A 57,671-nucleotide genomic window follows, 5' to 3' on the forward strand; every position below is an offset into this window, starting at 1 on the left:
AGATATCCTCTCCCTCAAAACTTCTTTGTAACTTAACTCTATTCATAAGCTTCGGTGTTTGGTTTATCACTCCTTAATAGATAAATCTATTTGTGAAAACCAACCCGAAGTTTATTTTTCAATCATACGAACTCAAAAGTATTAAAATCTCGTCTTTGCGAGGAATCGAAGCAATCTCATTGTGGTCTGTGCCTCCTTACAAAAGATTACTTCACTGTTTTCGCAATGACGCTTAACTTTTGAGACACCTCCTTTTATTTTTCCCCAATCTCAATTCTTTAGGTCATTTTTCTACCTTTGCAGCCCATTGCATAAACTGTAATTGAGAATTACTCAGTTTTGAAGTTTGGCACCCAATTATCAGGTGGTCACTACAAATACTCAATAATTGTTTATATGGACTCCATATTTAAATAATGGAAGCAAAAGACCTTTTAAAACTTTACAAGTCTGACAGTATCATTCAGACCATCGCTGAGAAAACCAAAGCGAATGAGGAAAGCTATATCCAATTAAAAGGAATTTCAGGAAGTTTGGATGCCATTGTCGTGGCTGCGATTTATCAAACTAACCATCAAAATCACTTAATAGTGCTGCACGATAAAGAAGAAGCAGCCTATTTTCATTATGATCTCCAAAACCTACTGACAGGAAAGGAAGTACTGTTTTTCCCTACTTCATACAAAAGACCGTATGAATTTGAGGAAACAGAAAATGCCAATGTGCTGATGCGTGCAGAAATTCTAAATCGTGTTAACCACAAAGCATCAAGTGGGGAAATAATAGTGACCTACCCAGAGGCACTTACTGAAAAGGTGATTAACAAAAAGTCATTGTTGAAAAATACTTTTTCAGCCAAAGTTGGTGAGCAAATTGATGTTGAGTTTTTGGCTGAACTACTCAACACCTATGATTTTGAGAAAACTGATTTTGTTTATGAAGCTGGTCAGTTTGCTGTTAGAGGTGGTATAGTTGATGTTTTTTCTTACGCGCACGATCTGCCCTATCGTTTAGAGCTTTTTGGAAATGAGATAGAAAGCATTAGAACCTTTGACCCAAATACCCAGCTTTCAGTAGATCAAATTAAGGAAATCAACCTTATCCCAAACATACAAACCAGGTTGATACTTGAAGAAAGGCAAGGGTTTTTAGATTTTCTACCAAATAATACCAAAGTCTGGTACAAAGATTTTCAGCAGACCAATGACATTATCAATAACTACTTCGATAAAGCATCTAGCAGTTTCAGTGATATATTAAAGGAAAGCGGCAATACAAAAGTAGTCCTGAACCCTGAGGATCTTTTTGAAACATCAAAGTCTTTCAAAAAGCAGATAAAAGAGCTGGTAAATATTGAGTTTGGTAACCGCTTCACTTTTAAAGATGCTACCTCTTTCAATTTCGAATCTCAACCCCAGCCATCATTCAACAAGAATTTTGAGTTGCTCGTGAAAAATGTTGGTGAAAATCAGGAGCATGGCATTACCACACTTATTACCTCTGACTCACAACGGCAACTCGAAAGACTTCATAATATATTTGAAGAGATTGACCATCTTGTTAAGTTCCAGAGTTTCAATGTCAGTCTGCGAGCAGGATTTGTTGACAATATTCTTAATATAGCCTGTTATACTGATCATCAGATTTTTGAAAGGTTTCACCGGTATAAAACCAAAGACAAACATTCTAAATCAAAAGCACTAACACTTAAGGAGCTTAAAACTTTACAGCCCGGAGATTTTGTAACACACATCGATTACGGTATTGGAAAGTTTGCCGGGATGGAGAAGCAGGAAATTAATGGTAAACTACAGGAAGCCATCCGGTTGATCTATCGCGATGATGATCTTTTGTATGTCAGTATCCATTCACTTCATAAAATTTCTAAATATTCCGGTAAGGAAGGAGCGCCCCCATCAATTAGTAAGTTGGGTTCTCCTGAGTGGGAAAACAAGAAGAAAAAGGCTAAAAAGCAGGTGCTGGATATTGCCAAGGACCTGATTAACCTGTATGCAAAAAGGAAGCAGGCACCAGGTTTTGCGTTTACAAAGGATAGCTTTTTGCAGGCTGAACTTGAGTCTTCATTTATATATGACGACACGCCTGATCAGGGCAAAGCCACTGCCGATGTAAAAGAAGACATGGAGCAGGCACACCCCATGGACAGGCTGGTTTGTGGTGATGTTGGTTTTGGAAAAACTGAAGTAGCGATAAGGGCGGCATTCAAAGCAGTAACTGATAGTAAACAGGTAGCTGTACTGGTACCAACTACAATTTTGGCCATGCAACACTTCCGAACTTTTAGCGAAAGGCTCGGCAATTTTCCGGTTAAGGTCGAGTACATCAATAGGTTCAAAACGCCACAGGCAATAAAAGAAACCCTTAAAAGGGTTAAAGAAGGAAAGACCGATATCTTAATAGGTACTCATCGAATAGTTAGTAAAGATGTGCAGTTCAAAGACCTTGGACTCATGATCATTGATGAGGAGCAAAAATTCGGTGTCAAGGTAAAAGAGAAGTTAAAGGAAATGCGGGTAAATGTTGATGCCTTAACATTAACCGCCACCCCAATCCCGAGAACATTGCATTTTTCCCTCATGGGTGCACGCGATTTAAGTATTATTTCAACACCACCACCAAACCGCCAGCCGGTGACTACAGAAATTCACACTTTCAATGAAGAGGTGGTGCGCGATGCCATAAGTTTTGAATTGAGAAGAGGCGGACAAGTCTTTTTTGTTCACAACAGGGTAGGTGATATTGAAGAAGTTGGAAATATTATTTTGAGACTTGTGCCAGATGCCAGAATAGGTATTGCCCATGGTCAAATGGACGGGGCTAAACTTGAAAAGGCAATGATGAAATTCATTGAAGGCGAATATGATGTATTGGTATCAACAAATATTATTGAGTCAGGCCTTGATATTCCAAATGCCAACACAATTGTCATCAATCAAGCTCACACCTTTGGCCTTTCTGACCTGCATCAAATGCGCGGCCGTGTGGGCAGAAGCAATAAAAAGGCCTTTTGTTATTTATTAACACCACCTACCATCGGCTTATCATCAGATTCAAGAAAGAGGTTGAGCACCTTGGAAGAATTCTCTGATCTTGGTGACGGCTTCAAAGTAGCCATGAGAGATTTGGACATCAGAGGTGCTGGTAATTTGCTGGGGTCCGAGCAAAGCGGATTCATTACCGACCTTGGCTTTGAAATGTATCACAAAATTTTGGATGAGGCTGTTCAGGAATTGAAAGAAACCGAATTCAAAGATCTTTTTGTCAAGGAACTATCTCAATCATCAAAAGTTCTGGTTCAGGAATGCAACATTGAAACGGATCTGGAACTGATTATTCCTGAGGCTTATGTTGCCAATATTTCTGAAAGACTAAGCCTATACTCCCAGCTAGATGGATTGAAGACGGAAGAGGAGCTAACAGGTTTTGTCCAATCATTAACCGACCGCTTTGGATCAATGCCAGATTCTGTTGAAGAACTAATTGAAACAGTTCGTCTTAGATGGCTGGCCGAAAAACTTGGTTTTGAAAAACTGACTATTAAGTCTGGAAAATTGAAGGGTTACTTTGTTTCATCAGATAACGAAACATATTTTAAGTCAGAGGTTTTTGGAAGTATACTTCAATATGTGCAAATGCACCCAAAGACCTGCCGTTTGAAAGAGTATAAAGAAAAATTAATCCTGACAATGCAGGAGGTAGAATCAATCAATGAAGCAAAAAGAATTTTAGAATTGATCCTACCAGTTAAATCAAAGGTAAAGGTCTGAAATATCTATTTGATCAAGGTAGGCATCAGCCAGATCAATATTCTTAAAAGCATGAATACCTAATACTTTTCCTTTTGAAGGAGAGTAGCATACTTCAACAAAGTAGTCCTTCATATAATACAAGTAGTATTTACTATCCTGCTCGGTTCTGTAAACTATGTAATCTGCAAAGACGGTGATAAAATCACACTTCTTGTCGAATGGTAAAATTTGAAAATCGCTTATGGATATCATAACTGAATTATTTTGCTTCAGCTATGATGTTATAAATTCTATGCCAAGGCCTAAATAGGGGTTAAATGGCCTTATTTCACGTTAAGTTGCAGAAAACAAATCCAGATTGGGAAAGATTAATCCCAGATTGGGAAAATCTAGAAGCTCATAAGCTCCTTAAAGCGCTGAGTTTGGCGCCTGGAAACATCTACATCATGACCGCCTTTCATGTATATCTTGATACTTCCACTAAACCAAGGCTCTATTCTTTCTACCCATTTTAAGTTTATAATCTGTTGCCTGTTGGCCCTGAAAAAGGTCTGGGGATCAAGACGGGTTTCAAGATAATTTAATGTTCTTGGAATCATCGGCTTATTATCTTCAAAATACAGCTTGGTATAATTACCATCTACCTCAAAAAGTCGAACTTCTGAAAGCTGAACAAACCAGCACTTTTCACCATCTTTTACAAATACCTGATGGTTTTCGGTCATTCTATCTTCTGATCTGGCGCTTACCTTTTCTTTCTTTTCGGCTACCTTATTAATGGCGCCCAAAAGCCTGTCCTTCTGAATTGGCTTTTGAAGGTAATCCAAGGCATTGTAGTCAAAAGCCTTTATTGCATATTCATCATAGGCTGTAGTAAAAATTACTTCTGGAACTTCCTCAAGGTCTTCAAGCAGTTCGAAGCCATTTTTTCCGGGCATCTGAATATCAAGGAAGATCAAATCAGGTTTCTTCTCTTCGATCATCTCCTTGGCTTCAATAGCATCACCCGCTTCACCAATTACCTCAATGGTTTCAAATTCTTTTAATAATCTTTTTAATTCATTTCTCGCCAATCGCGAATCATCTATGACCAATGCTCTCATACTAATGGTATTTTAAATTTTGCCTGAACCATTTCTTCATTAAGGTTCTTTATTTCAAGGTCTGAGAGTTTACCAAAAATCAGTTTTAACCTGTCAGACGCATTTTTTAGTCCAATGCCTGTTCCTTTTGAAATATTATTTATTTGACCGGTATTTATAACTTCAACTACCAGCGCATTATCATCCAAATATGATTTTATGTTTATTATTCCACCCTTTGGCAGGTTGGATATTCCATGCTTTATGGCGTTTTCTACCAAAAGCTGCACGGCCATTGGAGGTATTTGCCTATCAAGGGTTTCAGGCTTAATCTCCAATTTGTATTGGAGCCTGTCTTCAAACTGGATTGACTCAAGATTGAGATAATTTTGAACTACTTCAAGTTCCTGCTCCAACCTCACCTTTTCCTTATTGTTAAACTGAACGGAATAACGTAGTAAATCAGAAACATGCGTAATCATATCCCTGGCCTTTTCCGGATTTTCAATTACCAAAGACCGGATATTGTTAAGACTGTTAAAAATAAAGTGAGGATTGATCTGCGATTTCAATGCTAACAGTTGTGCATCTTTAACTGCAGCCTCAAGTTTCCATTTTTCAACTTCACTATGTTTGAAGTTCATAAAAAACTTAAACAAGAAATACATCAACGACCAACCCAGCATTACTATGGTCAAATTAGAAATAACAATAACTGCCACTATTAGTGTTTGCTGATCTTCTTCGGAAGGGGGCAAAAACAATTTATTAATAGGCACTACTATGGCCGTCCAAACAACGGCTATAACAAAAGAGCCAACCAAAAGCCGAATAGCAAGCTTAAAAAGTCCCTGACTTTCCCAGTGGTTTTGCTTTATATAATTTCGATAAAGGTGCGAAAGCAAAAAACCAAAAACAGCTGTGTTTAAGTATCCAACCAAAACCTGCCACTGAAAGTCGCTGAAATAATAAGCTATGAATGCGTAGAAAAAATAAAATATGGACCAGCCAGTAACCTGGAGTGTCCAATACAACTTGGTACTATTTATTTCTTCTTGTTTCATGTTAATATTTGGTACCAATTACGTCTGTTTTGAGTTTTAAGAATACACAATTATAACCTGTGGTTTGCTCAGTCTATAAATGGTTAATTCCCTTGACAAGAAAATGATTTAATAATCACTTAATATACTATTTCTTAGCAAATTCAGTTATTAGCTTAAAATCTGTTATTATTACAACTGATTTTTTAGTGTAGGAAAGTAAAATTTTATTATTTGTGTAAAAATTATCAAATAGAAATGTTATTTTGCTCCCAAATAAACTTGTCAAACGTTAATATATATCGCTATATTAGTGTTTGCATTTAAATTTTTTGAATAATTAAACAAGTATGAAAAGAACTGCAGGCTTATTTAAAAGTGCTTTGTTGGTTGTTGGTGGTTCCATGATGTTAACTTCTTGTTTCCTAGGTGGAGGTGGTGGAAGGCCGACAAGTTCTCACCCAGGTGCACTTAGTACCGCAACAGGACTGGCTTATAATGACGAAGACAACAACGGTTTTGAGGTAAAGCCTTATGCCGGTCAACCAGAAGGACCAAATCTTGTTTTTATTGAAGGTGGTAGATCTATCGTAGGTTCCTTTGAGGAAGATATTCTAAATAGAAGAGATAATATCGAAAGAACTGTTTCAGTTGCTTCATTCTACATGGATGAAACTGAAATTGCCAATATCCACTGGTTAGAGTACCTACATTATCTTAATGTATCTGACTCTTCAAGAGAAGTTTACATAGCTGCTCTTCCTGATACCACAGTATGGGAAGCGCGTTTAGCATATAATGACCCTTATGTTGATCATTATTTGAGATATCCTGGGTTTAGATATTTCCCTGTTGTTGGAGTTAGCTGGGTTCAGGCTAGTAACTATGGTGACTGGAGAACAACAGCTGTTAACCAAAAATTATATGAAGATTCTGGTGAGGAACTTCCTGAAACTTCTGGTGGTAGAATTCCATTAGAGTCAGGTATTGTACTTCCTAACTACAGATTACCTTCTGAAGCTGAGTGGGAATATGCTGCAACAGCACTAATTGGTACTCAGTGGTTAGATGAAAATCAAACTCACCAAAGACTATATCCTTGGGATGGTCACGCATTAAGAAATCCTTATGGAAAAGAAATGGGTTATTTCTTAGCTAACTTCAAAAGAGGAAGAGGTGACTATGCTGGTATAGCAGGTAAATTAAATGATGGTGCTTTGATCACATCTTATATTTATGAGTTCCCTCCGAATGACTTTGGTCTTTATAATATGGCCGGTAATGTTAGTGAGTGGGTGCTTGATGTTTATCGTCCTATGTCATTTCAGGATTTTGATGATCTTAACCCAATCAGAAGAGACGGTTATATGGATGAAACTAAAAACGAATTTACTGGTGAAGAGTATTACAACTCAGATTCTGAAAATAACCCTGAAGGCTTTACTTCATTAATTACTGATGAGGCAAGAGTTTACAAAGGTGGTTCTTGGAAAGATGTTGCTTATTGGATGTCACCAGGTACAAGAAGATACTTAGATCAGGATTCATCAACTGCAACAATCGGTTTCCGTTGTGCAATGATTAGAGCTGGTTCTAACTACTAAAAAAAGAAACTTTAAAGAAGCCCCGGTCAATTATTTTTGGTCGGGGTTTTTTATTTAGCGGCTGCTATGGCTGCTACAGATAAGGTTTTTGCCCCTTTTTCTATTAGAGAATTAGCACAAGCCTCTATTGTGGCACCAGTTGTTATTACGTCATCGACCAACAAAATATGCTGATCTAATACCGAATCATCTTTAATAGTAAAAATGCTCTCAACATTCTTCCATCTTTCAATTCTGGTTTTGGAAGTTTGAGTAGTAGTAAATATTTTTCTTTCCAGAACCTTCCCTTTTACAGGAATGTTCCATCTTGATGCCAGCCCATCGGCAAACATCTCACTTTGATTGTAGCCTCTAATTTTTCTTTTCTTAAAATGAAGTGGCACAGGTATTATAAGGTCAAATGGTATAGCGTCAAACTTATTACTAAGTTCTATTGCATATCTTTCTCCCAACTCAAAGGCTAGTTGTGGCTGGTTGCTATATTTTATTTGGTGTAGTAGCTTTTGCACTATTCCATCCTGTTGGAATGTATAATATGCCAGCGCATGTTGAAAATCTACCTTTCCATAGAATTTTTGAGCTACAAAATTAGTTTCCTCTTCGTGGCTCTTGGTTTTTGGAACGCTGGTCAAACAATGAATGCAAACCTGTTGTTCATCTCTTGCTAGTGACCCTGAGCAACCCAGGCAATATCTTGGGAAGAAGAGCGAAATGAAATCATCAATCATTGTCATTGATTAGATATATTTGTTGAATGTCTTAATATATAAAATATGAGTGCTGTTTCCGAATTTAATGATTATCGTGCTAAAATGAATGAGCGCATTTTAAATGCTGATAATAAAGTAATTAAAAGGATTTATAACCTAGATACAAACGCTTATGCTGAAGGGGCGCTAGACTTAAAAACTAAAGAGCTGTTAGGTCTTTCGTGCTCTATGGTCTTAAGGTGTGATGACTGTGTTAGATATCATTTGGGTAAATGTTATGAACTAGGGTTAACCGAAAAAGAGGTTTTCGAGGCCTTTGCCATTGCAAACCTTATTGGTGGTACTATTGTTATCCCACATTTAAGAAGAGCTACTGAATACTGGGATAGCCTTAATGAGAATAAATGATAAAAAAAGATCTTGATTTAGAGCGTAAGTGGCAGGCATTGAGGCTTTCATTGCAAAAAGTAATTGGCAAAAGACCAAAAGACCTTAATGCTATCCTTTTTCTGATTGGAGTGCAAGAATTGGGAAAAGGCAAGCATTCGTTTGACAAAGAAGAAAAGCAAGATCTTATGCATATTGCAATTTGTAAGGTGCTGAGTCTTTCTGGTTTTTATGAATTAGAGGGATTAGATGAGGAGGGTTGGCCACATTGGAAATTGGTAAAAACATTGCCTCATTTTGATCTTCTGGAGCAGGAAAAGTTATTGAAAATGCATGTTATCGAATATTTTCAAACAGAAATGCCATTAATGGAAGATTCATAGGATAGCAACATAAACTTGAGTATCATCAACTACGTAATAGCTGTATCAGAGACTACTGAATGAGTGACAAGGAAAAAATATTATTCAAACAGCTAAGTGCCTACAAGCGTAAGTACTTTTTAAACCTTTTACTTAAAGGTTTAATAATTAGTACTGCAATCCTGCTTGGCCTGTTTTTAATCTTTAACTATCTGGAATATACATTTCAGTTTGGGATTAATATCAGGTCTTTTCTGTTCTTTTCATTTGTAATCACATCGCTCTATCTACTCGGAAGGTTTGTTATAATACCAGGTTATAAAATTGCCAATATCGACAAAGCAATGAATAACGAAATTGCTGCAAGACAGATTGGTAATTATTTTCCAGAAATAAAAGATAAGCTTCTGAATATCATACAGTTAAGAAGTAAATCAGGCGATTCTTTCTTTGTCACTGCTGGAATAAACCAGAAAATGGAGGGGCTTCCATCCATCAGTTATGATCAGGCTATTGAGCTAAAGTCGAACAACAGGTTCTTGCCATGGCTGCTGGTACCTTTAGCTTTAATTCTCGCCATCATACTTTTCAATCCGCAAATGATATTGACAAGTACTTCGAGAATAACTCAGTTCAATAAAGATTTTATTCCTCAGGCTCCGTTTGATTTTAATTTTCTTAATGAATCAAACAAGGCCTTTAAAAATGAAGACTTTACCATAAGTCTAAAAATAGAAGGCTCCTCCCTGCCTGATAATGTTTATATAAATAATGATGGCCGAAAGTTTAAAATGGCATCGGTCAGCAATGACTTGTTTACCTATACATTCAACAAAATTCAAAACACTAAATCAATAAAGTTTGAGGCCTCAGGATTCCAATCAGAGGCCTATGAAGTCAATGTTTTTCAGAGGCCAGATTTAAGAAACTTTAATCTTTACTTTGAGTACCCCAAATACCTCAATAAAAACACTGAACGTATTTCTAATATTGGTAATGCACAAGTACCAGAAGGAACAAAGATTAAATGGCAAATAAACACACTTGAAGCCGACCAGGCATACATACAGTTTGACTCAAAAAAATCAGAGGATATTCCTATGGACCTTACTGATAATCAAATATTTGAGTACAATAAAGTTATAAAGTCATCAGATAAATATCAGCTTAAATTATCTAATGATCATAGCCTGAACAAAGACCCGATTATCTATAACATAGATGTAATTAAAGATGAATACCCAAAAATAGTTAGCGAGGTATATCCAGACACGACATTATATAGTCAAATCAGTTTTGCTGGTAATGTTCTTGACGATTATGGTCTTACTCAGCTAAAGTTGCTTTACAGCTTTGACAATGAAAACTACAAATCTATCAACATACCAATATTGAATGGACAGACCAGTCAACGCTATTTTTATAACTGGGTAATAGACTCATTAATTACTGATTCGGGAAAGCTGAGCTATTATCTGCAAGTCTGGGACAATGATGGAGTTAACGGAAGAAAATCGACAAAAACAGCCACCTACAACTTCTCGCTACCTAATAAAAAAGAGATAAAAGATAATATTGACAAAGTAGCCCAACAAACGGAAAGTAAAATTGACAAGACCCTTCAGGATGCTAAAGAATTGAAAGAGCAACTTGAAGAAGCTGAAAAAAGAATAAAAGGTAAAAAAGAGCTCAATTGGCAAGATGATAAACAAATCAAAGATTTATTAAAGAAACGCGAAGCCCTGAATGAAGCCATTGAAGAACTGAAAGAGCAGAATAGAAATAATAGCATCAAGAGAGAAAAGTTCTCCCAGCAGGATGAAAAAATAAAAGAGCGTGTCCAAAAGTTGCAAGATCTGATGGATGAACTTCTTGATGACGAAACAAAAAAACTTTATGAAGAACTGAAACAGCTTCTTGAGCAAAATCAAGATGTAGAAGATATACAAGAGCTGCTTGATAAAATAAATAATAAAGAGACCAACCTCGAGCAGGAGCTAGAAAGAACTTTAGAATTATTCAAGAGAATGAAATTCGAGTTCGAATTGAACGAAGCCCTTAATGAACTTAAAGAACAAATCACCGATCAGGAACGCCTTATGCGTGAAACAGAGAAGCAGAAGGGCGAGGGAACCGAAAAATCCAGCACTCTCGAGGAACAGGAAGAAAAAAATCAATATAAAGAAGATAATTTAAAAAATAAGGATTCTGATTTCTTGAAAGAAAAACAAGAACAATTACAAGAAGAGTTTAAAGAATTACAAGAGGATTTAGAAGAGCTAAATGAGCACAATCAGTCGCTAAAAAATCCTGAATCTTTACCTGATACCCAAGAAGAGCAAGAATCTGTGGAAGAAAATCAACAACAGAGCAAGGAGAATCTTGAAAATAATCAAAAACAAAAATCTAAAGAAAGTCAGAAAAAAGCGCGGGATGCGATGAAGCAAATGGAGCAGAAATTGTCTCAAATGCAAAGTAGTATGGAGATGGATGCCATGCAAGAAAACCTTGATGACCTCAGGGCAATTGTTTACAATCTCTTAAGGCTTTCCTTTGAACAAGAGAATCTTATGAATGAATTCACTGGGGTTAAGCAAAGCGACCCTAGGTTTATAGAACTTTCTCAAAAACAGCTTAAGCTCAAAGATGATTCACAAATTGTTCAGGACAGTTTATTAGCTCTGGCAAATCGCGTTTTCCAAATCGCATCTTTTGTAACGCGTGAGGTAACATCTATGAATGAGCATATGGATAAATCTGTAGAGGCCATTAAAGAAAGAAAGAAACCTATAGCAGTATCTGAACAGCAGTTTGCTATGACATCTATTAATAACCTTGCTCTATTGCTTGATGATGTTCTTCAGCAAATGCAGTCTTCCATGGCCGATGCAATGGGTAAGCCGCAGAAAAAGAAAGGCAACCAGAAGACACCAAGTTTAAGTGAGCTACAGCAACAGCTGAATGGCAAGATTGAAGAACTAAAGGAAAGTGGCAAGTCTGGAAGACAACTATCAGAAGAGTTGGCAAAACTAGCTGCAGAGCAGGAAAGAATAAGGCAGGCACTAAAAGAAGCACAAGATAAAGCAGGGCAGAATGAAAACGGCAAAATGCCTGGCCAAGGTATTCCTGAAAAAATGGAAGAGACAGAAAGTGATTTAGTTAATAAACGACTAACCACAGAGACCATTCTTCGACAGAAAGAGATATTGACCAGGCTACTAGAAGCAGAAGATGCTTTAAGAGAAAGAGATCTGGACGAAGAAAGAAAAGCTGAAACGGCCAAAGATTATGAAAAAGCAGTGCCCCGTGCTTTCGAAGAATACTTTAAACTTAAGGAGCAGGAAATAGAGCTTTTAAAAACTATTCCACCAAAACTATATCCTTATTACAAAAACGAAATTAATGAGTATTTTAGGCGAATCGGTGAATTGAATAACACGCAATCAGAATGAAAAGTATCAAAATAGAAATTCCATCACTTACGGAGAATATCCGAATGATTGAAAGCTTTATAGATAATGCCAAAGAAAAGTTTCAGCTTGATGATGACATTTATGGCAATATTATGATTGCTGTTACGGAGGCAGTAAATAATGCTATAAAACATGGTAACAAAGGTGATAAGCATAAGAATGTTAAATTATCGCTTGGCTTAGAAGATAGCATGATCACCTTTCTAATTCAGGACGAAGGTAATGGTTTTGATTTCCAGAACTTGCCAGACCCTACAGCGCCAGAAAATCTAGAAAAGCCAGGTGGTAGAGGCATCTTTCTAATGAAGCACCTGTCTGATGAAGTTTCGTTTCTTGATGAAGGAAAAACCGTTTCCTTAAATTTCTACATCAATTAATGAGTCACGTTCACTTCTTTGAAGAGGATATAACTTTCACGCTAGAGCACTCTCCTCAAATAATAAAGTGGCTTACTAATATTGCCACTAGTGAGGACCGCACCTTGGTTGAGTTAAATTATATCTTTTGTTCTGATGAGTATCTATATCAAATGAATGTAGATTACCTTGAACATGATACTTATACAGACATCATCACCTTTGACAATTCGGAAGATGAAAAGGAAATCGAGGGTGATATCTTCATAAGCATTGATCGTGTCAGAGAAAATTCAAAATCATTAGCTACCAGCTTCCAAGAAGAATTGCTTAGAGTCATGGCTCACGGATTATTGCATCTTCTAGGTTATAATGACAAAACTGAAGAGGAAAAGACCTTGATGCGAAAAAAAGAAGAAGCTTGTTTATCTTTGTTCCCTAAATTATAAAAGAAACTGTTCCACGTGGAACACAAGTTTTATAAGAACTGTTAATGTTCCACGTGAAACACTTAAGAAAATAATGTTTTCAGAATACGATGTGATAGTAGTAGGAGCAGGACATGCCGGATGCGAAGCCGCCCATGCCGCTGCTAAAATGGGTTCAAAAGTTCTATTAGTAACTATGAACATGAACACCATTGCCCAAATGTCTTGCAATCCTGCCATGGGTGGGATTGCCAAAGGGCAAATTGTTAGGGAAATCGATGCGCTAGGAGGTATGTCCGGCATCATCTCAGACTTATCAATGATACAATTTCGCATGCTTAATATGTCAAAAGGCCCCGCAATGTGGAGTCCACGCACCCAAAACGACAGAATGAGGTTTGCCGAAGAATGGAGATTAGCTCTTGAAAGAACACCCAATGTAGACTTCTGGCAAGAGATGGCAACCGGAATACTTGTCGAGAACAATAAAGTAGTAGGTGTTACCACTTCATTAGGCTTGGAAATAAAGGCAAAGTCTGTTGTCCTTACTAATGGAACATTCCTAAATGGTATTATTCATATTGGCGAAAAACAATTCGGAGGTGGAAGAACGGGGGAAAGGGCTGCAAAAGGAATTACTGAACAGCTTACTAAACTAGGCTTTGAGGCAGGAAGGATGAAGACTGGTACTCCGCCAAGAGTAGATAGTAGAAGCCTGGATTACACTAAAATGGAAGAACAGAAAGGTGATGAGAAACCCGGTAAGTTCTCTTATACAGATACGAAACCCTTATCTGAGCAAAGAAGCTGTTATATAACCTACACCAATAATGAAGTACATGAGACTCTTCAAACAGGATTTGATAAGTCTCCAATGTTCAACGGCAGAATTCAGGGCATAGGCCCAAGGTACTGCCCCTCAATAGAAGATAAAATAAATAGGTTTGCAGAAAGGGAGCGCCATCAGATATTTGTGGAGCCTGAAGGTTGGAACACGGTAGAAATATATGTTAATGGTTTTTCAACCTCTTTACCTGAGGATGTTCAATATGACGCTCTAAAGAAAATACCTGGTTTTGAGAATGTAAAAATGTTCAGGCCTGGCTACGCGATAGAATACGATTACTTTCCGCCAACACAGCTAAGTCTTACTTTAGAAACCAAACTTATCGAAAACCTGTATTTCGCGGGTCAGATCAATGGCACCACGGGTTATGAAGAAGCAGCTTGTCAGGGATTAATAGCAGGAATAAATGCCCATAATAAGGTGCATGGCAAAGAGCCCTTTACCCTTAAAAGATCTGAAGCATATATAGGTGTGCTTATTGATGATCTAATCAACAAAGGTACCGATGAACCCTACAGGATGTTTACATCAAGAGCAGAGTTTAGAATCTTATTAAGACAAGATAACGCAGACATTCGTTTGACAGAAAAGGGACATAGTATCGGGCTGGCTGATGATGCAAGACTCAATAACGTGTTTGACAAGAAGAATGAATTAGACGCTTTGCTAAATGATCTAAACCAAAAGCGAATAGAGCCTTCTGTCTCCAATGATGTATTACAAGATTTAAATACGGCCACATTGAAGCAAAGAGTTCCCGTAATTAATATTCTAAAACGCCCTGAGGTCAATATTCAGCACCTAAAAGAGCTTAATCCCGAACTCAGCACATATTTATCTAAGTATAACGATGACATTTTGCAGCAAGCTGAAATAGCTGTTAAGTATGAAACCTACATAGAAAAAGAACGGTTGCTAGCCGAAAAGATGGAATCCTTAGAGGACAAGAAGATTAGAAACAATTTTGATTATAGCGATATCAAAGCACTTTCTTCAGAAGGTAGACAAAAACTCATACGAATTAAACCAAGCACAATTGGACAAGCCAGTAGAATAAGCGGTGTATCACCGTCAGATATTTCTATTCTTATGGTTTACTTATCAAAATAAAAATGTTAGAAACCCTTGAAAGCTGTCCATCTTGCGGGCATCAATCATCCCAACTATACATTAAATGTAAGGACTTCACTGTCTCTAAAGAGGAATTCCAAATAGTGAAATGTGAAAAATGTACCTTACTGTTTACCAATCCCAGGCCCACTTCTCAAGACCTTGTCAAGTATTACAAGTCCGAAGAATATATTTCTCACACCAATTCAGCTACCAATCTCATCGGTATCATTTACAAGACTGTAAGGTCTATAGCCCTTAAGTCAAAAGTTAAACTAATAAACAAAGTCAGTACAAAAGGATCGCTATTAGACTACGGATGTGGTACTGGACACTTTCTTGGTCAAGCCAAAAGCGATGGGTGGGAAATAACAGGAATAGAACCCAGCGATTCTGCCAGAGCCAATGTGCATCCCAATATTAGCAAAAACATACTTGACAATATTAATAAACTACCAGATGACGCACACTTCAATGTCATTTCACTATGGCACGTACTTGAGCACATTGCTGACCTCAGAGAAACGCTTACTCAACTGACACAAAAACTAACAGTTGGCGGCAAACTGATAGTTGCAGTCCCTAATCCTGATAGCTACGATGCACAGCAATACCAGGAATTCTGGGCCGCTTATGATGTACCCAGACATTTATATCATTTTACTCAAAAAAGTCTAGCACAATTATTGGAAAGTATGAATCTGAAAATTGATTTTACCCAACCCATGAAGTTTGACTCTTTCTATGTTTCTTTGCTCAGCGAAAAGTACAAAAATGGTAAGGCTAATTATCTAAAATCACTCATAAATGGCTATAAATCAAATAGTTATGCTCAATATAATAATAATTATTCAAGCTTGATCTACATTATTAGCAAACGATGAGAAGAATATTAAAGCAAGCATTTTTCATAGGTCTATTTATAACCACGATTCAGTGCGCTAACCAAACTGCTCCAACAGGAGGCCCAAAAGACGAGGATCCACCAGAACTGGTAACTTCAAATCCGACAAACGGAGAACTTAACGTCTCTACAAAAATAATTACATTGGAATTCAATGAATACATTAAGGCAAACAATGCTAAAGAGCAGATTATAATCACTCCCAGATTAAGCCAGGAATACGAAGTAAATGTTAGAAAGAACAAGCTTCTAATCGAACTCTCAGAACCTCTATCAGACAGTACCACCTATACCATTAACATTCGTGAAGGTGTTAAGGATATCACAGAAAACAATCCACCAGATAACCTTAAAATAGCATTCAGCACTGGCTCATACTTAGATTCATTAAGTATAACAGGCATTGTCAATGATCAATTACTCAATAAGTTGGTTGATGATTTCAGCATTTATCTCTATGATGCCTCTGATACAATCGATTTCTTCAATGGTCCACCCTTATATCTGACAAAGACCAATGAGCAAGGCGAATACATATTGGAAAACCTTAAATCAGGAACATACAACCTATTTGCCCTTAAGGATAAAAACAACAATTTTATAGCTGACGTCAAATCAGAAACATACGGCTTCTATTCCAGTCCTATAGTCTTAGACAGTAGCCATAGTAATGTTGACTTTACAATTCAAAAACTAGATGTTCGACCCATTGAACAAATCAGCGCCAGACAAAATGGAACAACCTATGAAATCAAATACAACAAAAACCTAAAGTCATACCACTTACAGTTTATTGATTCAGTACAAATATTCAGTGCATTTACCGATCAGTATCAAAATAGTATCAGGATTTATAATCCACAGAATATACAAGACAGTCTTTTGACCTTTCTTCATATCACAGATTCAGTGGATTACCAGCACACAGATACCCTGTTTGTAAAATTTGAAGAAACGTCCAGAAGTCCGTTGGATTTCAATACAACTTCCACATTGGACAAAATCGTTGTCAATGAGCCAATAGTTAAATCTACACTAACTTTTACTAAGCCAGTAGCCCAACTTAACCCCGATTCGCTATATGTCTATATCGATTCGCTTACCATTATCAGGCCCGACTCAAGTCATATTAGCTGGAACTACTCTAAAGATAAGTTAGAAATAAATATGCCCTTAGACCCTAACCTATTTGCCACTAAATCAGAAACAGATAAACCTCCAGCATCAGCTCCTAATAAAAAACTTGTAAAGCCAGATACATTATCAACTACTGACAGCACACAACAAAAACCACCAAAACCTGAACTCAAACCACATTTATACTTTGGTCATGGCACATTCATTAGCCCTGAAGCTGATACTGCACAGATCATTAAGAAAGACTTGAGTTTCACTAAACCAGATGCCTACGGTACAATCCTGGTTGAAGTAGAAACATCTCAGACTTCTTACATTATTCAGCTATTGAATAAAAATAATGAGGTAGTAGACAGCAAAATAAATCCCAAAAATTTCTCATTCACCAACGTAACACCGGGGGATTATAAACTAAGAGTTCTAATTGACAGTAATAAAAACGGTAAATGGGATCCAGGTAACATATTAGAAAAAAAAGATCCAGAACCAGTTATTTTTTATCTTAATTCTGAAGAGAAAGATCTTCTAACCATCAGAGCCAACTGGGAACTTGGGCCCAACATAATCAAATTCTAGTGTGGATAAGTAGCGAGTAACTTGTTAGTAAATTCAAACTTCTTCACAGTTACACCGTTACCATTCTATATCAGGTAAGAACTTAACACCTAACTTAAAAGAACTAACAAGTTAACACCAACTTATGAACAGCAACTGACAAAATAGTTTTATCCACAAAAGTGAAAAGTTATCACCATTCACCATATAATATCCTGTAAATCAATTATTTATATAATATAAAAATGTGGATAATGAGTACATAACAAATACACTTTTCTACACAGAACATATGCAAACTATTTTTAAATTTCTTTTCCACGTATCCACATGCTAATAATTGATAATAATTTATTTAATTAATATATATATTAAAACTAACGTGTAGACATCGTGAATAACTCAAGATATCTGATATTAATAGTCATATTATTTTTGTTTGCCTTACCGGCCTACTCGCAACAAAGTAATGAGGTGCAACTGGCCAATGAATATTATGGACAGGGCGATTATGTGAAAGCAAAAAAATTATATGATGAGCTGGCCAATGACTTCAGAAATATTCCGCTTATCCACAACAACTATTATTTTCTTCTGATAGAATCCCAAGATTTCAATGATGCTAACAAATACATTAAAAGGCTCATAAAAAAATTTCCGGATAACCTTTACTACAGGCTTGATTACGGTTTGCTCTTGCTGGCTTCAGATGGTGAGAGTAGAGCTAGTGAGTATTTCGATAACATTATTAGTGATATAAAATTTGATACTTACCTTACTAGTATTACTGCAGACTATTTTGTGAACAAGAAATTAACCCAATTTGCTATTAAGACTTTTCAGGAATCCCGAAAAGCATTAAAAAGTCCATACTCCTTTTCATTAGAAATGGCGAATATTTATAGGATTATGAATTCGAAGGATTTGATGGTTGAGGAGTATTTAAATTACGTAAGTCAAAACCCATCTAATCTCAATTATGTAAAGAATACGCTACAAAGTTTACTGGCCAAGCCAGATGAATTAGAAAGCCTCGAAAAATTACTTTATGATAAAATTCAACAAAATCCTGAAAGTGAAATTTACGGTGAGCTTTTGATTTGGGTAAACCTCCAACAGAAGAATTTTTATGGAGCATTTGTTCAGGCTCGAGCTATTGATCGTAGATTAAAATCTGAAGGATCCAGGACTTTAAATATTGGGTTGATTGCTCTTGATAATGATGACTATAATAATGCAATAAAAATATTTACGTATTTAATCAAGACTTATCCTGGCTCTCACAACTACATTTTATCAAAAATGTATTTGATCAGATCTTATGAAAAGAGAGTTAGGAACACTTATCCTATCGATGAAAGAGAAATTAGAAATTTGATTAATGACTATAATCAATTTATAGCGGAATTAGGCATTACCAGAAATACACTTGAGGCCCTTCGCAATAAGGCGTTGCTGCATGCATTTTATTTAGATGAGAAGGATTCCGCAATAAATATTCTGCAAAAAATTATTGATACACCTAGGGCAAGCCCTGATATTAAAGCCCAATCGAAACTTGACCTTGGAGATATTTATCTTTTGATTAGTGAACCATGGGAATCAACGTTGCTTTATTCGCAAGTGGAGAAATCCAATAAGGATGAAAACCTGGGCTATACGGCCAAACTTAAAAATGCAAAGTTATCATATTACAAAGGAGATTTTCAGCTGGCGCAGGAACACCTTGATATTCTAAAAGAAGCTACAACCAGAGAAATAGCTAATGATGCCATGTCGCTCAGCTTATTGATAAAAGATAACACTGCACTTGATACTGCGGAAGTTGCTATGAGACGTTACTCAGAAATTGAACTTTTGCTTTTTCAGAATAAAGCAGAACAAGCAACGGCCGCTATCGACAGCATGATAAAAGAATATGATGACCATTCGTTGACCGATGAATTAATATGGTTAAAAGCCGATATTGAAACTAAGCTTGGTCATTTCGATGAATCAATCTCATTGCTCAATAGAATAATAGATAACTACGGAACTGATATTCTTGGAGATGATGCCTTTTTCAAAAAAGCTGATATTGTTGACAGGCAGCTTCATAATAAAGAAGAAGCAATGGATTTGTACCGTACCTTTCTAACCAAATATCCCGGAAGTGTCTTTGTAGCAGAAGCGCGCAAAAGATTTAGAGAACTCCGTGGAGATTTTGATAAGCAAGAACAGCTTGTAAACTAAAAAATAACGTTTGCTAACAGTAATTTTCTTAAATTAACCTCTTTAACTTTTTAGTTATGGAGATGACTCGCTTATTCGAATGTCTTGACTTTCAATTACAGAATGGTTCTGTTGAAGATGCTTTTGCTGCAAAGCACGATGGACAATGGAAAAAATATAGCACTCAACAAGTCAAAGACATTGTTAATAGCCTTAGCTCTGGACTTTTGGATAGGGGCATTAAAAAAAATGACAAGGTAGGGATTGTTTCTTTTAACAAGCCTGAGTGGGTATTTGCAGATTTAGCACTAAGTCAAATAGGTGCCATCTCTGTGCCCATGTACCCGAACTCAACTTCGGAGGATTATGCTTTTATAATAAACGATGCAGAAGTAAAACTCATCTTTTGTGGAGATAAGGAGCTTTATGAAAAACTGGAAGTTACCAAAAAATCCATTGAGCAAGATTTCAGTATTTATTGCTTCGAAAATATTGGTGAAATATTTTGGAAGACTTTACTGGTTAAGCCAAGTATAGAACACCTTAAGCAAATAGATGAGCTGAGAAATGAAATTGCCAATGAAGATCTGGCAACCATAATTTATACTTCCGGAACAACAGGAACTCCGAAAGGCGTCATGCTTTCGCACAAAAACATTTTATCCAATTCGATGGCGGTGGCAAGTATCTTTCCAATAAGTGGAAGTGGCTACAGAACACTAAGCTTTTTACCGCTATGCCACATTTTCGAGCGAACGGCATCTTACGCCTACATGCAAATGGGCATATCTATATACTATGCCGAAAGTATGGATACAATTGGTGATAACCTTAAAGAAGTGAAGCCCCACTTTTTTGCAACGGTGCCTCGATTGCTAGAAAAGGTGTATGACAAAATTGTGGCCAAAGGATATGAACTGACAGGCATTAAAAAGAACTTGTTTTTCTGGGCATTGAAACTGGGAGACAGATATGAGCCTAACCTTAACTATGGCTTGGGCTATAAACTACAGTTGGCGCTGGCCAATAAAATTATTTTCAGCAAATGGCGTGAAGCGCTAGGGGGCAATGTGCAATTTATAGTTTCGGGAGCAGCGGCACTCCAGTCAAGATTGGCAAGAGTATTTTGGGCAGCACAAATTCATATACTTGAAGCTTATGGATTAACAGAAACTTCTCCTGGCATTAGCTTTACCCGAGATAATCCTCAGGATGTTAGAATCGGATGTGTTGGGCCGATGCTTCCGGAAGTTGAAGTTAAAATTGCAGATGACGGAGAAATTTTGGCCAAAGGGCCAAACATTATGATGGGCTATTATAAACGACCAGATGCAACGGCAGAAGTCATTGATAAACAGGGTTGGTTCCATACTGGCGATATTGGTGAAATTGTGGAGGGGCGATATTTGAAAATTACCGACAGAAAAAAAGAGATGTTTAAAACATCAGGTGGTAAATACATCGCACCTCAGCCGGTAGAAAATAAATTCAAAGAATCAGTACTTATTGAACAGGTTATGGTTGTTGGAGAAAGCGAAAAATTTCCAGCTGCGCTTGTGGTTCCTGCTTTTGATGCTCTCAAAGAATGGTGCCATAAGAAAGGCATTACTTATACCACTAACAAAGAAATGATTTCTAATGAAAAGGTGCTTGCAAAATTTGAGCGTGAAAGGGATCGCTATAATTCAGATTTCGCGCAGTACGAAAAAATTAAGAAGCTTAAATTACTGCCTGAGTTATGGACGATAGATGGAGGCGAACTTACTCCAACGCTTAAACTCAAGCGAAAAAACATCATGACCAAATACAGCAAGGAGGTTTCGGAAATCTATAGCGAATGATTATTGGAATTGCAGGAGTAAGCCGATCTGGTAAAACAACCTTAGCAATTTCACTGAAAGAAAAACTAGGTGATGCCGAAATCGTCAGCCTGGATAACTATCCGGCAAGTATTGAAAAATTCCAATACATAAACGATGTAATAGATTGGGAGCATCCTTCTTCTTTGGATTTGGAAAAAGTCACGCACCTCGTTCGGGAAGCAGCTTCAAAAAATAAGTACGTAATAGTTGAAGGTATTTTCCTGTTTTATCATCAGTCCTTAATGTCTCTTATCAACAAGTTAATTTTCTTAAACCTTGAAAAGACGGATTTTTTAAAAAGGAAATTGCATGATAATCGCTGGGGCCAAATACCCACTTGGTATAAGGAGCACATCTGGCAAAGTCATCTAGATTTTGGTACAAAACCTGTAGATGCTGCAATATTAGAATTAGATGCAACACAAAAATATGATTTCGACCAACTGCTTGCTTTCATAAATACCTGATTGTTAGCACCTTTTATGGGTGTTACAATTTCTTAACAATTTCATAAATAATCGGCCTCGACTTTAGGCATCCAATTCATGGTACTTTGTCTTAAAGCAAATGTTGGATAATGCTTAAAAAACTTCTTAACTTAAAAATACGAGTCAAGTTACTTCTCGCCTTTGGCTCAATATTACTATTATCAGTAGTTCTATTGTTAACGGCCCTGAGTTCGATTGATGACATTATTAAAATGAAACAATTAACTGAGCGCGTGGATAACATGAATCTGAAATTCTCCAACTCTAATACCATAATTAAAGAGTTTTCAACTAAAGGTTTTAAGCAACAGGAATTTTTAAAAACAGGAAAAAGCCCACTTATCGAGAAGTTCGATGAGCAAATTTCGGAGGTCAGGAATAATATGGAGTTCATAGAGAATAATATTCCGGACCAAAAGGCATTAAGGGATCAAATAGAGCAGCTGAAATCAGAAATTGAAAAATTTGAAACAGACTTTTCCACTTTAACCAATGTCTATATTAGAAGAGGCTTTCAAGACTATGGCATAGAAGGTGAATTAAGAAAAGCTATCCATGATGTAGAAGACTCAGATCTTGATTTTGATAAAGCCCAAATGCTAATGCTTAGAAGACATGAAAAAGACTTTTTTTTAAGAAAGGACTTAAAATACGTTTCCAAGTTTAATGCTGATATTGAAAAATTTAAGACCAGTGTCTATAGTATTGAAGGTGGCACAGACCTAATTGCCTTTATCGATGTATATCACAAAAAATTTAACGACATAGTTATTATCGAAGAGCAAATAGGCCTGACCAGTGAGGACGGAATACTGGGAAAATTGACCGCAGATACTGAAACGATTGGGTCAATTCTTAACAACACTACCAATAGTGTAAAGGAACACGTCTCTAAAATCATAAACAGTGCCGGCTAATTTTGATAGGACTATTTGTTTTGCAGCTTATAGTTGGAGCTGTTTTAGTCCTTTTTTATTCTAATATCCTTACTAAATCTATAAAGGAAGTTCGATCTGCTATGACTAAGTTGGCTAATGGAAGTTTCCCAGATACTTTAACTATTAAAAGCAAAGATGAACTGGGTCAGACCAAGGTGGCTTTAAATAATCTGGTTTTAAGAATGCATGCAGCAGTTGATTTTGCCAAGGAGTTAGGCAATGGAAATTTTGAAGGTGAGTATGATGAGAAATACAATGATGATGTACTTGCTGTCTCTATTATATCAATGCAAGAAAAACTCATCACTTCAGAAAAAGAACAAAAAATTATCAGCTGGTCAAATGAAGGTCTGGCTCGGTTTGCTGATATCTTGAATATGGATTTTGAAAGCCTGGAGACTATGGGCGATAAAATAGTGAATGAAGTAGTCAATCGCTTAAAAATTAATCAAGCTGCCTTATATCTTTTGGACAAAGATTCAAACATTCTAAACAGGGTATCTACCTATGCTTATTCCAAAAAGAAGTTTTTGACTGGTACGGTCGATGTTGGTGAAGGTCTGGTTGGTCAGTGCGTTTTGGAAAAGGAAAAAATATTGATGACGGATGTTCCGGATGGCTACACTACAATCACTTCGGGTCTTGGAGAAGCAACACCATCGGCTATTTTAATTATGCCTTTGAAAATTAGGGATGAGGTAATAGGAGTGTTGGAACTTGCTTTATTTCATGTCTTCGAAACTCAAGAAATTCAGTTTGTTGAAAAAGTGTCAGAGAATATTGCGAATGTTTTAGTGAGCAAGCGAATGGCTGAAAAAACTAAGGCGCTACTTAGCGAATCTCAGCAAAAAGCAGAGGCCCTGGCCTCTCAGGAAGAAGAGCTCAGACAAAATGCCGAAGAGATGCAAGCCACCCAGGAAGAAATGGAAAGGCAGCGCGCAGAACTTAATGAAAAAATTGAAAAACTGGAAAGCGAACTGCATGCCAAAAACCAGCACATAGTTAACCTGGAGGATAAGCTTTTAAGAAATAGAAAAAAGGAGAAGGTGTTTGAAAACTAAGCCGTTCCTTAAACACGGCTTAGTTTGTAACTTCTATTCGCTTTTCAATGAATCCACTGGATTGCTAACGGCTGCTTTTATTGACTGATAGCCCACTGTAATCCAGGCAACGAGAAATGCTGAGAATCCTGCGATTAGAAAAATTTCAAATCCCAAAGTGATTCGATAAACGTAACTATCCAACCAAGTGTTGATAGCCCACCATGAAATAGGTGCAGCAATTACAAACGCAAATAAGACTAGTTTGGTAAATTGTTTCGATAGCATTAGTACAATCTCTTTTACAGATGCGCCCAGCACTTTTCTTATGCCTATTTCTTTGATCCTTTGTTCAGCCATAAATGCGGCAAGAGCAAATAGCCCTAAACAACCAATGAATATGGCAAGTCCTGAAAATATGGCAAAAAGCTCACCCAACTTGGTTTCAGACTTGTACATATTGTCAAACTGATCGTCTAGAAAGGTGTAGTTAAAGGGCAGGCCATTGGCAAATTCATTCCATTTTGATTCAATCAATTGCAAAGCCGATTGATAGTCTTCCGTGTTTAGACGAACAGAAAGTAAGCCAGTGCTTCTTCCCATTCTCATGGCTACTGGTCCTATATTTTCTTTCATTGATTCGAAATGAAAATTCTTTACAACACCAATAATTTTATAATTCTCGAATTCCTCATTGATTACTGATCTTGTGGTTTGATCAAAAGCATAAGTCTGTATCCACTTATCATCAATGTTTTCATAACCAAACCTTCTCATGGCTTCTTCATTAAAAATAAGACCAACAGAATCTGAGGCTATAGTGTTGTCAAAATTTCTACCTTCAATAAGCTCCATTTCAAAAGTTTGTACATAGTCTTCATCAACCTGCCACATTTGTAGACTTATGGTATTATCTTGGGATGGGCTAACACCTTTTTCCCAATATGTATTATCGTTTCGATTATAGCCGTTAACCGGAATAAAACCGCTATAAGAACATGACGCTACTGAACTCAATTTTTCAATTTCCTCTTTAAACGAATCTCTTTTATCGCCAAGCATGTATGGGTCATTAACCATAACAAGCTGGTTTTTATTAAATCCCAACTTTTTATTTTGAATAAAGTCAAGCTGCTTTTGAATGGCCAACGTTCCAATAATCAAAATAATACTAATTAGAAATTGAAAAATTACGAGTCCGCTTCTTATAGCAGAGCCACCTGCACCACTACTTAATTTCCCCTTTAAGGTATTAATAGGCCTGAAAGAGCTTAGGAAAAATGCGGGATAAGTTCCTGCTATAACACCAATGAACAGCGCAAAACCTAAAAGGGCTAAATAAAATAAAGGGGTGCCGGGAAAAGTCAGTGACTTATCGGCAAGATGATTAAATAACGGCAACATTACAGCTGCTGCAAGACAGCCAATAATTATTGAAATGATACTTATAATAATTGACTCAAGCAGAAACTGTCTTATCAAATGTGAGCGCACAGAACCAAGGGCCTTACGGATTCCTACTTCTTTAGACCTGTTTGCAGAACGGGCTGTAGATAAATTCATAAAATTGATACAGGCCAAGCCAATGATAAATACGGCAATAACCAAAAACAGCAAAACACTATCTTCATTGCCCATAGTACCAATGTCAAATATAAAATCTGAAGTAAGGTATATATCTTCCATTGGCTGTAGCACCATATTTACTGAATTCCCATTGGCCTTAAATTCTTCAATTGTTGAACCTACATATTGAATGAGTTCAGGCTCGGCTTTGTTTTCATAAAACAGCTGTATTTTTTTCTGAAGCGCCTCTTTGTTTACACCCTCTTTGGTTTTGAAATAGGTGAAAAAATTGTTGCTTAGCCATTGTTCATTCTGGGCCTCAGGTGTGGAAGCCAAAGACATTAAAATGTTGAATTGCAGGTGCGAATTGGCAGGCATGTCTTCAAACACTCCGGTCACTTCATAGTTATACTCTCCATCAAGCAGTAGCGACTTGCCAATTGGTGAAACGCCTTTAAAATATTTTTCAGCAATAGACCTACTAATAGCTACTGTGTTTGGGCGGTTAAGTACATTTTTAGAATTTCCTTCAATTAAGGGAAATGAAAAAAGATCAAAGAAAGTGGAATCGGTATAAATCACCTGAGACTCTTTAAAGCTTTCGTTCATTTGAGGTGTTTTAACTAGCCATGTGCCATTGAATCGAAACCTGACAGCAGTTTCTATTTCCGGTATTTCATTTACCAATGCATTTGCAAATGGGGCTGGTGCAACTGGGTAGCGAAATTCATTATCACTAAACTTGCCGGTACGAACAATTCTGTAAATCCTGTCTCCATCTTCGTGAAACTTATCAAAGTTCATTTCATTGGCTACAAAAAGATAGATCAATAAACTGCATGCTACACCAGCTGCTAATCCTGCAATATTGATGGCTGAATAAAACTTGTGCTTTACAAGGTTTCTAAATGCGATTTTGAAATAATTTCTGATCATGATTTTTGTGTTGTTGTTAGAGAGTTCTATTGTTTGCTTTTGCAGCTCATTCAACTTATTGTCGTTACCAAAGTCTTTAATGGTTTCATCGTAGGCTTCAATAAACCTTTGACCATCTTCCATTTTAGCCTCAACTAATGTACAAATGTGATCAACGAGCTCATCACCCAAATCGTCATCCACAATTCCCCTATAGGCAATGTCCTTTATGATATAGTTGATATGTTCATCAGACAAGATCATCCAAGCTGTGGCTTGATTTGCAATACTTTAAACATGGTAGCTATGAAGGCCTCAAAGTCTTCAATTTTTTGAGCAGCAGTGTTAGTGCCTGTTGGGGTAAGCAGGTAATATTTTCGAACCCGCTTGCCCATGCTTATTTTTTCAGTGGATAATAAACCTTCAGCCTCTAGTTTATGAAGTGTAGGATAGAGCGCACCTTCTGTAAGCGTAAGCATTCCACCAGATAATTCTTTAACGCGCTGAGTAATTTCATAACCATACATTTTTCCACTGTCAGCCAGTAATTTAAGTATGATGGTTTGCAAGGTTCCTTTTAATAATTCTGGGGAATGCATAATTCTTTAATACATTAGAGTCTTATGTAATACGAAGGATGTGGATTTGGGTTACACTTGAGATATTCACCCGATTCACCTGGAGAATATGTGCTTGGAGAAAATCAAGTCATCGAGTGACTTTAGCGGTGAATGTAATAGCTTTTACAATGCCTTTAAATAGGCCGCATTATAATGTGCGCACAATTTTGACCAGTCAAAATTTTCTGCCAAATCTTCAGCTTTGTTTCGTATTGAAATTCTTTGTCTTCTTGATGACTGGGTAAATTGATACATCATTTCGGCTAGCTCTTTGACGACAAGCTCGGGCTTGAGTTTGTGTCTTCTTAACAGATAAGCTCCAGACTGCTCGTGACCAGAAAAATTCTTCCCTAAATAATTTCCAAAACCCGTAAGATCAGAAGTAATAGCAGAAACCCCTTGAGCCAGACATTCAAGAGGAGTGTATCCCCATGGTTCGTAGTAACTTGGGAATATTCCCAAGTGACACCCTCTGATAAATTCATTATAATCAATTCCGAATAAAGGACTTGAAGAATCTATAAAATCAGGATGGTATACAATTTTTACTTTGTCCAACGGGTTGTTGACCAAGGGTGCTTTTCTCAAATACTGGATGATTTCGTCATCATCGTCATTTTTTAAATTATGTGTTACTACTATGGGCCACTGGTCAGACTTCCATGATTGTAAAACCCTGCGGTATCTCAACTTCCAATAGTCATCTACAAAATCATTTAGTGCGGGCATGCGGAAATCATCTTCTTCTATAGTGGCGTCATAAAACAAGCGCTCACCAATTTGATCTTGTATAGCCTGACAGACTTTTCTAAATTCTTCCAAAACACCCTGCTGTTCCATCACCACTGGGTTGATCGACCAGCTTGGCCTTTTGGTAATAAAAAACATCACCACATTTTTATTCGACTTTTCCTTTTTCAGTCTTTTGTTAAGCAATGAAAGCGCTTCTAAAGTAATATCGTATCCTTTGTTCCTAAACTCATATCGCCCTGAGGTGAAAAAGTATAATGTATTGTCAAGATCAAACGGAGTGGAATGGAAGAAGTGACCCATCACAAACTCGTTAATATCTTCTTTATATTCCTGATGCAGATTCTGCACTTCATGATAGGCTACAAAGCGTTCTATATTTAGCCCATTGGGTGTTATGATGTCTGGCTTTCTGTTATAGAATGCCTCACATTCACTGGCGGTAACATCACTTACAGTTGTAAAAACTGTAGATTCATTAGCGCACAGTCTTTCAATTTGAGCAATGGGTAGAATATTATATTTTTCGGCTTCCAGTTTCCAGTCGTATAGATCAAGTTTATTATAAAACTCAAGATCATTCATTGCGAGGTATCGCCCTAAAGCCGTTGCGTGCGTGGTGAACACGGTTCTTATGTTAACCTTATTTTCAGACAACTTTAGAATGGGTATGGACGACATCCATTCGTGGAAATGACCAATCAGTTTGGTTTTACCAAGACTTTCTGAAAGATAGGTATAGAATACGGAGGCAACATGTGCAAAAGCCAAAACCTTTTCTTGAAGCTCATCATCTGCAATTGCGATATCATGAGTTTTTTGCAGCTCACTTTTTAAAGCGGCAATGTTTTTAAGAGAAGAGAAAACATCAATAAGCACTACCTTGGGCCTACCACTTACAAGCCAGGTGCCATAAACTACTTCAACACCATCGTCTTTTAGCTTTTTAACAGCTTTGCCTAAGGGTCCAGAGTGATTGGTGATAATATCAATTTCTGCATTTACCTGCTGACCAACCAAAGGGCCAACCAGGCAATAGCGATCTCCCCATTGGCTGGATATCTCTGGAACTTTAGACCTGATAACAGTATAAATTCCTCCAAGCTGATTGCACACCTCCCAGGCACATTCGGCTAAAAATGAATTATTGAGAACTTGTGGTTGCTCACTGGCTTTGGTTTTCTTCTGAATCTCTGACCGCATTAGAGGTATTGTTTAAATGTAATATTGCTCATCTGTTCTTATGAAGACCTTTTTCATGAAAACGATTGTTTAAATAAAAATCGATGTTTTGCACAGTTTTGATTAACTTCTAAGGTTTTTCCACAGGCTTTCACAAATAATTTTAAATTAGTATGCATGCATAACAAATTTTACTATATTTGTTATCCTTCAAAATAGGGAATCCTATTTAAAGTTATACAACATACTAATGAAAAGAGAAGAAACAATTGATCATAATATTAAAACTGCCTGGCATGCCATTTCTCGCATGTACAATCAGCAAGCAGTTAAACAAGATATTACTACATCAATAGGTTTTGTCTTATTAAATATTAGTTCGAAGGATGGGACTCCTGCAACCAAGATCGCTCCATTGATGGGACTCGAATCTCGAAGTTTGACCAGGGTTCTAAAAAACATGGAAGAGAAGGGGCTAATCTTCAGAAAGCCGGATGCGACTGATGGTCGGTCTGTAAGAATCTTTTTAACGGAATTGGGCAAGAAGAAGAAGGAGGTTTCCAGGGAAACTGTTCTCACGTTTAATACCAAGGTGCGGGAAATTGTACCTGAATCTAAACTTGAAGTGTTTTTTGATGTCATCAACGACATCAACAAAATCATTGATAATAATAAAACCTACGAAAACGCAAATAATCAAAACTAATGACAAGACGTATAAAAAAAGTAGCAGTATTAGGATCGGGAATCATGGGTTCCCGTATTGCATGTCACTTTGCCAATATTGGCGTAAACGTTCTTTTATTGGACATTGCTCCTAAAGAGCTGAATGACGATGAAAAAGCCAAAGGTCTAACCTTGGAAAATAAGGCGGTTAGAAATAGAATTGTGAACAGCGCATTTACATCGGCTGTTAAATCTAATCCGGCTCCGCTTTATGATAAGAGTTTTGCCAACAGAATTTCGCTAGGAAATTTTGAAGATGACATGTCTAAGATTAAAGACTATGACTGGGTAATAGAAGTTGTAGTTGAAAACCTGGATATTAAAAAGGTTGTTTTTGAGCAAGTTGAAAAACACAGAACTCCAGGAACACTTATTACATCTAACACTTCAGGTATTCCTATTCACTTAATGCTTGAGGGTAGAAGTGATGATTTTCAAAAGCATTTCTGCGGCACACACTTTTTCAACCCTCCAAGATATTTAAAGTTGTTGGAAATTATTCCAACCCCCAAGACAGATCCTGAAATCACGGATTTCTTAATGCACTATGGAGATCTGTATCTTGGTAAGACCACAGTACTGGCAAAAGATACTCCCGCATTTATTGCTAACAGGGTAGGTATTTATGCTATTCTTAAAGTGATAGAGTCCATGAAGAAATTGGGCTTAAATGTAGATGAAGTTGATAAACTTACCGGCCCGGTAATTGGCCGCCCCAAGTCTGCTACATTCAGAACATCTGATGTCGTTGGTTTAGATACTTTGGTAAAAGTTGCGAATGGACTTTATGCTGGTTTGCCAAATGATGAGGGTCGTGATACTTTCAAATTGCCAGATGAAGTTGGTAAGCTAATGGAAAAAAACTGGCTCGGTGATAAAACAGGTCAGGGTTTCTATAAGAAAACTAAAGATGCCAAAGGCAAAACAGAGATACTTACTTTAAACCTGGAAACATTAGAGTACGAGCCAAAGCAAAAAGCATCATTTGGCACACTAGAAGCCACCAAGCCGATAGACAATTTAAAAGAAAGATTTAAGCCATTGTTTAGTGGTAAAGATAAAGCGGGAGAATTCTACAGAGATTCATTCTATGCTTTGTTCAAATATGTGTCGAATAGAATTCCTGAAATAGCGGATGAGCTTTACAAAATTGACGATGCGCTTTGCGCAGGTTTTGGCTGGGAAGTAGGCCCTTTTGAAACTTGGGATTCAGTAGATGTAGAAAAGACAGTTGCTAAAATGGAAGAGATGGGCTATAAACCTAATGATTGGGTTTATGACATGCTTAAGGCAGGCATAAAATCTTTCTACATGGCAAAAGATGGTATCAGACATTATTATGATATCTCTTCAAAATCTTACAAACCTGTACCCGGTGCAGAGTCTTACATTATCCTTGATAATATAAGAAAGAGCAATGTGGTTTGGAGTAATTCAGGATCAACCATTTTTGATCTTGGAGACGGTGTTCTTAATGTTGAATTCCACACTAAGATGAACACACTTGGTGGAGAAGTAGTGGAAGGTATTAACAAAGCCATTGATATGGCCGAGAAAGATTACCGAGGATTAGTTATTGGTAATCAAGGGGCACAGTTTTCTGCCGGAGCGAATCTTGGGATGGTATTTATGTATGCGATCGAGCAAGAGTTTGACGAAGTTGATTTTATGATTCGTCATTTCCAAAACACAATGATGCGTGTTAGATATTCTTCCGTTCCTGTTGTGGTTGCTCCTCATGGCCTGACACTTGGAGGCGGTTGCGAAATGTCACTTCATGCAGATATGATTCAGGCTGCTGCTGAAACTTATATTGGTCTGGTAGAAGTTGGTGTTGGATTGATTCCTGGTGGAGGAGGCACAAAAGAACTTACGAAAAGGGTTTCGGATGCCATTGAGACTGGTGATGTAGAACTTAATGCTTTACAAAATTCGTTTATGAATATAGCTACTGCTAAAGTGGCAACTTCTGCAGAGGAGGCAAGAGGCATGCACATAATGAGGCCTCAGGATAGAATAAGTGTTAACAAAGACCGTCAGATAGCAGATGCAAAATCAGCGGTTATCGAATTGGCTGATGCTGGTTATACCAAACCAATACAGGCTAGTAATATTAAAGTTCAAGGAAAATCGGGCATGGCATTATTCATGGCAGGTGTTAGTGGCATGAGGATGGGAAATTACATTTCAGACCATGATATGAAAATTGCTAATAAGATTGCCTATGTGATGTGCGGTGGAGATTTGTCATATCCTCAGGAAGTTACGGAGCAGTACTTGTTAGATCTTGAAAGAGAAGCATTCTTGTCATTGACTGGTGAGAAGAAGACATTGGAGAGAATCCAAAGCATTTTGACTTCTGGTAAACCATTGAGGAATTAATTAAGCTTCAAGAAATAAGCTTTTAGCTACAAGCTTAGGGCTTACAGCTAATAAATAACTACTAAAAACTAATAAAAGATGAATGCATATATAGTTAAAGGATTTAGAACAGCAGTAGGCAAAGCTGGTAGAGGCGGGTTTAGATTTACTAGACCAGATAACTTGGCTGCAGATGTTATCAAGCATTTGGTAAATTCTGTTGAAGGATTTGATCCAAAAAGAGTTGATGATTTAATCGTAGGAAATGCAGTACCAGAAGCTGAACAAGGAATGCAAATGGGAAGAATTATTGCCCTTTTGTCACTTCCAATAGAAGTACCAGGAATGGTCATTAACAGATATTGTGGGTCAGGTCTTGAAGCAATCAATATTGCATCAGCAAGAATTCATGCCGGGCAAGCAGACTGCATAATAGCTGGAGGCACTGAATCTATGTCAATGGTACCAGTGATGGGTTACAAAACTGCTTTGAACTATGAAATAACTACAAAAAACCCCGACTACTATACAAGTATGGGGCTTACGGCTGAGCAGGTAGCTAAAGAATATAATGTCTCTAGAGAAGACATGGATGAATTTTCGTATCAATCGCATGTTAAGGCAACTGCAGCTATAAAGAATGGAAACTTTAAAGATCAGATTGTTCCTATTACAGTCAAAGAAACATACTTGGATGCCAATTTAAAGAAGCAAACCAGAGAATATGTAGTTGACACTGATGAAGGTGTTCGACCAGATACAACTGTCGAAGCTTTAAGTAAGCTAAGACCCGTATTTGCCGCTGGCGGATCAGTAACCGCAGGTAATTCTAGCCAAACTTCTGACGGTGCAGCATTTGTAATGGTTATGTCAGAAAGAATGGTGAAGGAGTTGAAATTGGAGCCAATAGCAAGATTAGTGAGTTATACTGCGGCAGGTGTTGAACCTCGCATAATGGGAATAGGTCCAGTAGCAGCCATACCTAAGGCATTGAAAATTGCCGGTTTGAAGCAAGATGATATAGACCAAATTGAATTGAATGAAGCTTTTGCTGCACAGTCTTTAGCTGTCATTAGAACATTGGGTTTGGACCCTTCAAAAATAAATCCAAATGGAGGAGCTATCGCTTTGGGTCACCCACTTGGTTGTTCAGGAGCAAAACTATCAATACAGCTTTTTGATGAGATGAAAAGAAGAAAGCAAAAGTATGGAATGGTCACAGCTTGTGTTGGTGGAGGACAAGGAGTGGCAGGAATATACGAGCTGTTAAACTAGATTTTAAAAGAATTATAACATTGAAATATTAATTAAGATGTCAGCAACTATTGAAACTAAACAAAGCATCAAAGGCGGAGAATTTCTTATCAGAGAAACCGCTGCGGAGGATATTTTTATCCCCGAAGAATGGAGTGAAGAGCAAAAAATGATTGCTCAAACTTGTCATGATTTTATTGAACAGGAAATTCATCCAAAGCTTGATGAAATCGATTCAATGAAAAACCCAGACCTTATGCCTTCTCTTTTGGACAAGGCTGGAGAGTTGGGTCTTCTTGGAACTAGTGTACCAGAAGCTTATGAGGGCTTTGGAATGAACTTCAATACTTCAATGCTGGTAGCTGAAGTGTTTGGAGCAGCTCACTCATTTGCCGTTGCTATTTCTGCTCACACTGGTATTGGTACATTGCCAATATTGTATTATGGTAATGAAGATCAGAAGAAAAAATACTTGCCAAATCTTGCCACAGGAAAATGGAAAGCGGCTTATTGTTTGACAGAACCAGATTCTGGTTCGGATGCAAATTCTGGTAAAACTAAAGCAGTGCTAACTGATGATAAAAAGCATTATGTTATCAATGGCCAAAAAATGTGGATAACCAATGGCGGTTTTGCGGATGTTTTCATAGTATTCGCAAAAATTGATGATGATAAAAACCTTTCTGCTTTTATTGTTGAAAAATCATTCGGTGGCATTACTATGAATGAAGAAGAAAAGAAAATGGGTATCAAGGGATCTTCTACCCGTCAGATTTTCTTCAACGACTGTAAAGTGCCTGTTGAAAATCTGCTTTCAGAAAGAGAAAACGGCTTTAAGATTGCGGTTAACATTTTGAATATTGGAAGAATAAAGTTGGGTGTTGCTGCAGTAGGAGGAAGTAAAGGAATTATCAGCAATGCGGTTAACTATGCTGGCGAACGTAAACAGTTTGGAACTTCTATTTCGAACTTCGGAGCAATCAAATATAAAATTGCCCAAATGGCCTCTAAGGTGTTTGCTTCAGAGTCTGCTCATTATAGAGCTGGCCAAAACATTGATGATGCCTATGACACATTAGTTGCAGACGGAATGGAAAATGCACAAGCCAGACTTAAATCAGTTGAAGAGTTTGCCATCGAATGTGCAATACTTAAAGTACACGGTTCTGAAGTACTGGACTACTGTGCTGACGAAGGTGTGCAGATTTATGGTGGTATGGGTTTCTCAGCTGAAAGTCCAATGGACAGGGCTTATAGAGATGCGCGTATCAACAGAATTTTTGAAGGTACAAATGAGATCAACAGAATGCTTTGCATTGACATGTTGATGAAAAGAGCCATGAAAGGAACTATTGATTTAATGTCTCCAGCTATGGCAGTTCAAAAGGAGTTGATGTCCATTCCAGACTTTGGTGCTTCTGATGGCGATGAGCTATTTGCTAAAGAGAAAAAAGCATTGGTCAACTTGAAAAAGGCAGGATTGATGGTAGCAGGAGCGGCTGTTCAGAAATTTATGCAGAAACTCGGAGAAGAACAGGAGATATTAATGAATATGGCCGATATGCTCATTGAAGGATATGTAGCGGAATCATGCTTACTAAGAGTTGAGAAATTGGTAGCTCAAAAAGGAGAAGAGGCAGTGGCAACTCAAATTGATATGATGAGAGTTTATCTGCATGAGGCTATCGAAAGAGCAGCGTCATCGGGCAGAGAAGCTATTAACTCATTTGCTAGTGGCGATGAGCAGCGCATGATGTTAATGGGACTGAAGAGGTTTACAAAAATAGAACCTATGAACCTTAAAGATGCCAGACGTAGAATTGCAGATTATATAATTGCTAAGAATGAATACCCGTTCTAATTAGTATACAAGTTTAATCTGAGGCCCGGTATTGGTTTATTCCAATCCGGGCCTTTTAATTTTTATGCTAGATTTTTCTTATTGTAAAATCTTTCTGGCCTGCGCATGCGTTCGATAGTTATGCGTAAATAAGTTTCGTCTACGCTTACTTCCAAATTGCTTGTTGAAGCGGATGTATGATTAGGCTTTTCAAGATTTGATAAGCTGAAAATGGATACGAGGCTTAGAAACACTATTAAATTTTTCATAACTTCTGTTATTTAAAATAAACCGAGGTTTATTATTGTTTAACAATAGTGAGTAAAACAACAGCCGTGCCAAAACTTAAATTATTATATCAAATCGCTGTAAATCAATTGGTGATGCACTTCATTTTGCTGATATTAATTGCATTCATTTACGGATGTAACAACCAGAGTGTTCAGGATGAAGCAAGTGAAGAAGGTAATGAGCTTTTAACTAAAGTTGTTGTAAGAAGAAGTGCTGTTGATTTCACACTCGTTTTGGAGTCTGATTCTATGTCAAGGAGTTTAGCTTTTTATAAAAATGAGGACTCTACTACTTACCGTCATATGAACTATCAGTTTTACACTGATAGTGAGGTGCTGCTAAAAGATGAGCTAGTGCTGGTCAATCAACTTTGGTCTATAGCCGAAGATAGCATCAAATTAAACTTAAGGTCTTTAATGCTTGGCTATCCATTGGAGTACAAAGATGTTTTGCAAAATCAGATAATAGCTTTTAGTGAATCCACCGAGTGGAAGGAAGTAAAGGACGGGGAGTTGAATGAAAACTATCAACTCATGCGCGACATCATGAAAGCACAAAATGTTTATTATCCCTTGGACAGCTTGTTAGAAACCAAAGGTCTGCTCATAGGAGAATTTTCTACAGAGAAGCATGGCTACGTTCCTAGAGACGAACTCAAAAAGTTAGGTTTTGATGAATCCTTAAAAATACCAGTGCCTTTTATGGTATGGATTAGTGTGAGACAATCAATTTAACTGATTGTTTAAATGCTTTTCCTTGAATGTTTATGATATAGGAGCCATTTGGTAATTGACTTGTGTTATATTCAAAATGGCCATCTACTTGGCTTAGGTTAGAATGGTCGATTAACAGACCTTGGATAGAATATACACTAATCTCTACTTCCTTTTGGATTCCGAAGGAACCTCTGATTTGTACTTTCTCGTTTGAAGGATTTGGGATTGCAGCCACTTCATATGGATTGATTTTATTTTCACGGGCCGTTACTTGACCAGAAAAATATCTTAATGCGAATTCAAAAGCGTCATCCCCAATTTGCTCACCAATAATTCGTCCTCGCAAATCATCTGCTGGAGGATGTATGCCTCCCCATATTCTGGATAAGCTCGTTTGATCAGATGCATCATTATAAGTTGCCCATTGAAGAGTAACATCAACACTTGGGCCTTCTTCGAAAACTAAAAATTCATTTTTTGGTGCTTCAAATGTCCCCATTCCTCCAGGAAAATATTCATCACCTGTTAATAAAGTCAAAACCTTAGCTGCCGCTCTCGAAAATGTAGAATGACCAGAAATGTAACCAGCAAAAGGGGGGGTAACAAAAGAAGGGCGCTGATAGGGCCACCAATTTTCAGCCAATATCCATCCTACTCCAGCTTCATCTACCAATGGATCGTTAATGTAATTTGGGCCCTTCCATGCTTTGACTTTTATCTTTCCAATATTAGCAGGATTAGCATTTACCAAAGGGTCATCTGGCGCAACAACTTCTACAAAGCCTGGCTCAAGAGGAATGCCTTGAGGAGAATAGTTATCACCATTTGGATCAGAGCTCTGTCCATTATCTGCCATAAAGCGAATGGCCGAAATTGGTCGGATATAATCGTACCAACCTTTTATTCCCCATGCTGTTATTGCCACGTCATGCATTGCTCCTCCTAAAACGAAATAGCATTTAACATCCCACTCCAATTGAGAAAGAACTTCACCTTGGCCGTTAAATTTTCTAATTAAGTCTGGTTGGTCGTTAACGTAATGTAAGATTGTAAACCAATGACCAGGTGGCGTTTCAGAATCAGGACCATCTGCCCAAAACTCAGCTAATACCCTGGTATAATCCCCTCTAGGCACTATATTGCTTTCATATGGCAGACCTGTTTTTGGATTAAGGTCCCTTCCCTGACCGGGATCTCCACCTTCTAATTCATTATAAAAATTACGATAATCGAACAATTCTGTTGGAATATTTTCAATACCTCCAAGATTACCGGCCGCTCCAGGCGAAATATCCCACATCACATCATCAGTCGGATCAAGATGACTCGACCATTTAGCAACAAGCCCAAAATTCCATTTGTATTCATCAGATAAACCCCCGCCATCCGCTTCTAGTGAAGGCGGAGTGCCTGGATCGTGATAAACATGATATGTGTCGTCATCCCTTTCATGGATCGTTAAATCCCTACCTTTTAAGGCAAACGAAAGTACCTTACCCCATTCAGGACTTAAAAAACTTGGTACTGCCCCAGGAATTATTTGACCACTTTGGTCGATGAAAATGTCAAAACCCAATGGTTGCCATCTATTTGGATCGGACAGGCTTTCGTTGCCTGAAAACACAGGATATAATGGTTCATTTATTGGCTCGTAATACTTGTTTTGGTAACCATTTTCCTCATTGCTGCCATCAATATTTCCATAAGCAATAATTTGTTCAGCTATATAATTTCCTAATGCCGCTGGAGACCCAGTGCTATAATCGGTAGACGTGAAGAATGAAGAATAACCTAATGAAAAAAATAAGTCGTCTAGCGAAACAAGTGTTTCTCCAGCGCTAGGAGAATTTTTAAACCTATGACTTAAGAGTCTATAGCATGCATAACTAATGGCTTCCTCTTGGGCAGCTTGCTTATCCTCAGGTATTGCTATTCCATTAAACGGAATATTAAAACCATGAACGCTATTTCCTAAAAAATAGGTGTTAGTATTTTCTTCAAATGCAGCCCAGGCATCATATGTGGCTGCTGAAGTGTGAAAAAGATTTCGTGCGTGAACGGTGGGCCTTGCAAAATCTTTTCTAATTGCATCTAATAAAGCCTCATTCCATTTTCTGGCAATAGAATGTTGGGCCTGAGCTAACGAGCAAATGATTGAGAGAGCAATCAAAAATATAAACTTTTTGATCATTGAATTTCTATTTAATTTCTCACCAACTCATGGCGCATATTAAAAATGTAGTTCCTCAAAGCGTCTTGCCATGTTTTTGCAGGATCCCACTTTTTTCCGATAAAGACGTTTTGAGAATATATGTGCTTGATGTAAAACTTATAAACATTGGTGTTTAAAGTATGCGTAGTAACTTGAGTTTGCCCGTTTTCAATTACCTCGCTGACATAAGCTGACTGGTTTTCCCCTAGCGGATACTCGAGGAGGCTGCGAACACTTGCTACTGTAGAATGACAATAATAGAGCACATATTGTAAGCCTTGTGATCGGAGTTCCTTTTCGTCTGAGCCCAGCGGAACAATTTTCCATTTATATGGGTAATCGAGCATCACCTTTGCTATTTCGCTACTATCTGCAAATTGAGGGATAGCTAATGTTTCTGACGCAAAGTTGAGATCATAAAAATCCGATCTCCGCTTTTGAATCACATGCACCATCTCACCAAATTCCGGGGTTTCAATAATGAGAAGATTAGTACTTTCAATTTTTGAGTTTGCAGCCTTGCGATATACATCTTCCATCATGGCAGCTAAATCTTTACCATCTATTTTCCAGGCGTTTTGATTTTGCTGGATTAAAAACTGGCGATCAGTGAGTTTTACAAGGATTAACCTATAAAAGCTACCATCTGTCAAAATAAAGGCAGCATGCTTAATATCCCGTCCATCAAAGGCATCTAAAAACGCATGATAGGATTCATAGCCACTAAGCAAATCATCAAAATGATAATAGGCAACGGCATCAATACCAGATTTAGCCATACCTTTTTGAACAACGGACGCTACACTTTTCCATTCCGGCCGAATGCCTGATTGCTGATCGTTTAAGGTTTTAACAATAACAACAGTCTTGGTAGATAGTATCTCTTCTGGCAGTTGATCTATGAAATTAAGTGATTCAATCCGCTCATTTATGATAACTTCCTGAGCAACTGTAACCGTACATAAGGTGGAGAAAAATAAAAGAAGAAACAGAAATGATTTTGTTTTATTCATGAAAGATGAACGTACAATAGAGCACTTAATTATGAACATCAATTTAAACAGCAAAAATCTGGCTTTTGTCCTTAAATGCCTTGAACTCAAGTGCATTGCCGCATGGATCTAGAAAAAACATAGTGGCCTGTTCGCCAGGAAGTCCTTTGAACCTTATATGCGGGTCAATAATGAATTGGATGCCCAATTTTACCAGTTTTTCACTCAATGCTTCCCATTGATCCATTTCTAAAATAATCCCGAAATGTTTCACAGGGACAGCATCACCATCAACCTTATTGGTCGCAGCAATGCCCACTTCATCAGGTGCTAAATGAGCCACTACCTGATGGCCGAAAAAATCAAAATCAATCCACTGATCGGAGCTTCTTCCTGTTTTGCAGCCAATCACATTTACATAAAACTCTCTGGCAGCCTCAAGATTGTCGACAGGAAAGGCCAGGTGAAAAGGTTGTATCATCTTTTATTTTCGTTTAATCTGATATTCCTACGAATATACCATCTTCTCTGCTCTCCACCGAATAGGTGGTTAAATCATGGGTTCTTCTTTCACATTCTACACCATGCTTAAGGCTGAACCTGTAATTATGCCAAGGGCAAATTATTTCTCCCAGGTAATTCACCTTACCCTTACTCAAAGACTCTCCATTATGGGGGCATTTGTCATCGGTTACAAAATAACCATCATTATGCCGAGCCATGCAAAGCCTTTTGTTTCCTATTTGAAGTAATACGGCACTTTGTGGGCTAATGGTGTCATTAGCTGCGGCTTCCGATTCAAATACTTTGTACAATTTCATAATTCTTAGATTATAATAGCCGTATGGTGAAATTATCAAATCTTGTAGGCAAATAACATGATAACCAAAGGTATTTGACTGCAAATGAATTTGATGAAGCTAATAATACCATCATGTAATTGATTTAAAAAATACAGGAAAAGGAGCTATATTCAATTTTGATCAGACCTAAAAATATTATGAAAAGAACAATCACACTATTGCTTTGTGTATTTGCATACAATGCTTTTGCTCAAAGTGCCTTGAACAAGAAAACAGATAAACTTGCTGCGGAGGTGGAGCAAAGGATGATCGAGTGGCGCAGGGATTTCCATGAATATCCTGAACTATCGAACAGGGAATTTAAAACCGCAGAGAAAATAGCGGCACATCTAAAATCCTTGGGGATACAAGTTCAAACCGGGGTAGCAAAAACAGGCGTAGTTGGTATTTTAAAAGGCGGAAAACCTGGCCCGGTCATAGGCCTGCGGGCAGATATTGATGCCTTGCCAGTTACAGAAAGAACGCCAGTTCCTTTTGCCTCGAAAGTAAAATCTACTTACAATGAAATGGAAACCGGAGTAATGCATGCCTGCGGCCATGATACCCATATTGCCATATTGATGGCCACCGCAGAGGTGTTGTCCAAAATGAAAGCTGATTTGAAAGGCACCGTTAAGTTTATCTTTCAGCCTGCCGAAGAAGGAGCACCTGAAGGAGAAGAAGGCGGAGCAAAATTAATGGTGAAAGAAGGCGTGTTAAAAAACCCCGATGTTGATGTGATTTTTGGTTTGCATATTTCTGCAGATACCCCGGTCGGAATGATAAACTACAAGCCTGGAGGCACCATGGCGGCCTCAGATCGTTTTATCATTAAGGTCAAAGGCCAGCAGTCTCATGGTTCAAGACCATGGGGTGGCGTAGATCCTATAGTAGCCTCTGCCCAAATTATCAATGGATTACAGACAATTGTGAGTAGACAAACAGAATTGACCAAAGAGGCTGCCGTTATTTCCGTTGGCGTGATAAGAGGAGGTGTTCGTAATAATATCATTCCTGAAGAGGTGGAAATGATAGGTACCATCAGAACGCTTGATACTGACATGCAGAAGATCATTCACGAGAAAATAAAACTGACAGCAACTAAAATAGCCGAGAGCATGGGAGCCACCGCGGATGTTAATATTATTATTGGTTATCCAGTAACTTATAATGATCTGGAATTAACAGCTAAAATGGTACCTTCTATAAATAAAGCTGCAGGCGGTAATGTGCAGGTTGTTGATGCCGTGACAGGTGCTGAAGACTTTTCGTTTTTTCAACAGCAAGTACCTGGATTTTACTTTTTTGTTGGAGGAAGACCTTTGGAGGAAAAACCATTTAAACTTGGCGGTCATCATACTCCGGATTTTTATATTGAAGAAGCTGGAATGTTGACTGGATTAAAAGCAATGCTTAACGTTACAGTCGATTACATGGAAATGAAAAAATAAATGCTGCAACTGTACAAGGAGCCCTTTATCCAGGAAATTGAAGATCAACTTTTCAAGGATAAAGGGCTTCGTGTTTATATCAAGCGTGAAGACCAAATCCACCCCACTGTTTCTGGTAATAAGTGGCGCAAACTCAAGTACAATTTGCACGAAGCCAAAACTCAAGGTCACGACACACTTCTGACTTTTGGTGGTGCCTATTCAAATCACATCTATGCTACTGCTGCCGCTGCTCATGAGGCCGGATTTAAGTCTATTGGAATAATTCGTGGTGAAGAACTTGAAGATAAGCCTCTAAACAAAACACTTTCCTTTGCTACTGAACAAGGGATGCAGTTGGCTTTTGCAGATAGGGAGACCTATAGACAAAAGTCAGAATCAAATTTCATAAAAACCTTAGAGGAGGAGTACGGAAAGTTTTATCTACTTCCAGAAGGCGGGACAAATAACCTTGCTATAAAAGGTTGCGAAGAAATTTTAAGTGACAATGACAAACAGTATGATATTGTTTGCTGTGCGGTGGGCACAGGTGGCACAATTTCAGGTATTATAGCTGCCAGCCTTCCTGATCAACATGTCCTGGGGTTTTCAGCGCTGAAGGGGGATTTCCTGAAAAGTGAAGTTCAAAGGTTGTTGGAAAATTATTCAGCAAAGAAATTCAAAAACTGGTCAATCAATACAGATTATCATTTTGGAGGCTACGCCAAGACTAATCATGAGCTACTAGACTTTATTACTGATTTTGAACAAAGGCATCACGTACCATTAGATCAGGTTTATACTGGTAAAATGATGTTTGGAATTTATGACCTTATAAGCAAAAACCGCTTCAGGTCGGGAGCAAAAATCTTGCTTATACATACCGGTGGATTACAGGGAGCATTGAATAGCGGAATAAAATATTAAAAGTTTTTAAATGGTTGGTATTTGAAAGCAGCTTTTCTTTTTCTACCTTACTCACTTCTCATTCCAAATATTAACTTCTTTAAAACATGAAAATCATAGATGAATTTAAGGCCTTTGCTGTTAAAGGTAATGTAGCCGATATGGCTGTTGGTATAATATTGGGGGTAGCTTTTGGTAAAATTGTAACCTCCTTGGTCAACGACATAATTATGCCCCCTATCGGAATCTTAGTTGGTGGAATAAAATTTTCAGACCTTTCCCTGGTACTTAAGGAGGCGGTAGGTGAAACACCTGCGGTTACACTTAACTATGGCAACTTTCTGCAAGTAACCTTCGATTTTTTACTTGTGGCTTTTGCTGTTTTTATGATTGTTAAGGCAATAAATTCTGCTAAAAGGAAGGAAGATGCGGCTCCTGCTGCTCCTGCCGCACCACCTAAACAGGAAGTATTGCTGGAAGAGATTCGCGACTTGCTAAAGAAATAAGATATATGCTCTGCGCTTACTTCCGCTTGACAGAAGTAAGCCAGGCTCCAATCCCCCTGCGGCTGGGTTTGTCCAGAAGCATTCCGGCCTCACTAGCGCTCTTAACAGATTCTATAGTGTAGAATGCTTTTGGGAGATTGTTTTTAATTTCATTCAGCATTTCAGGAACATGATCTCTTTTAAGTACTGCAAATAACAACTGCTCGTGTCCTTCATTACTTTCAGCATTAACAATAGAATATCTAAAATCCTTAGCCCTAAGAAAGTCAGTGACTTTCGTTAGATCTTCAGCAGTTATTATTCTTATGATCACTTTCCCCAAGGCTATTTTCTCTTCTATGAGCATGCCCACCAAAATACCACCAGCGAATCCTGCCGGATATGCCACATAGCAATATACATTGTCCATGTGCTTAAAGATCTGGCCAATGGCCAACAGCCAAATGAGTGATTCTAAAAATCCCAGAATGGTAGCGATATACTTTTTGCCACCCATTACGAAAATAATTCTCACCGTATTGATGGAAACATCTAATATTCTGGCGAAAAAGATAAGAATGGGAACAACTACTAATCCAAAAGTATCGCTATCAATGCCGAATGTGCTAAAAAAATCTTCCATAATATATTATCCAAAAAGGTCAGAAAAAACGTCATTTATTTTTGAGAAAGAAAGGATTTTCATCTTGTATTTTGAAGTATCCAATCCTTTCAGGCCATACTTAGAAATATAAATAGTTTCGAACCCTAATTTCTCGGCTTCGGCTATTCTATTGTCCAGCCTGTTAACAGTTCTTAACTCACCACCAAGGCCAACTTCAGCAGCAAAGCAGGCTTTATCTGAAATAGATATTTCTTCCAATGAAGAAATGATAGAACAACATACCGACAAGTCCATAGCCGGGTCTTCAACTTTAATGCCTCCCGCCATATTTAAAAACACATCTTGAAGACCTAGTCTGAAGCCACAGCGTTTTTCTAAAACGGCCAATAACATGTTCAATCTTTTAGAGTCGAAACCTGTAGAACTCCTTTGTGGAGTTCCATAGGCTGCTGTACTTACAAGAGACTGAATTTCAATCATTAAAGGCCTGTTGCCTTCAATAGTGGCACCGATAGTAACACCTGTTAAGTCGCCTTCTTTTTGAGAGATTAAAATTTCAGATGGATTACTTACCTGCCTCAGCCCAGTGCCAATCATCTCATAGATGCCCAACTCTGATGTTGATCCAAACCGGTTTTTAGTGGTTCTTAATATTCTATAGGTCAAATGCCTGTCCCCTTCAAACTGCAGTACGGTATCTACCATATGTTCCAATACTTTAGGGCCGGCAATTGCACCATCTTTAGTAATATGGCCTACCAAAAAAATAGGTGTTGCGGTCTCCTTGGCGTATCTGATAAGTTCAGCGGTACATTGCCTAACCTGAGAAACACTTCCGGCAGATGACTCTGCCTGATCAGAATGTAATGTTTGAATAGAATCTACAATCATCAGGTCTGGTACAAGCTGCTCGGCTTGAGTAAATATTTTTTGTGTGGAGGTTTCTGATAGTATAAAACAATCACCTTTAATATTATCTGTCATTCTATCAGCGCGCATTTTTATTTGCTGCTCGCTTTCTTCACCAGAAACATAAAGGATTTTGCAGTTTAGGGTGAGTCCTATTTGCAGCATCAGCGTAGACTTACCAATTCCGGGTTCGCCTGCAATTAGAATTACTGACCCTGGAACTATGCCACCACCAAGAACACGGTTCAATTCAGTATCCAGGGTGTCTATCCTACTGATTTTTTCTGAGGTGATAGAATTGATGGGTTTAGGAGTGTTGCCCTTTTTTGAAGTTCCTGAGGTTTGCCAGTCGTTTTTTGAAGGTTTTTGAACAACCTCTTCAACAAAACTATTCCAGGCTTCACAAGAAGGGCATTTACCTAACCACTTTGCAGATTCATACCCGCAGCTTTGACAGAAATATGTGGATTTAACTTTAGCCAATGATCTATTGATTTTGAATCAAAATTGATGATTTAATTCATTGAATGAAATAATATCTCAAAAGATTGGGTATTTCATTTAATGAAGTTGTTGCCCTAGTTAAAATTCACGTTTTTTGCCATTATGAGCAAGAAAGTACTTTTAATGATATTAGATGGCTGGGGTCTTGGAACTGACCCTGAGATTTCTGCCATTGCGAAAGCAAACACTCCATTTGTAGATTCTTTATATAAAAAGTATTCACATAGCAAACTAGAGGCTTCAGGCCTGGCCGTAGGTTTGCCAGAGGGACAAATGGGTAACTCTGAAGTAGGCCATATGAATATTGGCGCTGGCCGTATAGTTTATCAGGACCTGGTAAAAGTTAACCTTGCTTTTAAAGAAAAGACAATTAATGATAATGAGGTAATAACTGAGGCCTTTGATTATGCAAAATCTAAAAATAAGAAAATCCATTTCATAGGGCTCCTATCTGATGGTGGGGTTCATTCACACATAGAGCACCTCAAAGGGCTTTGCACATTGGCTGCTGAAAAGGGCTTGCAAGATGTATTTGTGCATGCTTTTATGGATGGCCGTGATACCGACCCTAAAGGAGGTGAAGGATATATCAATGATCTGGAAGCCCATATGGGAAGAACCTCAGGAAAAATAGCTACAGTGATTGGCAGATACTATGCCATGGATCGAGACAATCGCTGGGAGCGTGTGAAACTCGCCTATGATTTAATGGTTAAAGGCGAAGGAGAAAAAGTTAATACAGCAATTCGAGGATTGTTGATGGCTTACCAAAATGGCGAAACTGATGAGTTTATAAAGCCGCTGGTCGTTACCAATGGAACGGACAAACCTATTGCAACCATTGAAGAAGGTGATGTGGTTCTGTGCTTTAACTTTAGAACTGATAGAGGCAGGGAAATTACACAGGCATTAACTCAACAGGATTTTCCTGAGCAGAACATGAAGAGGTTGGATCTTCATTATGTGACCATGACCAATTATGACAATACCTTCAAAAATGTGAAGGTGGTTTTTGATAAGGATAATTTAGTTAACACGCTAGGAGAGGTACTTGAAAAGGCAGGAAAAACCCAGGTTAGAATAGCAGAGACTGAAAAATATCCTCATGTTACATTCTTCTTTTCAGGTGGAAGAGAAGTACCTTTTGAGGGCGAGAAAAGATTGCTTTGTCCATCTCCAAAAGTTGCTACTTATGACTTACAGCCTGAGATGAGCGCAAATGATATCAAGGATAAGATTATTGAGGAGCTGAATTCTAATAAGCCTGATTTTGTTTGCTTAAACTTTGCTAACCCTGATATGGTAGGCCATACCGGAGTTTTTGAAGCAGCGGTTGAGGCTTGCGAAACGGTTGATCGATGCACAGAAGCAGTTGTTAATACAGCTCTGAAAAATGATTACATGACCATTATAATTGCCGATCATGGCAATTCTGATATTATGATTAACCCTGATGGTTCACCAAATACGGCACACACGACAAATCTGGTTCCATGCATATTTGTGGATAATGAATTTAAAGGAAAAGCTACTGATGGAAAATTAGGTGATCTAGCGCCAACTATTTTGAAGGTTATGGGCGTGGAGGCCCCTAAAGAAATGACAGGCAATATTTTGATCTGATGGGGCGCGTTTTATTCTTTTTACTGGCCATTGTGTCATTAGCTTGCGGTGACCTTAAACCTAAAGAAGTAGACCTTTATTACAATATTCAGTCCTTGATGGGCGATCAGGCTGCTGCATTGACGAAGGATGAAGTGGAGCTTCAGAAATTTGCTATAGTTAATGGTGACTCATCAACAAGTGTTTTTGTGCCTGATAGTCTTGGTTGGGCAGATGAATTTCAGATTATCATGGATGCTGATATTAATAAGCCAGCATTGCGGGGGCAATATACCATTTCTGAAGGCGATGCAGAAAACAGCAATTTGAAAATTTTAGCATATAGTGCCAATAGTGAAACGTTGCCTATTCAATCCTTTAAAGTATTCTATCTTGAGAAGATTGAAAACCTTAAAAGAATCGAGATTAAGATGAAGGAGTCAAATTCAATTTTTCAGGCATCAAAAAATATAATTCTGGATTTGGATGAAATAAAAAAGCAAAACAGAATTACCCATTATAGTATTAATGGCTATCAAAAAATGCTACTTCAGGACCGCGTTGACTTTAACGTCAGTTGCAGTCTTAAATATTAAAGTCTAAGCAACGCCTCTAGAAAACCCAGATTTTGTTTCTTGTTCTTAATTATTAAAACAGGAATATTTCCTTTAATACTTAAAACTTTATCGGCAACGCTTCCAAGAAGTACACTTGCCAGCCCGGTTCTACCTTTTGAAGTCATTATAATTAAGTCGCAACCAAACTTTTTAGCATCTTCATTTATCTTATCGGCTGGCTGATCATCATTATCTAGTGTAATGATTAGCTCTGTTTCAGCCTCATCGAGTTCAGTTTCCTTTACGAATAAAAGCGCATTGTTTTTAGCATGCCCTCTCATAATTTCAGAAAACTCTTCAAATGTTTTTCCGATAGTGTGATATCCGGAAGGTACAGTATAAGTGTTTTGAAGCGCTATTTTGGCACCAGTCTTTTCCGAGAATAGTTGTGCTTCGTTTATCGCAAATCTGCTTGATTTTGAGAAATCAACAGGCACCATAATTTTCGAGATTTTGATCGTAGCATTTTCAGGCACCATTAAAATTGAACAATGTGCCAATTTGGCCAACCGCCCGGGCAGCAGTCCACTTCCTTTAAGGGTTCCCTTGCGGCCAGTTATAATAAGGTCAATTTCTTTTATGTCAGACCACCTTAATATTTTATCTTCGGCATTGCCTTCCCTTACTTCAATTTTTACCTGCGTGCTTTCCGGACATTTTAAATACTGATCCAGTTTATCCTGAATTATCTTTTCCAAAGATTCATCCGCTGGTGCTAGTAGAGCAGGAAACTCTTTCAGTATTTCATTAGGAATTTCCAAACTGGGAGCCACATGATAGAAATAGAGGGCATCAATTGATAAAATTTCTGTCAGATATGATGTATAAGCAATTAACTGATTGTCCATCTCAGTTAAATCAAGGGCAACTAAAACTCTTTTTATAGGAAACATAGTTATTGCGATTTGTCGTTGCTTAAAGTTAAATCAAATTTTGGGAATGACTAAACCAATTATGTAATCTCAGTTTTTAATTTATAATTAGTCAAACCCATCTAAACTCGATAAATTTGCAGCCTCATTTTGTAACTACTTCATGGCTAATAAAAGAGGAAAAGACCCCCTTAAAGAAGAAGATAAAAGACCCCTTAATAAAAGTAATTTTAAAAAACTGCTGGGTGTGTTCCAATACATCACTCCGTATAAAACCACTTTTATTGTTGGGATGATATGCCTGATATTTAGCAGCACTACTCTGTTGGTGTTTCCTTACCTGGCAGGAAAGCTCATGGATGTAGCGTCTGGCAAACCATGGATTGTTAATTCCATAACGCAAATAACCCTTGGGCTAATTGGAGTATTGTTCTTTCAAAGTATCTTCTCGTTCTTCAGGGTATATCTATTTGCCCAGGTTAGTGAGCGGTCTATGGCAGATGTTCGAAAGGCGGTATTCAGCCAAATGGTTATGTTGCCTACCACCTTTTTTGACAGCAGAAGAATTGGTGAATTAATCAGTCGAATTACATCAGATGTTTCAATGCTTCAAGATACATTTTCAACTACTCTTGCTGAGCTGTTCAGGCAAATAGCGACATTAATCATTGGAGTGGGTATTATATTCTATATTGCGCCTAAGCTTACACTTTTTATGTTGGCCACATTTCCAGTGCTTGTGCTAAGTGCACTTGTTTTTGGCAAATCGATCAGGAAGCTGTCAAAAGCTACTCAGGATAAATTGGCTGAAGCCAATACTGTAGTTGAAGAGACATTACAGGCCATTAATGTTGTAAAGGCTTTTACCAATGAGATTTTTGAGAAAAAGAGATATGCAAAAAGCCTTGATGAAGTTGTAAACATAGCACTCAAAACAGCAACCTATAGGGGAGCATTTATATCATTTGTCATCTTTGCTCTTTTTGGAGGCATTGTGGCCGTAATGTGGTACGGGGCTACTTTGGTAGAGTCAAGCGCCATGACCGTTGGTGATCTACTTTCGTTTGTTTTGTACACTACCTTTATTGGAGGTTCTATTGCTGGATTGGGAGATATTTATGGTCAGGTTCAAAGGGCTATAGGTGCTTCAGAAAGGGTGTTGGAAATTATAGATGAGCATAGGGAAGATATTAATGAGTTTACTCATAAATCCAAGCTTAAAGGAGAGATAAGCTTCAAGAATGTGGTGTTTGCTTATCCTACCCGGAAGGAGTTATCCGTATTGAAGGATATCAGCTTCAATATTGGTGCAGGTCAGAAAGTTGCATTGGTTGGACAAAGCGGGGCTGGTAAATCAACTATCATCCAATTGCTTTCCAGGTTTTATGATGTAAGTGAGGGAGAGATACGAATGGATGGCAAAGTGCTCGCAGATTATGATTTGAGCTTACTCAGACAAAATATTGGCTTGGTCCCTCAGGAGGTGATGCTCTTTGGGGGTACTATAAAGGAAAATATAGCTTACGGAAAGCCTAATGCTACTGACGAAGAAATAAACGAGGCAGCAAAAAAGGCAAATGCATTTGAGTTTATTGATAAATTTCCTGAGAAGATGGAAACTATTGTTGGTGAAAGAGGGGTTAAGCTATCAGGAGGTCAAAGGCAGCGAGTAGCCATTGCAAGAGCAATCTTAAAAGACCCTGCAGTTTTGATTTTAGATGAGGCTACAAGTAGTTTAGATGCCGAATCTGAGCACTTGGTGCAGCAGGCACTTGATGAGTTGATGAAAGGAAGAACAACTATTATGATTGCTCACAGATTGGCCACCATTCGTAAAGCAGATAAAATATTCGTTTTAAAAGAAGGCGAAATTGTGGAGCAGGGGAGTCATGAGGAATTATCTTCAGATACTACAGGAATTTATAGTTACTTGTCCCGCCTTCAATTTCAATTGAATTAGTAACTTTGAGCAATGCGTGTTAAGGAAATTTTGAGTGACTACGATCTAAAGTCTACTTCCTGTAGAAATGAAGTTCTATCAATGTTTCTGAAAGCCAATCAGGCACTTGGCCAATCTGATATTGAGAAGGAGGTTGATCCTTCACATGATAGGGTAACGGTCTATCGAACTTTAAAGACTTTTTTGGATAAGGGGTTGGTGCACAAAGTACTTGATGATGCGGGTATCACTAAATATGCACTATGTAATGAATGTGCAGAAAATGCTCATAATCATGAACATGTACATTTCAAATGCGAAATTTGTGGACAAACATCATGTCTTGAAAAAATAGCAATACCCACAGTAAATTTGCCAAAAGGATATAAAATCATGGAAAAAAACCTATTAATTCAAGGTGTTTGCGCCAAGTGCAATTGATAATGAGACTACTTTTTTTTCCTTTTTTGAATAAACAATCCGTGTAAGATTTTTTCTATTATTTAATTTATTATTTTTACAATTGATATATTGGTAATAATGTTTTTGGTTCAGATTGTTACCTAAAATTTAATTGATAAATTGTCGTTTATTTAGTTCGGTAATAATCCCAAAGAATGCTGTTAATTTCTCTTTTCAATAGTTCGCATGACTCCATTCTCTTCGGCTTATTTGCGGTTATTATTGTCGTTTTCCTAGTAATTGACTTAGGGGTTCTTAATAAGAGTGCGCACAAAATTTCCACTAAATCTGCCCTATATCAGTCTATATTTTGGGTAGCTATATCTATAGGATTTGGGTACCTTATTTATTGGTATGGAGACGGGGCCGATGCCTCTATTACTTTCTTTACAGCTTACTTAACAGAGTACGCCTTATCAGTAGATAACATATTTGTAATCCTTTTGATCTTAAGGTACTTTTCTGTTAAAGATGAGTACTATCACAGCATTTTGTTTTGGGGAATATTGGGAGCACTGGTTTTCAGGGCAATATTCATTTTTGTTGGTGCTTATTTGATAAGTCAGTTTTATTGGATACTCTACATATTTGGAGTGTTTCTTGTCTATTCAGGTATTAAAATTTTCTTTGAAGATGGAGAAGAAGAAATTGATCCGGGTAAGAACCCACTTTTAAAGCTGGCTCGCAAATATCTTAAAATAACCAAGAGCGATTATGGCGGAAGATTTATTATATGGAGAAATAAAAAGCTTTTGTTTACACCGCTATTTTTGGTGATAATCTTAATTGAAACAACAGATTTAATATTTGCTGTTGACTCTATACCAGCTGCATTTGCCATCACTCAAAATGAGTTTTTGATTTACACGTCTAACATTTTTGCGATTCTTGGTTTAAGAGCCAAATTTTTTCTGCTAGCAGGTATTATCGACAAATTCTACTTATTACAAAAGGGACTTTCTTTTATCTTAATATTTATAGGAGCCAAGATGCTGCTTGAAATTATCCACGTGGATATTCCTATAAACATTAGCTTTTTAGTGATTATAGTAGTGTTGGGAGGCTCAATAGTTATGTCTCTGATTATTCCTGAAAAAGGAAAGAAAGAAGATGCCCCCGAAGAAAAAAATGTAGATGTTGAAAAGCAAGTTAGTCCTGAGAAAGAACTCTTGTAATCGTCTCTTTTGGAATAACTTTCAACAAATTTTCATAGCTTAGAAATTCATCTGGCAGCATCACCACTCTAAAATGTGGGATTGACTGAAGAATGGTCAAAAAGCTACTACGTATGAGGTGCTTGTCAGCATCAGATAGTTCAGATGAGCTCCCCTTTTTTATAGTGGCCAGCAACGTTACATCTTCAGCCACCATATTTTCAATTTTATTAAGGTGATTGGAGCACATTTTTATGAGTCTGCTCATGTATTCATCACTTACTGCCGCATAGTCTATTTTACCTTGAAGGCTATCAAGCTGACTCCAATTTTGAAGTAAAAACCCTTCAACGGCTATCATACTTTCTTCTAAATCTTCATCTGAAAACCCCAACGTTTCTTTGAAGGCGACCAAAAACTTTCGTTCAGCATCCTCTACTTTTTTATCTGACCACACAGTAAGAATGGCCAATTCAAGCAAAAACTTGCGAATAATCCAAGGGTCAGAGTCCTGAACCGGGATTTCCTGAATTCCCATGCCATGATCAAAATACTCTTTGGCCACCCTGCGTTTTTCGGCAGGTAGCGTAGTGGTAGTAAGAAAATGCTCAAATAATGTCCTCTCTTCCTCTTCCACTTTTGAATTTGCATGTGCTGAAGCAGCAATTACCTTTACAGACGTAAAACTCATTTCTTCTTTTTCGCCTTTAAAGAAGTCAAGAAGAACATCATCAGGATGTGTGTGACTCCACTGCCCGAAAATATAAATATCAAGAAAGAGCTGATTTCTGCTAAAGAAATTTTGCCAGAAATTATTCTTTTTAGAACCAATCTGAGCAACTCTTTTTTCCAGTATTTGCTCTGTCAGTTCGGTGTCGTTCTTTTTCTTGCCAAGCCAGGTTTTAGATGATATACTGAGCTCCGGATAGACACCTTTGTAAAAGTTGTTGATTCCGGTTAGTGTTTGACTAATATGATTGTCAAAATCTTCTTCGGTCTCAATCTTTTCCCCGGAATAAAGTGCTGCTATATTAAACAGGCTATCTGCCATCAACACTTTAATTCCCTCATCCTCACTCCATGAGGCTTCATCTGCAATGCCAAAGGCATTTACAGGATGTCCATACATGATACCTGTTGGCTGAATGATGCCATAAAAGGACTGATCTGGATGCTTACCTAATTTGGATTGGTTGAACTCTTTGGTTTTAAGAAATGCCGATTTTCGATACTCGATGAAGTCAGTAAGCCAGCCTGATTTTGACGGATTCATTGTGAAAATTTACAACAAAAAGTTAACAATAAGAAAACCTTATTTCGGTATCACTACTCCTTCAGTATGCGCTATTGTCTGATAAAGTGCTGATATTTTTTTAGTTACAGGACCGATAGAATTACCAATCTTTCTGCCATCTATCTGTAACACAGGGGTTATCTCGCCCATAGTGCCAGTTACAAACACTTCATCTGCCGTGTACATTTCAGAAATTGAAATACGCTTTTCTTTTATCGCAATATTATTTTTTTCACACAGGCTAATGACATTGGCACGGGTTATACCTGGCAGACAACTGTCAGCAAATGGGGTTTTTACAGATTCTTTGTTAATGAAAAAGATATTAGTGGCATTGGTTTCGGAAACAAACCCATCAACATCCAGCATAACAGCATCTTCTACGCCAGCAAGATTGGCTTCTATCTTGGCCAAAATGTTATTGACCAGATTGTTGTGATGGATTTTAGAATCAACACACTGCGGAGGGTTTCTTCTGATTGAGGAGGTTATTAGGCTAATACCATTATTGTCATAGACAGGTTTTTTCCACTCTGCCAGCACTATAAGTGTTGGTCCATACTGATTGTAGTGTGGGCTCATTCCTGAAGTTACTTTTTTACCTCTGGTAAGCGTGAGCCTGATATGAGCCTCATCATACATGCCATTGGCTTTTAAGGTTTTTAATACCTCTGCTTTTATTTCATTTTTGTCCGGAATTTGTGCGAATGCCATGGCTTTTGCAGAGTTGACCATTCTGTCGAGATGCTCATCAAGCATAAAAACCTTGCCGTCATAGATTCTCAGCCCTTCCCATACGGCATCTCCACCTTGCACGGCACTATCAAAAACCGAAATTTTGGCCTCATCACGGTGTAGTAGCTCTCCATTGATGTTGATTAGAATGTTTTCATTTCTCGAGTCTGGCAGTTTGATCATATTCAATTAAGTTTTATCGCGTTTTCGTATAAATAGTCATAATAAGGAATGCACTCTTCAAGCAAAGGCTGCACATGAGAAGGTACTTCCGCCTTTTTCTTAGTGTAAGGCTCAAAACCCGTTGACTTGTGTACATTTTGATACCAATGCTTGGCCCAAACACCATCCTCTTTCCTTGGCTTAGCTTCCCATTCGAGCATATCAGGCTCGAATTTGATTTTCAGTATCGCGCATAATTTTTTTAAAGTGCTCTCCGGATTTAAAAGTAACTGCCTTGAGTCTATGACTGCCGGTGTTCTTCCTAAACCTTTTAGTTTTTTCAAAAGATCTACCTGCATTTTCAAACCCGTGTCTCTCATAATTGGGTTAGGAATCTGGTTCACTAATGAAGGCAGCATTTCCCTGGGATCCCTGATGAGAAACACATTGTCATAATCCAATAGCAACTCATCGCTAAGCCCTATCCAGTGATGCGCCATATTTTTTAAGAATAATATTGGTGTTGTTTTAGCCTGCTTGTTTAGCTGATGAATTACCTTGAGCCCATCAGTTTCCATATTATTGATGACCTCCTGCTTTCCGGGGTGGTCAGCATCTGTCTTAGTTAGATAATGACCATATAGCGGTTCGTCCACAACATAAGTATCAGAGCGCTGGGCAAAAGAATACATCAGGGCTGTAGAAACATTTCGTGGCCCCGACCAAAGCGAGATTATTTTCATTGGGGTGTAAGCTATTAAAATTGGAGAGTAAATACAATATGAATATCTTCAAGTTGCAATGCCCAGAAGTTTACAAAGATTAATTTTTGCTACAGCCCTATTTATCATCAGTATGTCACTGGGTGCTGTGGGTTATATTATAATTGAAGGCTTTGCACCTCTTGATGCCATCTATATGGCTGTTATAACATTTGCCACAGTTGGTTATAATGAAGTAAACACCCTTTCTAGCGATGGAAAGATATTTACCATCATTTTTATCATGGTAAATCTGGGCATCTTTGCTTATACAGTGTCGGTATTGTCATCCTTCTTTTTTGAAGGGGAATTGAGGAGGGTTTTTAAAAATATAATAACTTCAAGAGACGTGAAAAAATTGAAAAACCATGTAATAGTCTGCGGGTTTGGGCGGAACGGTATTAAAGTATGCGAAGAGCTCAGAAATGATAATATTGAATTTATTGTAATTGAGTCTAACAGCGAAATCATTAGCTCATTCCCGGAGGATAAAAATTATTTTTTCATTAATGGCAATGCCACGCTTGATGAAGTGCTGATGGAAGCGGGAATAAAGGAGGCAAGTACTATTATTTGTAGCCTTCCACTGGACGCAGATAATGTTTTTATTACCCTTACAGCTCGCGAGCTGAATAAAAAGATGAAGATTATTTCAAAAGCCAATGAACCAACTTCAGAGAAAAAGCTCTACCGGGCAGGGGCTAATTATGTGGTAATGCCTGACAGACTTGGAGGTATTCATATGGCCAATTTGATTACTAAGCCTTATGTTATTGAGTTCCTTGAACTGCTGAATGGTGTTGGTGATAGCAAACTGGTATTAGAAGAGGTGAGCCACGATAAGCTTAAACTGGAATATCAGAATAAATCACTTCGCGAGCTTGATGTGCGTAATAAAACCGGAGCGACTATTATTGCCTTTAAAGATGAAGTAGAGGGATTTATATTTAACCCACACTCAGAAAAGGCAGTGCAGAAAGGCGATGTTCTGATTGTACTAGGTAATACCAAAAACATCGTTCAGTTTAAGCAGGTGTTTGTGGTTTAGAAATTCCTCGCAGGTGTTCAATGAGGTTTTATTGTTTTCACCAGCACTCATCCTCGTTTGTAACGAGGATGTTAGAGACCTGCATTTAAAATGCGGTAAAGGAAAATCAAAAAAAATTAAAATGTCAGGAGATAGATATAAAATACAAGACCAGCAGGCCTGTTATTTCATAACAATGACAGTAGTCTATTGGATAGATGTCTTTAGCAGAAAAGAGTATCGGGACATTATAGTTGATTCCCTGAATTATTGTACTGATCAAAAAGGATTGAAATTGTATGCCTGGGTAGTAATGAGTAATCACGTGCATATTGTTGGGCAGGTAGAATCAGAGTTAGGAATGTCAGGTTTTTTAAGGGATTTTAAAAAATACACCTCAAAGAGAATAATTGAGGCTATTGTAGAGATATCCGAAAGTAGGAGGGATTGGTTGGTCGATAAATTTTCTTTTGAAGCTAAAAGGACTGGAAGAGCAGAGAACTATAAGCTGTGGAAGGATGATAACCATGCCATTGACATGAGTGATATTAATCTAGTGAACAAGATTGATTACATACATGGATAATCCTGTGCGGGCAGGTTTAGAAGAATTTCCTGATCATTATTTGTACAGCAGTGCAAGAGATTATGCAGGAATAAAAGGATTAGTTAAAGTCACTATAGCCTGACATACGTTGAAAACGTATAGCTCATTCATCCTCGTTGCAAACGAGGACGAGAGGGGGTTCATTAATATGCATACTCTGGCGCACATCTGTGATGCGTGACTTATTCTAATTGCACTCGTTAAAAACGAGCGCTAACGGAAGGGATTTATTTTCAACCCACATTCAGAAAAGGTAGTGCAAGAAGGCGATCCTTTGATTGTATTAGGCAATACCAAAAACATTGTACAGTTTAAGCAGGTGTTTGTGGTTTAGAAATTCCTTGCAGGTGTTAAATATGATTCTATTGTTTCAACTCGTTACAAATGAGAGCTAGCGAAGCTTTAGGAGTTGCTTGTGCCGATAAGAATAGAAATAATAATTATGGCAGCTACTACTAGTAATGGTATTAGACATCCTGAAATGAATTTTGGGGGCCTTTAAGGTACTTGACTACCTGGTGCATCACCTCTGTATTTATAACTGGTAAAGGTCAATAGTTAATCAATATTTAGCTTTCAAAGAATTCATAAAATCACTTAAACCCAATCTGCTTTCCACGCCAGCCCTTCGCTTCTATATCTTCTGCGGTTTTTAGCACTTTGTCTTTTAGCTGTGTTTTATAGGTCTCCAGATTTTTGCCAATTTCCTCATCAAAAGCACCAATGATTTCAGCAGCTAGAATGCCTGCATTTTTAGCACCATCAAGTGCTACAGTCGCTACTGGTATGCCTCCCGGCATTTGTAGAATAGAAAGGATAGAATCCCAACCATCAATAGAGTTACTTGATTTTACTGGAACGCCAATAACAGGTAAAGTGGTAATGGAAGAAACCATACCCGGTAAATGTGCCGCACCGCCAGCGCCAGCAATAATCACCTTCAATCCACGCTCTTTGGCTGACTTCGCATAATCATACATTCTTTCTGGTGTTCTGTGTGCAGAAA

Annotated in this window: 48 protein-coding genes (1 of these 48 running past the window's edge); 30 read left to right on the top strand and 18 right to left on the bottom strand. The window is 37.8% G+C overall.

Translation table 11 applies throughout. The features are described 5' to 3' along the window. Positions 1-416 precede the first annotated feature (416 nt). On the top strand, positions 417-3,788 hold the full coding sequence (gene mfd, locus RIB54_RS22025) for a transcription-repair coupling factor (RefSeq protein ID WP_350103050.1): 3,372 nt from the start codon (positions 417-419) through the stop codon (positions 3,786-3,788). On the opposite strand, the gene RIB54_RS22030 is transcribed toward mfd, so the two are convergent. The 3 genes from RIB54_RS22030 to RIB54_RS22040 all read right to left on the bottom strand — a co-directional run bounded on the left by RIB54_RS22030 (position 3,771) and on the right by RIB54_RS22040 (position 5,916). Continuing rightward, on the bottom strand, positions 3,771-4,022 hold the full coding sequence (locus tag RIB54_RS22030) for a hypothetical protein (protein WP_350066326.1): 252 nt from the start codon (positions 4,020-4,022) through the stop codon (positions 3,771-3,773). The two genes, mfd and RIB54_RS22030, sit on opposite strands and share 18 nt — an antisense overlap. A 137-nt stretch (positions 4,023-4,159) precedes the next feature. After that, entirely contained in the window at positions 4,160-4,873 is a 714-nt protein-coding gene (locus RIB54_RS22035) for a LytR/AlgR family response regulator transcription factor (protein ID WP_350066325.1), read from the bottom strand. Next, complete coding sequence (locus tag RIB54_RS22040; RefSeq protein WP_350103051.1) at positions 4,870-5,916, bottom strand: sensor histidine kinase; 1,047 nt, start codon at positions 5,914-5,916, stop codon at positions 4,870-4,872. Before RIB54_RS22040 ends, RIB54_RS22035 begins: the two co-directional genes overlap by 4 nt. Positions 5,917-6,245: 329 nt before the next feature. Here RIB54_RS22040 and gldJ point away from each other — a divergent pair, with 329 nt between their 5' ends. Next, the gene (gene gldJ, locus RIB54_RS22045) at positions 6,246-7,499 is read left to right on the top strand and encodes a gliding motility lipoprotein GldJ (protein ID WP_350066321.1); all 1,254 of its coding nucleotides are present in this window, start codon (positions 6,246-6,248) and stop codon (positions 7,497-7,499) included. 50 nt (positions 7,500-7,549) lie between these two features. Here gldJ and RIB54_RS22050 read toward each other — a convergent pair whose 3' ends face one another. Beyond that, positions 7,550-8,233, bottom strand: a complete 684-nt coding sequence (locus RIB54_RS22050; protein WP_350103052.1) for a ComF family protein — start codon at positions 8,231-8,233, stop codon at positions 7,550-7,552. A gap of 39 nt (positions 8,234-8,272) precedes the next feature. On the opposite strand from RIB54_RS22050, the gene RIB54_RS22055 reads away from it, so the two are divergent. The 13 genes from RIB54_RS22055 (at position 8,273) to RIB54_RS22115 (ending at position 24,328) form a co-directional block, all read left to right on the top strand. Next, entirely contained in the window at positions 8,273-8,617 is a 345-nt protein-coding gene (locus RIB54_RS22055; RefSeq protein ID WP_350066317.1) for a carboxymuconolactone decarboxylase family protein, read from the top strand. Next, entirely contained in the window at positions 8,614-8,979 is a 366-nt protein-coding gene (locus tag RIB54_RS22060; RefSeq protein ID WP_155186197.1) for a hypothetical protein, read from the top strand. The genes RIB54_RS22055 and RIB54_RS22060 overlap by 4 nt, the downstream gene beginning before the upstream one ends. A gap of 59 nt (positions 8,980-9,038) precedes the next feature. Further along, positions 9,039-12,410: a coiled-coil domain-containing protein gene (locus tag RIB54_RS22065; RefSeq protein WP_350103053.1), complete on the top strand. Its 3,372-nt coding sequence runs from the start codon at positions 9,039-9,041 to the stop codon at positions 12,408-12,410. Then, complete coding sequence (locus RIB54_RS22070; RefSeq protein WP_350066311.1) at positions 12,407-12,808, top strand: ATP-binding protein; 402 nt, start codon at positions 12,407-12,409, stop codon at positions 12,806-12,808. Before RIB54_RS22065 ends, RIB54_RS22070 begins: the two co-directional genes overlap by 4 nt. Further along, positions 12,808-13,236: an rRNA maturation RNase YbeY gene (gene ybeY, locus RIB54_RS22075; protein WP_350103054.1), complete on the top strand. Its 429-nt coding sequence runs from the start codon at positions 12,808-12,810 to the stop codon at positions 13,234-13,236. Before RIB54_RS22070 ends, ybeY begins: the two co-directional genes overlap by 1 nt. A gap of 73 nt (positions 13,237-13,309) precedes the next feature. Further along, complete coding sequence (mnmG, locus tag RIB54_RS22080) at positions 13,310-15,172, top strand: tRNA uridine-5-carboxymethylaminomethyl(34) synthesis enzyme MnmG (RefSeq protein ID WP_350103056.1); 1,863 nt, start codon at positions 13,310-13,312, stop codon at positions 15,170-15,172. 2 nt (positions 15,173-15,174) lie between these two features. Continuing rightward, complete coding sequence (locus tag RIB54_RS22085; RefSeq protein WP_350103057.1) at positions 15,175-16,056, top strand: class I SAM-dependent methyltransferase; 882 nt, start codon at positions 15,175-15,177, stop codon at positions 16,054-16,056. Beyond that, positions 16,053-17,789 carry an Ig-like domain-containing domain gene (locus RIB54_RS22090; RefSeq protein ID WP_350103059.1) on the top strand — a complete coding sequence of 579 codons (1,737 nt, stop codon included), beginning with the start codon at positions 16,053-16,055 and terminating at the stop codon, positions 17,787-17,789. Before RIB54_RS22085 ends, RIB54_RS22090 begins: the two co-directional genes overlap by 4 nt. Positions 17,790-18,161: 372 nt before the next feature. Next, a complete protein-coding gene (locus RIB54_RS22095; protein ID WP_350103060.1) occupies positions 18,162-20,000 on the top strand; it encodes a tetratricopeptide repeat protein in 1,839 nt (612 codons plus the stop codon). Between the two features lie 56 nt (positions 20,001-20,056). After that, the gene (locus RIB54_RS22100) at positions 20,057-21,820 is read left to right on the top strand and encodes an AMP-dependent synthetase/ligase (RefSeq protein WP_350103062.1); all 1,764 of its coding nucleotides are present in this window, start codon (positions 20,057-20,059) and stop codon (positions 21,818-21,820) included. Further along, entirely contained in the window at positions 21,817-22,308 is a 492-nt protein-coding gene (locus RIB54_RS22105; RefSeq protein WP_350103063.1) for a hypothetical protein, read from the top strand. Before RIB54_RS22100 ends, RIB54_RS22105 begins: the two co-directional genes overlap by 4 nt. Before the next feature lie 233 nt (positions 22,309-22,541). After that, positions 22,542-23,246, top strand: coding sequence for a hypothetical protein (locus RIB54_RS22110; RefSeq protein ID WP_350103064.1), 705 nt, complete (start codon positions 22,542-22,544; stop codon positions 23,244-23,246). A 2-nt stretch (positions 23,247-23,248) separates the two neighbouring features. After that, positions 23,249-24,328, top strand: coding sequence for a GAF domain-containing protein (locus RIB54_RS22115; protein WP_350103066.1), 1,080 nt, complete (start codon positions 23,249-23,251; stop codon positions 24,326-24,328). 33 nt (positions 24,329-24,361) lie between these two features. On the opposite strand, the gene RIB54_RS22120 is transcribed toward RIB54_RS22115, so the two are convergent. The 3 genes from RIB54_RS22120 to RIB54_RS22130 all read right to left on the bottom strand — a co-directional run bounded on the left by RIB54_RS22120 (position 24,362) and on the right by RIB54_RS22130 (position 29,361). After that, a complete protein-coding gene (locus RIB54_RS22120; RefSeq protein WP_350103067.1) occupies positions 24,362-27,052 on the bottom strand; it encodes an ABC transporter permease in 2,691 nt (896 codons plus the stop codon). Continuing rightward, positions 27,049-27,387, bottom strand: a complete 339-nt coding sequence (locus RIB54_RS22125; RefSeq protein WP_350065471.1) for a PadR family transcriptional regulator — start codon at positions 27,385-27,387, stop codon at positions 27,049-27,051. The genes RIB54_RS22120 and RIB54_RS22125 overlap by 4 nt, the downstream gene beginning before the upstream one ends. 144 nt (positions 27,388-27,531) lie before the next feature. Next, complete coding sequence (locus RIB54_RS22130; protein WP_350103069.1) at positions 27,532-29,361, bottom strand: glycogen/starch synthase; 1,830 nt, start codon at positions 29,359-29,361, stop codon at positions 27,532-27,534. Between the two features lie 229 nt (positions 29,362-29,590). Between RIB54_RS22130 and RIB54_RS22135 the strand changes: the two genes are divergently transcribed. From RIB54_RS22135 to RIB54_RS22155, 5 genes are all read left to right on the top strand, one after another. Next, a complete protein-coding gene (locus RIB54_RS22135; protein ID WP_350103070.1) occupies positions 29,591-30,046 on the top strand; it encodes a MarR family winged helix-turn-helix transcriptional regulator in 456 nt (151 codons plus the stop codon). Next, positions 30,046-32,448: a 3-hydroxyacyl-CoA dehydrogenase/enoyl-CoA hydratase family protein gene (locus RIB54_RS22140; RefSeq protein WP_350103071.1), complete on the top strand. Its 2,403-nt coding sequence runs from the start codon at positions 30,046-30,048 to the stop codon at positions 32,446-32,448. Before RIB54_RS22135 ends, RIB54_RS22140 begins: the two co-directional genes overlap by 1 nt. Positions 32,449-32,526: 78 nt before the next feature. Next, the gene (locus tag RIB54_RS22145) at positions 32,527-33,702 is read left to right on the top strand and encodes an acetyl-CoA C-acyltransferase (RefSeq protein WP_350103073.1); all 1,176 of its coding nucleotides are present in this window, start codon (positions 32,527-32,529) and stop codon (positions 33,700-33,702) included. 37 nt (positions 33,703-33,739) lie between these two features. Further along, positions 33,740-35,542, top strand: coding sequence for an acyl-CoA dehydrogenase FadE (locus RIB54_RS22150; RefSeq protein WP_350103074.1), 1,803 nt, complete (start codon positions 33,740-33,742; stop codon positions 35,540-35,542). Positions 35,543-35,838: 296 nt separating this feature from the next. Continuing rightward, the gene (locus RIB54_RS22155) at positions 35,839-36,546 is read left to right on the top strand and encodes a hypothetical protein (RefSeq protein WP_350103076.1); all 708 of its coding nucleotides are present in this window, start codon (positions 35,839-35,841) and stop codon (positions 36,544-36,546) included. Here the strand turns inward: RIB54_RS22155 and RIB54_RS22160 are convergent. Genes RIB54_RS22160 through RIB54_RS22175 form a run of 4 tightly spaced genes read right to left on the bottom strand, consistent with a single transcriptional unit; the run spans position 36,524 to position 40,553 of the window. After that, positions 36,524-38,719: a T9SS type A sorting domain-containing protein gene (locus RIB54_RS22160; RefSeq protein WP_350103078.1), complete on the bottom strand. Its 2,196-nt coding sequence runs from the start codon at positions 38,717-38,719 to the stop codon at positions 36,524-36,526. The two genes, RIB54_RS22155 and RIB54_RS22160, sit on opposite strands and share 23 nt — an antisense overlap. Before the next feature lie 11 nt (positions 38,720-38,730). Next, the gene (locus RIB54_RS22165; protein ID WP_350103079.1) at positions 38,731-39,753 is read right to left on the bottom strand and encodes a hypothetical protein; all 1,023 of its coding nucleotides are present in this window, start codon (positions 39,751-39,753) and stop codon (positions 38,731-38,733) included. 43 nt (positions 39,754-39,796) lie between these two features. After that, positions 39,797-40,213, bottom strand: coding sequence for a VOC family protein (locus RIB54_RS22170; RefSeq protein WP_350103081.1), 417 nt, complete (start codon positions 40,211-40,213; stop codon positions 39,797-39,799). Positions 40,214-40,226: 13 nt separating this feature from the next. Continuing rightward, entirely contained in the window at positions 40,227-40,553 is a 327-nt protein-coding gene (locus RIB54_RS22175) for a Rieske (2Fe-2S) protein (protein ID WP_350103083.1), read from the bottom strand. A 179-nt stretch (positions 40,554-40,732) separates the two neighbouring features. Here RIB54_RS22175 and RIB54_RS22180 point away from each other — a divergent pair, with 179 nt between their 5' ends. From RIB54_RS22180 to mscL, 3 genes are all read left to right on the top strand, one after another. After that, entirely contained in the window at positions 40,733-42,025 is a 1,293-nt protein-coding gene (locus tag RIB54_RS22180; RefSeq protein WP_350103084.1) for an amidohydrolase, read from the top strand. Next, positions 42,026-42,931 (top strand): 1-aminocyclopropane-1-carboxylate deaminase/D-cysteine desulfhydrase, encoded by a 906-nt coding sequence (locus RIB54_RS22185; protein WP_350103086.1) that lies wholly within the window; start codon positions 42,026-42,028, stop codon positions 42,929-42,931. It abuts the gene before it with no gap. An 86-nt stretch (positions 42,932-43,017) separates the two neighbouring features. Then, a complete protein-coding gene (gene mscL, locus RIB54_RS22190; RefSeq protein WP_350103087.1) occupies positions 43,018-43,416 on the top strand; it encodes a large-conductance mechanosensitive channel protein MscL in 399 nt (132 codons plus the stop codon). 16 nt (positions 43,417-43,432) lie between these two features. Here the strand turns inward: mscL and RIB54_RS22195 are convergent, their stop codons facing one another. Both RIB54_RS22195 and radA read right to left on the bottom strand, forming a co-directional pair. Continuing rightward, complete coding sequence (locus tag RIB54_RS22195; protein WP_350063766.1) at positions 43,433-44,038, bottom strand: DUF2179 domain-containing protein; 606 nt, start codon at positions 44,036-44,038, stop codon at positions 43,433-43,435. Between the two features lie 6 nt (positions 44,039-44,044). Beyond that, on the bottom strand, positions 44,045-45,412 hold the full coding sequence (radA, locus tag RIB54_RS22200) for a DNA repair protein RadA (RefSeq protein ID WP_350063765.1): 1,368 nt from the start codon (positions 45,410-45,412) through the stop codon (positions 44,045-44,047). 123 nt (positions 45,413-45,535) lie between these two features. Here radA and gpmI point away from each other — a divergent pair, with 123 nt between their 5' ends. Both gpmI and RIB54_RS22210 read left to right on the top strand, forming a co-directional pair. Beyond that, entirely contained in the window at positions 45,536-47,056 is a 1,521-nt protein-coding gene (gene gpmI / locus RIB54_RS22205; RefSeq protein WP_350103089.1) for a 2,3-bisphosphoglycerate-independent phosphoglycerate mutase, read from the top strand. Continuing rightward, positions 47,056-47,631 carry a hypothetical protein gene (locus RIB54_RS22210; RefSeq protein WP_350063761.1) on the top strand — a complete coding sequence of 192 codons (576 nt, stop codon included), beginning with the start codon at positions 47,056-47,058 and terminating at the stop codon, positions 47,629-47,631. Before gpmI ends, RIB54_RS22210 begins: the two co-directional genes overlap by 1 nt. Here RIB54_RS22210 and RIB54_RS22215 read toward each other — a convergent pair. After that, the gene (locus tag RIB54_RS22215; protein ID WP_350103090.1) at positions 47,628-48,545 is read right to left on the bottom strand and encodes a universal stress protein; all 918 of its coding nucleotides are present in this window, start codon (positions 48,543-48,545) and stop codon (positions 47,628-47,630) included. The genes RIB54_RS22210 and RIB54_RS22215 overlap by 4 nt on opposite strands. A 142-nt stretch (positions 48,546-48,687) precedes the next feature. Between RIB54_RS22215 and RIB54_RS22220 the strand changes: the two genes are divergently transcribed. From RIB54_RS22220 to RIB54_RS22230, 3 genes are all read left to right on the top strand, one after another. Further along, positions 48,688-50,484, top strand: coding sequence for an ABC transporter ATP-binding protein (locus RIB54_RS22220; RefSeq protein ID WP_350103092.1), 1,797 nt, complete (start codon positions 48,688-48,690; stop codon positions 50,482-50,484). Positions 50,485-50,496: 12 nt separating this feature from the next. Then, the gene (locus tag RIB54_RS22225; protein ID WP_350063755.1) at positions 50,497-50,904 is read left to right on the top strand and encodes a Fur family transcriptional regulator; all 408 of its coding nucleotides are present in this window, start codon (positions 50,497-50,499) and stop codon (positions 50,902-50,904) included. Positions 50,905-51,080: 176 nt separating this feature from the next. Next, positions 51,081-52,100, top strand: a complete 1,020-nt coding sequence (locus RIB54_RS22230) for a TerC family protein (protein ID WP_350103093.1) — start codon at positions 51,081-51,083, stop codon at positions 52,098-52,100. Here the strand turns inward: RIB54_RS22230 and RIB54_RS22235 are convergent. Genes RIB54_RS22235 through RIB54_RS22245 form a run of 3 tightly spaced genes read right to left on the bottom strand, consistent with a single transcriptional unit; the run spans position 52,075 to position 55,013 of the window. Beyond that, the gene (locus RIB54_RS22235; RefSeq protein WP_350103095.1) at positions 52,075-53,352 is read right to left on the bottom strand and encodes a hypothetical protein; all 1,278 of its coding nucleotides are present in this window, start codon (positions 53,350-53,352) and stop codon (positions 52,075-52,077) included. The two genes, RIB54_RS22230 and RIB54_RS22235, sit on opposite strands and share 26 nt — an antisense overlap. 39 nt (positions 53,353-53,391) lie before the next feature. Beyond that, positions 53,392-54,291, bottom strand: a complete 900-nt coding sequence (locus RIB54_RS22240; protein ID WP_350103096.1) for an aminotransferase class IV — start codon at positions 54,289-54,291, stop codon at positions 53,392-53,394. A gap of 2 nt (positions 54,292-54,293) precedes the next feature. Beyond that, entirely contained in the window at positions 54,294-55,013 is a 720-nt protein-coding gene (locus tag RIB54_RS22245) for a sulfotransferase-like domain-containing protein (RefSeq protein ID WP_350103098.1), read from the bottom strand. 58 nt (positions 55,014-55,071) lie between these two features. Between RIB54_RS22245 and RIB54_RS22250 the strand changes: the two genes are divergently transcribed. Both RIB54_RS22250 and RIB54_RS22255 read left to right on the top strand, forming a co-directional pair. After that, positions 55,072-56,079 carry a potassium channel family protein gene (locus RIB54_RS22250; RefSeq protein ID WP_350103100.1) on the top strand — a complete coding sequence of 336 codons (1,008 nt, stop codon included), beginning with the start codon at positions 55,072-55,074 and terminating at the stop codon, positions 56,077-56,079. A 121-nt stretch (positions 56,080-56,200) separates the two neighbouring features. Continuing rightward, positions 56,201-56,644, top strand: a complete 444-nt coding sequence (locus RIB54_RS22255; protein ID WP_350103101.1) for a transposase — start codon at positions 56,201-56,203, stop codon at positions 56,642-56,644. Between the two features lie 614 nt (positions 56,645-57,258). Here the strand turns inward: RIB54_RS22255 and purE are convergent. Beyond that, positions 57,259-57,671, bottom strand: partial view of a 5-(carboxyamino)imidazole ribonucleotide mutase gene (gene purE, locus RIB54_RS22260; protein ID WP_350103102.1) — the 3' portion only. Its footprint extends 112 nt past the window's final position; only the last 413 of its 525 coding nucleotides appear in the window; its start codon lies beyond the right edge, outside the window — the gene reads right to left on this strand; the stop codon is at positions 57,259-57,261.

The sequence above is a fragment of the Fulvivirga sp. genome (assembly GCF_040218215.1).
In the GTDB taxonomy this organism is placed as follows: Bacteria; Bacteroidota; Bacteroidia; order Cytophagales; family Cyclobacteriaceae; genus Fulvivirga.

Coding starts and splice junctions, on each gene's coding strand:
- RIB54_RS22235 (WP_350103095.1), bottom strand. CDS start 53,352: ATGAATCCGTCAAAATCAGGCTGGCTTACTGACTTCATCGAGTATCGA.
- RIB54_RS22125 (WP_350065471.1), bottom strand. CDS start 27,387: ATGCATTCCCCAGAATTATTAAAAGGAACCTTGCAAACCATCATACTT.
- RIB54_RS22060 (WP_155186197.1), top strand. CDS start 8,614: ATGATAAAAAAAGATCTTGATTTAGAGCGTAAGTGGCAGGCATTGAGG.
- RIB54_RS22165 (WP_350103079.1), bottom strand. CDS start 39,753: ATGAATAAAACAAAATCATTTCTGTTTCTTCTTTTATTTTTCTCCACC.
- gldJ (WP_350066321.1), top strand. CDS start 6,246: ATGAAAAGAACTGCAGGCTTATTTAAAAGTGCTTTGTTGGTTGTTGGT.
- RIB54_RS22175 (WP_350103083.1), bottom strand. CDS start 40,553: ATGAAATTGTACAAAGTATTTGAATCGGAAGCCGCAGCTAATGACACC.
- RIB54_RS22240 (WP_350103096.1), bottom strand. CDS start 54,291: ATGATCAAACTGCCAGACTCGAGAAATGAAAACATTCTAATCAACATC.
- RIB54_RS22135 (WP_350103070.1), top strand. CDS start 29,591: ATGAAAAGAGAAGAAACAATTGATCATAATATTAAAACTGCCTGGCAT.
- RIB54_RS22040 (WP_350103051.1), bottom strand. CDS start 5,916: ATGAAACAAGAAGAAATAAATAGTACCAAGTTGTATTGGACACTCCAG.
- RIB54_RS22210 (WP_350063761.1), top strand. CDS start 47,056: ATGGGGCGCGTTTTATTCTTTTTACTGGCCATTGTGTCATTAGCTTGC.
- RIB54_RS22230 (WP_350103093.1), top strand. CDS start 51,081: ATGCTGTTAATTTCTCTTTTCAATAGTTCGCATGACTCCATTCTCTTC.
- RIB54_RS22245 (WP_350103098.1), bottom strand. CDS start 55,013: ATGAAAATAATCTCGCTTTGGTCGGGGCCACGAAATGTTTCTACAGCC.
- mfd (WP_350103050.1), top strand. CDS start 417: ATGGAAGCAAAAGACCTTTTAAAACTTTACAAGTCTGACAGTATCATT.
- RIB54_RS22170 (WP_350103081.1), bottom strand. CDS start 40,213: ATGATACAACCTTTTCACCTGGCCTTTCCTGTCGACAATCTTGAGGCT.
- RIB54_RS22055 (WP_350066317.1), top strand. CDS start 8,273: ATGAGTGCTGTTTCCGAATTTAATGATTATCGTGCTAAAATGAATGAG.
- RIB54_RS22145 (WP_350103073.1), top strand. CDS start 32,527: ATGAATGCATATATAGTTAAAGGATTTAGAACAGCAGTAGGCAAAGCT.
- RIB54_RS22150 (WP_350103074.1), top strand. CDS start 33,740: ATGTCAGCAACTATTGAAACTAAACAAAGCATCAAAGGCGGAGAATTT.
- RIB54_RS22085 (WP_350103057.1), top strand. CDS start 15,175: ATGTTAGAAACCCTTGAAAGCTGTCCATCTTGCGGGCATCAATCATCC.
- ybeY (WP_350103054.1), top strand. CDS start 12,808: ATGAGTCACGTTCACTTCTTTGAAGAGGATATAACTTTCACGCTAGAG.
- RIB54_RS22030 (WP_350066326.1), bottom strand. CDS start 4,022: ATGATATCCATAAGCGATTTTCAAATTTTACCATTCGACAAGAAGTGT.
- mnmG (WP_350103056.1), top strand. CDS start 13,310: ATGTTTTCAGAATACGATGTGATAGTAGTAGGAGCAGGACATGCCGGA.
- RIB54_RS22035 (WP_350066325.1), bottom strand. CDS start 4,873: ATGAGAGCATTGGTCATAGATGATTCGCGATTGGCGAGAAATGAATTA.
- RIB54_RS22120 (WP_350103067.1), bottom strand. CDS start 27,052: ATGATCTTGTCTGATGAACATATCAACTATATCATAAAGGACATTGCC.
- RIB54_RS22130 (WP_350103069.1), bottom strand. CDS start 29,361: ATGCGGTCAGAGATTCAGAAGAAAACCAAAGCCAGTGAGCAACCACAA.
- RIB54_RS22065 (WP_350103053.1), top strand. CDS start 9,039: ATGAGTGACAAGGAAAAAATATTATTCAAACAGCTAAGTGCCTACAAG.
- RIB54_RS22090 (WP_350103059.1), top strand. CDS start 16,053: ATGAGAAGAATATTAAAGCAAGCATTTTTCATAGGTCTATTTATAACC.
- RIB54_RS22070 (WP_350066311.1), top strand. CDS start 12,407: ATGAAAAGTATCAAAATAGAAATTCCATCACTTACGGAGAATATCCGA.
- RIB54_RS22250 (WP_350103100.1), top strand. CDS start 55,072: ATGCCCAGAAGTTTACAAAGATTAATTTTTGCTACAGCCCTATTTATC.
- RIB54_RS22225 (WP_350063755.1), top strand. CDS start 50,497: ATGCGTGTTAAGGAAATTTTGAGTGACTACGATCTAAAGTCTACTTCC.
- RIB54_RS22050 (WP_350103052.1), bottom strand. CDS start 8,233: ATGACAATGATTGATGATTTCATTTCGCTCTTCTTCCCAAGATATTGC.
- RIB54_RS22110 (WP_350103064.1), top strand. CDS start 22,542: ATGAAACAATTAACTGAGCGCGTGGATAACATGAATCTGAAATTCTCC.
- RIB54_RS22215 (WP_350103090.1), bottom strand. CDS start 48,545: ATGTTTCCTATAAAAAGAGTTTTAGTTGCCCTTGATTTAACTGAGATG.
- RIB54_RS22100 (WP_350103062.1), top strand. CDS start 20,057: ATGGAGATGACTCGCTTATTCGAATGTCTTGACTTTCAATTACAGAAT.
- RIB54_RS22180 (WP_350103084.1), top strand. CDS start 40,733: ATGAAAAGAACAATCACACTATTGCTTTGTGTATTTGCATACAATGCT.
- mscL (WP_350103087.1), top strand. CDS start 43,018: ATGAAAATCATAGATGAATTTAAGGCCTTTGCTGTTAAAGGTAATGTA.
- RIB54_RS22185 (WP_350103086.1), top strand. CDS start 42,026: ATGCTGCAACTGTACAAGGAGCCCTTTATCCAGGAAATTGAAGATCAA.
- RIB54_RS22195 (WP_350063766.1), bottom strand. CDS start 44,038: ATGGAAGATTTTTTTAGCACATTCGGCATTGATAGCGATACTTTTGGA.
- RIB54_RS22160 (WP_350103078.1), bottom strand. CDS start 38,719: ATGATCAAAAAGTTTATATTTTTGATTGCTCTCTCAATCATTTGCTCG.
- RIB54_RS22140 (WP_350103071.1), top strand. CDS start 30,046: ATGACAAGACGTATAAAAAAAGTAGCAGTATTAGGATCGGGAATCATG.
- RIB54_RS22255 (WP_350103101.1), top strand. CDS start 56,201: ATGTCAGGAGATAGATATAAAATACAAGACCAGCAGGCCTGTTATTTC.
- RIB54_RS22220 (WP_350103092.1), top strand. CDS start 48,688: ATGGCTAATAAAAGAGGAAAAGACCCCCTTAAAGAAGAAGATAAAAGA.
- gpmI (WP_350103089.1), top strand. CDS start 45,536: ATGAGCAAGAAAGTACTTTTAATGATATTAGATGGCTGGGGTCTTGGA.
- RIB54_RS22105 (WP_350103063.1), top strand. CDS start 21,817: ATGATTATTGGAATTGCAGGAGTAAGCCGATCTGGTAAAACAACCTTA.